We start from the raw sequence: 55,936 nt of genomic DNA, 5'->3' as shown, positions 1-55,936 counted from the left end.
CGGCGCGGGCGGGAGCTTGCGCGGGAACTGTCCGAGGAGCGGGACGTCACCTCGTGGCCGGCCGGTCTGCACACCCTCGCGGGCTGCCTGGCCGTGGTGGGCCGTCCGGCGGAGGGCGCCGTGCTGCTGGGAGCGGTGGCCGCGACGGCGGACGGATCGGGTTCTTCCCCGAGCGGACGGACCCGCTGGAGGGACCGCGCAACGCGACGGCCGTACGGACGGCGCCGAGCACGGAGGAGTTCGACGCGCGGTTCGCCGAGGGGCGGGCGCTGTCACGCGCCGAGGCGACGGTGTACGTGCGGGAACCGCTGGGCTGAACCCGCCCGCGCCACCGCCCGGCATCCGACGTCGCCGGGCGGTGGCGCGGGCGGCCGGGCGGTGGCGCGGGCGGCCGGCGCCCCACGGCCCGCCCGAGCGGTCCGGGACCTACGTCGGACGCTTCCGTTCCGCCACGGTCAGCCCTCGCCCACGAGGTCGAGGTCGTCACGGGACACCTCGGGGGTGATCTCCGGAACGGGCCACTCGCGGTTCAGCGGCCGGGACACGTCCCTCCACCAGGGGCGCGTGGGGAGGTTTCCGGCGGGCTCGAAGGGCTGGCCAGGAACGGGTACGGCGACCGGCTGTCCGACCGCGTCGGCCGCGGCCAGTGTCCACTCGCCCGGTTCGGCCCAGGGATGCAACGAGAGGTTGAACGTCCCCCAGTGGATCGGCAGCATGACGCCGCCCGGCCGGCCCTGCTGCAGGTCGAGGTGGCTCTGGACCCCCTGCGAGGGGTTCATGTGGATGTCCGGCCAGGCGCCGGGCAGGGGCCCGGAACCCGTGTGGTTCTTGGGCCACAGGTCCGAGTACGCGCCGATCTGGATCATCGTGGCGTCGAACGGGCCGTGCTCGGCGCCGATGTCCTTGAAGCCGTCGAAGTAGCCGGTGTCTCCGCTGTGGAAGATCCGGTGCTCGTCGCCGGCGACGGACCAGGAGGCCCACAGGGTGTGCTGGCTGTTGCGCAGGCCCCGGCCGCAGAAGTGACGGGCCGGGGTGGCGGTGAGGGTGAGGCCGCCGATCCGGGTCGCCTCGTGCCAGTCCAGCTCGCGCAGCCGGTCGGCGGACACGCCCCAGTGTTCGAGATGGGCGCCGACGCCGAGCGGCACCGCGAACAGGGTGTCCGTGCCCGCCAGTGCCTTGACGGTGGGCAGGTCGAGGTGGTCGTAGTGGTCGTGCGAGATGACGACGACGTCGACCGGGCCGAGTGCGGCCAGCGGCAGGGGCGCCGGGTGCAGGCGCTTGGGGCCCGCGAAGGGGAAGGGGGAGCAGCGCTCGCCCCAGACGGGGTCGAACAGCACCCGGTGCCCGTCGATCTCCGCGAGCACGCTGGAGTGCCCCATCCAGGTCAGGCGCAGGCCCGTGGCGGGCGGCCGGGCCAGGTCGGCGAGGGTGGTGGCGTGCACCGGGACCGGGCCGGAGGGGGCGCGGCGGGGGCGGGTGTCCTTGTCGAAGAAGGCCTTGGCGAGGTCGAGCGCGGAGCCCGAGGGCCGGATCCTCGCTTCCCCGCCGGGGTTCTGGAAGACCCCGTCAGCGAAGTGGGGTGATCTGCGGATACGCGCCATGCGCTCACCGCTCGGGTCCGCGCCGAAGGCCTCGGGCTGCAGTGCGCTGAGCCCGGAGCTCAGGGAACGGGATCCGGCCACGGTACCTCCAGGTGGAGTCGCTGAGGATTCCCATTATGGTCGGCCGGTCCGACAACCCGCGTCCGCCCGGTCGAAGGGGGCGGCCGCGGCGCGTTGACACGACGCCCGAAGGCTCCCGATACTGACCCACTGTTCAGTAAAGGTCCCTGGCGAGGAGCCCGTATGACCGCCCCCCTGTTGTCCCTCACCTGGACCGACCACCTCACCGGCCGCCGGGGCTACCTGGTCGTCGACCGGCTGGTGCGCGGCGTCTGCAGCGGCGGCCTGCGGATGCGGGAGGGCTGCACCCTCGACGAGGTGACCGGCCTCGCCCGCGGCATGAGCCTCAAGGAGGCCCTGCACTACGACCCGGCGGCACGCTACGTCCCGCTGGGCGGGGCGAAGGGCGGCATCGACTGCGATCCCCGGGACCCGGAGGCTTACGGGCTGCTGGTGCGGTACCTGCGGGCGGTACGGCCGTACGTCGAGAGCTGCTGGACCACCGGTGAGGACCTGGGGCTCAGCCAGGACGTCGTCGACCGGGCCGCCGCCGAGGCCGGGCTGGTGTCGTCGATCCAGGCCGTCTATCCGCTGCTCGACGACGAGCACGCGGCCCGCGGACGGCTCGCGGACGCCTTCGCGGTCGAGGTGGACGGCATCGGCCTGGACGAACTGGTGGGCGGCTGCGGGGTCGCCGAGTCCGTGCTCACGGCCCTGGACCGGGCCGGGGTGCCGTACGCCGGCACCCGGGTGGCCCTCCAGGGGTTCGGCACCATGGGCGGGGCGACGGCGCGCTTCCTCGCGCGCGCGGGGCTGACGGTGGTGGCCGTCGCCGACGTCAAGGGCACGATCGCCGACCCGGCGGGCCTCGACGTGGAGGCGCTGCTGGCCGCGCGGGACGCCCACGGCACCGTCGACCGCGGCGCGCTGCCCCCGGGCTTCCGCGAACTCCCTGGTGACGCCTGGCTGTCGGCCGAGGCGGAGGTGCTGGTGCCGGCCGCCGTGTCGTACGCGATCGGGCCGCGGGAGCAGGCGCGGATCACCGCGCGCTGGATCGCCGAGGCGGCCAACATGCCGGTCCTGCCCGAGGCGGAGCAGTCGCTGCACGCGCGGGGGGTGAGCGTGCTGCCGGACGTCGTCGTCAACTCCGGAACGAACGCCTGGTGGTGGTGGACCCTGTTCGGCGACATCGGCGCGGACGCCGGGGAGGCGTTCGCCCACACGCGCCGCTCGATGCGCGCGCTGGTGGAACGCGTACTGGCGCGCGCGGAGTCCGACGGAACGACGCCTCGACAGGCCGCGCACGCCATCGCCGAGCAGCGGCTGCCGGTCATCGCGGAGCGCTTCGGCCACCACTGCTGACGGCGTCCGCGCAGGTCGCAGGCCCTGTGTAGGGTGACGGCGTGGCAAGGGTCCGGTTGAGTGTGGCCGAGCGGCGCGAGGAACTGCTGCGGGCGGCCGTCGAACAGATCGAGGCACGGGGCGTGGCGGCGGTCAGGATCGCCGACGTGGCCTCGGCGCTCGGCGTGAGCAACGCACTGGTGCTCTATCACTTCTCCACCAAGGAGCGGCTCGTCGCGGACGCGTTCGCCTACGCCGCCGAGGGCGATCTGGCCCGTCTGCGCAAGCTGCTCGGCCGCCGGACGACCGCGCTGCGCCGGCTGCGGTCGGCGGTGCGCTGGTACGCCCCCACGGGGCCGGCCAAGGGCTGGCGGCTGTGGATCGAGGGCTGGGCGGTGTCGCTGCGCGAGCCCGCGCTGCGGGAGGTCGCCGGCGGTCTCGACCGGCGGTGGAAGGCGGCGCTCGCCGAGGTGATCGCGGAGGGGGTGGCCGCGGGCGAGTTCCGCTGTCCCGACCCGGCCGGGACGGCCCTGCGCCTGACGGCCCTCCTCGACGGCCTCGCCGTACAGCTCACGTCCTACGACGGCGCGGTGTCCCGGAGCCGCGCGCAGGAGTGGGTGGAGGAGGCGCTGAACCGGGAACTGGGTCTGGCGGCGGGGCAGTCGGGCGCCCAGGAACGCTGAGGCCGGACCGGCCGGGTCCGCGCAGCGCCGTCACCCGCGATACGTCACCTGTCACCCGCGGTCCGTCACACGTCATCCGTGCCCCGTCGATCGCCGAAGCGGGCGAGGAGCGAGGCCGAGGCGGGCGAGGAGTGAGGCCGAGCGGGGCCGACGGGTCGCGGACGGCACGGGCCGCGGACGGCACGGGCCGCCCGGCCGCCTGCGGGCCCGTACTCGCGCGCTCACCCCGCTCGTGACGCGGCCGGCCGAACCCCGGGGAACGGCCGGCCGCGCCTGCCGGCTCACGCCACCGCGGCGATCCGCATCCTGATGTCGTCGGGCGAGAGGATGCCCTTGGCGGTCACGTGGTCGCCCGAGGACTCCCCGCGCAGCCGGCGCCCGATCCACGGCACCAGGTACTCGCGCGCCCACTGCACGTCGTCGCGCCGGATCTCGAGGGTGCCGCGCGGCGGGAGCTGCGGCCAGGGCTGCTCCGGGTCGGCGGGCACCTCAAGGCCGAGGACCTGGCCGGCGCGCAGCGCCACACGCGTGTGCCCCTCCGCCCCGAGATGGAGCCGGTCGCCGTCCCAGGCCCGCCGGTCCTGGATGGACTTCAGCGACCACAGGTCGAGGACCGGGCAGCCGTACCGGTCGGCCACGGCGCGCACGTGTCCGTTGTAGGTGGCGATCTTGCCGCGCAGATGCTTGAGCACGGGGACGCCACGGGTGTCGAACCCGGTCGTCACCATCACGGTGCCGGCCACCGGGGTGAGGGCCGCGATCGCCCGCTCGAAGCGTTCGGCGACCTCGTCGGGGTCGGTGCCGGGCCGGAGGATGTCGTTGCCGCCCGCGCAGAAGGAGACCAGGTCCGGTGCCAGCTCGACCGCTCGCGGAAGCTGGTCCGCCACGATCTGGTCGAGCAGCTTGCCGCGCACCGCGAGGTTGACGTACCGGAAGTCGCCTTCGGGCCGCCGGTCCGCGAGGAGCACCGCGAACCGGTCTGCCCAGCCGACGAACCTCCCGTCGGGACCGGGGTCGCCGACGCCCTCGGTGAAGCTGTCCCCCACCGCCACGTACGACCCGATCACTGAACTGTTGTCATTCTTCGAATCGTCTGCCACAGCCGTTCATGATTCACCTTCGAATGTGACCTACGCGACCGTAGGCAAGGGTTGACGGGCGGTGAGATAAGCCACTCCTAAAGACTTGGCCAATGCGGGAATAAGGCGGGAACGCCGAAGGCCGGCCCCCGGGATCGGGGGCCGGCCTTCGGCGGCATGTCGGGCGGGAGGCCGAACGGTGCGTCAGCCGACGGAGACGCCGTGCGAGCGGAGGTAGGCGACCGGGTCGACGTCCGAGCCGTAGCCGGGACCGGTGCGGATCTCGAAGTGCAGGTGCGGGCCGGTCACGTTGCCGGTGGCGCCGGAGAGGCCGACCTGCTGACCGGCGGAGACGGACTGGCCGGCCGAGACGGAGAGCGAGGACAGGTGGGCGTACTGGGCGTAGAAGCCGTCGGCGAGCTTGATGACGACCTGGTTGCCGTACGCGCCGCCCCAGCCCGCGGAGACGACCGTGCCCGCGCCGACGGCCTTGAGCGAGGTGCCGGTGGGGACGACGAAGTCGACACCGGTGTGGTACCCGCTGGACCACATGCTGCCGGACATCTTGTACGGGGTGCCGACGGTCGCGCCGGAGACCGGGAGGGCGAAGCCGGTGGCGGCGGTGGTGTTCTCGGCGGCCTGCGTGGTGGACGCCTTCGAGGAGTCCGAGGAGGACGCCTTGGATGGCGCCGCCGACTTCGAGGAGGCCGTCGGCTTCGACGACTTCGCGGTGGAGCCCGAGGACTGCTTCGAGGAGGAGGAACCGGATGAACCAGATGAAGCGGACGGCGACTTGGTCGCGCCCGTCGCGGCCTTCGCGCCGATCGACAGCTTCAGACCCGGGTGGATCAGCGACGGGTCGTTTCCGACGGCCTCACGGTTGTCCGCGTAGAGCCGGGTCCAGCCGCCGCTGACGTCCTGCTCGTCCGCGATCTTGGAGAGGTAGTCGCCGGAACGCACCGTGTAGGTCGTGGCGGACTTTGCGGACTTCTGCGCCACGGGAACGGCCTGGACGGCCTTTTCCGGGGCGGCGGAGAGCGCGGAGACCGCGGAGACCGCCTGCGTCGCCGACTGCGACGGTGCGGCGTGCGCACCGGTGGCCCCGATGAGCGGGAGGGCGAGCGCGGCGCCGCCGGTTCCGGCGGCGGCGATGGAGCGGGTGAAGCGCTGGGGCTTCGGACGACGGTGCTTACCCTTGGCGGGCATGACGAATTCCTCTCCGGCGCCTGCGAGGTGAGCTGTCGGGTGCGGACTGGAGATGTCCGGCCGCGCCGGGGCGCGGCTGTACCCCTAGCCGTTCCGGAGACCGGAACAGGCGGTACTGCCTGTGGGTCCCCCGCTCCTGCCGTTCACGGGTGGGTGTGCGGGCTCCGGGCGGCGGCAGGATTGGGCGTCCGTCCGGATTGGTCTGGAACGTAAGCGACCACGACGCACAGGGACAAGCGAAGGTTGTACTCGTCGAGGCTTTCTCTTGATCCCCTGTGGGAATTCCCGGTCACCCTCCGTGAATCGAAAGGCCGTTTTTCCGATGAACAGCGTTGGAAAACAGCCGTATTACGTGGGCATGACGAACGACTCAGGGTCACGGATATGACGCTGCTCACGTGACAGGTCCCCAGAGCTCCTTATTCCAGAGCGAGTTGGAACTAAGGCTTCAATTCGGGCAGAAGCCCCAGATGTGACGCAAATGGGTAACTAGCGCATCAAGGCCACCGCGCACCGGGTACGCGCCCGGTGCGCTCTCCCGGGAGGACCGCCGGCGGATGCGGGCGTCGGACCCCTGGTTCGAACAGGACGGTGGAGGCCTCGAAGGCCTGGTCGAGGACCCGTTTGCCCCAGGCATCCATGTCGTATGGTCAAGGAGGTGTTCCGGTGGCCACGTCGAGCCGCGCCGGCCGGGACCGACGACCGGGAGGAGCCCCCGTGACGCAGCAGATCCCGTCGACCGAGCCCGAACTGACCGGAGTGCGCAACTTCCGGGACGTGGGCGGCCTGCCGACCGTCGACGGCCGGCGGGTCCGCCAGGGCGTGCTGTTCCGCAGCGGACATCTCGCGCACGCCACGGACGAGGACGCCGCGTTCCTGGCCTCGCTGGGTCTGCACACGGTCTTCGACTTCCGCAACGCGGCGGACCAGAGGCTGGAGGGCCCGGACGTCGAACTGCCGGGCGTGCGCAACGTGAACCTGCCGCTCTCCGATCCGGCGGACGGGGCCGAGTTCTGGAAGATGGTCCGCGACGGCGACATCGAGCAGCTGCGGGAGATCCTCGGCGACGGCAAGGCGGCCGGCCGGATGATCGCCTCCTACCGCTCGGTCGTGACGGAGCGCACGGACGAGCACTCGCGCGTGCTGCACTCCCTCGCCGAGGACAGCGTCCCGGTGCTCATGCACTGCGCGGCGGGCAAGGACCGGGCCGGCCTGTCCATCGCCGTGACGCTGCTCGCGGTGGGCGTGGAGCACGAGGCGATCCTTGCCGACTACCTGGAGTCCAACGCCAAGCACCGCCGCTACAAGGTGCGCCGCAACGGCACCTCCGCCGAGGCGTACTCCCCCGAGGTCATGGAGCTGCTGAGCCCCCTCTTCGACGCCCGCGCCGAGTACCTCGCGGCCGCTTTCCACACCATCGAGGAGACCTGGGGCGGTGTCGAGGCCTACCTGGAGCAGGGCCTCGGGCTGGCCCCGGAGACCCGCGAGCGGCTCCGGGAGCGCCTGCTCGACTGAGCGGGCACTCCCGGCATCCGGTCCGGCCTGCGGCGTCCGGCGCTGTCTACTGCTTGGCGCCGACCTCGAACAGCAGCCAGAGGAACCCGGCGAAGAGATGCCCCACCGCGATGTAGATGATCAGCCGGATCCACAGGCTCCGGGGGAACTTCTCCTCCATGTCGCTCATGACGTCTCTCCAGGGGTGGGGCCGAGGCACAGCGCGGCCGTCGGGCTCTGCAACAGGGTGTGGACGAACAGCAGGTCGACCCCGTCGGGGTCCTGGGCGGCGATGCGGTGCGGGGTCAGCGAGTCGAAGTGCGCGCTGTCGCCGGGCCCGAGCAGATGGGTGGTGTCCCCGAGGCGCAGCCGCAGCCGGCCGCGCAGGACGTACAGCCACTCCTCGCCGGGATGCACCCGCACGATGTCGCTCTGCGAGCCGTACGGCACCTGCACGTGCAGCGCCTGCATGCCCCGGCCCGGGGCGCCGGACTGCCGGTAGGTCCAGCCGCCCGCGTGGGTGGGCTCCATGTCCGCGGCGCGCACGACGGCGTCCCGGTCGGCGACCGTCTCGCCGAGCAGTTCCGAGACGGTCGTACCGTAGACACGGGCGAGCGCGAGCAGCATCGGCAGCGAGGGCTGGCGCTGTCCGGTCTCCAGCCGGGAGAGGTGGGCCGGCGACAGCCCGGCCGTGCGGGCCGCGCCCTCCAGGGTGAGGGAGGCGCGCCGGCGCAGGGCGCGCAGCTGCGGCGCGACGACGCCGAGGTCGTCCACCGGCCCGGACTCGGGCCCGGCCTCCTCGGGAGTGGGGTGGCTCATGCCTTCATTCAGCCGGAACTTTGCCTCTGCGGCAAATTTCTTGCCTCAGAGGCAAAGGGTTTTCGGAGGGGCTCTACCGGTTGGCCACCGCCTGCTTGATCAGCGTCCGGCCGAAGTCCCAGACGAGCCCGCCACCATTGTGCGCGTCGTCCATCACCTCGGTGAAGGCGTCCACGAACCGGTCCACCTCCCGCTCCCCCACGACCAGGGGCGGGATCAGCTTGATCACCTCCAGATGGTCGCCGGAGACCTGGGTGAGGATGCGGTGCCGCTGGAGCAGCGGGACGACCACCATCTGCGCGAACAGCCCCTTGCGGGCCGCCTGGAGCATGGTCCAGCGGCTGCGCAGCTTCAGCGAGCGGGGCTTCCCGAACTCGATGCCGACCATCAGGCCCCGCCCGCGGACGTCGGCGAGCAGCTCGTACTTGTCGATCAGCGCCGTGAGCCGGGACTTCAGCAGCGCCCCGGTCACGCGGGCGTTCGCGACGATCTGCTCGTTCTCCATCACCGACAGCACGGCCAGCCCGGCCGCCATGGCCTGCGCGTTGGACCCGAAGCTCGCCGAGTGCACCAGCACCCGGTCCATGGACGAGTAGACCTTCTTGAAGATCCAGTCCTTGCCGAGCGTGGCGCCGACCGGCACATAGCCGCCGGAGAGCGCCTTGGCGACGCAGACCAGGTCGGGTTCGACCCCCTCCTCGTGCTGGTGGGCGTAGAAGTCCCCGGTCCGGCCGAGGCCGGTCTGCACCTCGTCGGCGATGAGCAGCGCCCTGTGGCGGCGCAGCAGCTCCTGGGCGGAGCGCAGGTAACCGGGCGGGGCCTCGTACACCCCCTTGCCCTGGATCGGCTCGACGATCAGCGCGGCCACATCGCCCTTGCTCAGCTCCCGCGCCAGCGCGTCGAGATCGCCGAGGGGTACGGCGGTGTCGGGCAGCAGCGGCGCGAAGCCGTCCCGGAACCCGCCCTCGCCGTTGACCGACAGGGAGCCCGTGGTCAGCCCGTGGAAGGCGTGGTCGCAGTACAGGACCCTGGGCCTGCCGGTGGCGTACCGGGCGAACTTCAGCGCGGTCTCCACGGCCTCGGTGCCGCTGTTGCCGAAGAAGACCCGGTCCAGGTGCGGGCTGTGGGCGAGGAGCTTCTCCGCCAGCAGTCCGGGCAGCGGCTGGCAGTCGAAGCGGGTGAGGTCGGCGAGCGAGGCGTCGAGGACGTCGTGCAGCGCCTTGCGGACGACGGGGTGGTGGCGGCCGAGGCCCATCACCCCGAACCCGGCGAGCATGTCCAGGTAGTCGTTGCCGTCCGCGTCCCAGAAGTACGCGCCCTCGCCCCGCTCGTAGACCTTGTCGAAGCCGATGGTGTGCAGCATGCGTGGCAGCTGGTGGTTGAGATACCTGCCGTGCAGCTCGTAGCGTTCGGCTCCGCGCTCGGCCAGCAGCGCGCCGAGGTCGAACTCCGTGGTCATTGCGCTGTCTCCTCGCCCGGGCGGTCGGTGGTCTTGTCGGTGGTGCCGCCGGCCGCCCCCTCGGCCGGGCCGCCGGCCGTGTTCTCGACGGTGCCGCGCGCCGTCCCGTCGACCGGCCCGGCGATCGTCTTGCCGACGGTGCCGCCCGCGTCGCGGGCGGCCAGGCTCGCGCTGATCCGTCCGGCGATATCGACGGGCGTGAGGCCGATGTCGGCGAGCACCTCGGCCCGCTTGGCGTGGGCGAGGAACTGCTCCGGGATCCCGAAGCGCCGTACGGGCACATCGGCCTCGGCGTCCCCCAGGGCCAGGGCGACGGCCGAACCGACGCCCGCGGCACGGCTGTTGTCCTCCGCCTCGGACCCGACCTGGATCCGCCGCGACACGCGCCGCGCGGCGACCGGCCGGGCCGGGACCTCGGGGACGCCCAGGGAGACGGCGGTCACGACGTCACTCCCGGTTCCCGGAGACCGTCTCGCGCAGGGCGCGCAGCGACTCCTTGAGCGAGCCCATGGTGGCGAGGACGGCGGTGGGCTCGTAGCCGCAGTGCGCCATGCAGTTGGCGCAGCGCGGGTCCTTGCCGCGGCCGTACTTGTCCCAGTCGGTCTCCTCGATCAGCTCCCGGTACGTCGGCACGTAGCCGTCGCTCATCAGGTAGCAGGGGCGCTGCCAGCCGAAGAGGGAGTAGTTCGGGATCGCCCAGGCGGTGCACGGGAAGTCGACCTTGCCCTCCAGGAAGTCCAGGAAGAGCGGCGAGTGGTTGAGCCGCCAGCGGCGCCGGTTGCCGCCGGAGAAGGCCTTCCTGAACAGCTCGCGGGTCTGTTCCACGCCGAGGAAGTGCTCCTGGTCGGGGGCTTTCTCGTAGGCGTAGGCGGGCGAGATCATCATCTCGTCGACCTTGAGGTCGTCGTTGAGGAAGTCGAGCACCTCGACGATGGTCTGCGGGGTGTCGGTGTTGAAGAAGGTCGAGTTGGTGGTGACCCGGAAGCCGCGCCGCTTGGCCTCCTTGATCGCCTCCACCGCCTCGTCGAACACGCCCTCCTTGGCCACCGACTCGTCGTGCCGTTCACGCAGCCCGTCGATGTGCACGGCGAACGCGAAGTAGGGCGAGGGCGTGAACTTGTCCATCTTCTTGCGCATCAGCAGGGCGTTGGTGCAGAGGAAGACGAACTTCCTCTTCGCCACCAACTGGCGCACGATCTCGTCGATCTGAGGGTGCATCAGCGGTTCGCCGCCGGCGATCGACACCATGGGCGCACCGGATTCGAGCACCGCGCCCACGGCCTGGGCGACCGGCATGCGCTGCTTGAGCACTCCCGCCGGATGCTGGATCTTCCCGCAGCCCTCGCACTTGAGGTTGCAGGCGAAGAGGGGTTCCAGCTCGACGATGAGCGGGAACTTCTCCCGCTTGCGGAGCTTTTGTTCAGCCAAGTAAGTAGCGACCTTGATGGACTGGCGCAGCGGCATGGCCATCTGGCTCACCTCCGGGGGAGCAACACGTTGCGGTGCCATTCGAAGAATGCAGGCAGGACGGAACGAAGGACGCGGAAAGCCGATATTCCACCGCGCACCGTGCCGATCCGGACGAGTTCATGTTCAGGAGCGTCCACGACCACCCGGACGGCCGCAACCGGGCGCGCGCCCGCGCGGACGGCACTCAGGAGCGTGGCCGCCGACTCCATGTCGACCGCGATCGCGCCGGTGGCGAGCAGGTCGGACCGCTCCGGTCCGCGCACCACGTGGTCGGAGCCGGTCAGGGGGCCGGTGTGGACGGTGCGCCCGGGCAGGGTGCGCACGAGTTCCTTGACGAGCAGTTCGGTGTTCACGCACGGCACGGTGCCGCACGGGTCGCGGGTCTCCTCGGCGACCACCAGGTCGCCGGGGTGCATGCCGGGGGCCAGGCCCGCGCAGAAACCGGTGGCGAGCACGGCCGCCCCGCCGAGCACCGGGTCGGTGAGGACCCGGGTGACGGAACGCTCGGCAGCCCTGGGCCCCATCCCGGTGCGCAGGACCGTCACCGGCCCGCCGGCCCCACCCCGGTCCCCCATGCGCAGGGCGAGGTGCTCGATGCCGAGCGCGCAGGCGATCAGCAGCGGGGCGGCGGCGGGCTGCGCGTTCATCAGCTCCCCTCGGCCTCGACGGGAACCGGCGCCTTCGGGGCGACGGGATCGCCGTGGACGTACCGGCCGAGCGCGGTCAGCGGGAAGACCTGCCGGTACAGGTGGTAGTTGATGGAGAAGTCCCAGGGGAAGCCGGTGCCGGTGAACTGGGGCTCGTCCCAGGAGCCGTCCTCGCGCTGGGTCCCGGCGAGCCAGGCGATGCCCCGCTCGACGGCCCCGGAGTCCTTCTCCCCGGCCGCCAGCAGCGCCATCAGCGCCCAGGCGGTCTGCGAGGCGGTCGAGGTGCCCCGGCCGCTCCAGTTCACCCGGTCGTCGTAGGAGCGCAGGTCCTCGCCCCAGCCGCCGTCGTCGTTCTGCACGCGCTCCAGCCAGGCGACCGCCCGCCGGATCGCCGGGTGCCGGGCGGGCAGTCCGGCGGCGGTGAGCGCGGGCACCACCGAGCCGGTGCCGTAGAGGTAGTTGACGCCCCAGCGCCCGAACCACGAGCCGTCCGGCTCCTGTTCGGCGAGCAGCCAGGTGATGGCGCGCCGGGTGCGCGGGTCGTGGGAGAGGCCCTCGAAGGCGAGCATCTCGACGACGTGCGCGGTGACGTCCGCCGACGGCGGGTCGATCACCTCGCCGAAGTCGCAGAACGGCAGCCGGTTGGGGAAGGGGCTGGTGTTGTCGACGTCGAACGCGCCCCAGGCGCCGTTCCTCGACTGCATCCCGAGGTTCCAGCGCACCCCGCGCCCGATCGCCTTCTCCACCCGCTCCGGGTCGTGGTGGCGGACCCGGCGCAGTGCGAGGACCACCTCGGCGGTGTCGTCGATGTCGGGGTAGTTGTCGTTGTGGAACTCGAACGCCCATCCCCCGGGCGGGAGTCCGGGCCGTCGCACGGACCAGTCGCCGGGCCGCACGATCTGCTCGCCCAGCATCCAGTCGGCGGCCTTGACCAGTTGGGGGTGGTCGGCCGGCACCCCCGCGTCGGCCAGCGCGATGGTGGCCAGGCAGGTGTCCCACACCGGGGACTGGCAGGCCTCGATCATCCGGGACCCGTCCTCGCGCCACACCGCGTACCGGTCCAGCGACTTCAGACCCTCCCGCATCACGGGGTGTTCGAGGTCGTAGCCGAGCAGGTACAGGGCGATGACCGAGTACACGGCGGGCGGCTGGATGCCGCCCCAGCAGCCGTCGTTCTCCTGCCGCTCGATGATCCAGCGGGCGGCCGAGTTCAGGGCGGCCCTGCGCAGTCTGCGCACCGCGACCGTGCGGTAGCCGCGCACGACCTTGTCCAGCCGCTGGAACAGCCCGTCCCAGCCGGTCAGCGGCGCCGGCGGTGCGGGCGGGTTGGGATCGGCCGGGTCGGTGTGCAGCTCGTCGAGCGGGAAGGGTGCCGGACGCACCGGGCGCTTCGCCGAGACGACGGTGAGGGGCACGATGGTCTGCCGGGCCCAGCAGCCGAAGTTGTAGATGCTGAGCGGGAACCACTTCGGGAAGTACAGCAGTTCCGGGGGGAGTTCGGGCAGGTCCTCCCACTTCCACCAGCCGAACAGCGCCAGCCAGATCCGGGTGAAGACCCGGGCGGCGGCGATCCCGCCCTGGTCGCGGACCCAGGCGGAGGCCTTCGCCATGTGCGGCGCGTCGGGCTCGTCCCCGGCCAGCCGCAGGGCGACGTACGCCTCGATGGTGGCGGACAGGTCGCCGGGGCCGCCGTAGAAGGTGGCCCAGGTGCCGTCCTCGCGCTGCTCGCCGCGGACGAACAGGGCGGCGGCGCGGGTGGTCGCCTCGTCCTGGATGCCCAGGAACTGGCGGAGCAGCAGGTCCTCGGCGTCCATCGTGACGTTCGTCTCGAGGTCGCCCTTCCACCAGCCCTCGACGTCCTGCCGGGCGAGCAGGAAGTCGGTCGCGCGCCGCATCGCGCGCACGGCGGCTTCTTGTCCCCCGGCCGCCGCGGGGATGTCGATGTCGGTACGGGTTTCGCTGGCCGCGGCAGCGCGGGGCGGGAGGGCCCCGGTGCTTCCGTCGGTCGTCGCTGTCATGGCTTCCCCTTCGTGCAGTGTGCATGGCGTTGCGTCTGCTGTGGGTCCGCCGTCGGCCGGTGCCTCTCTTCCCGCGACACCGGCCGGCGACTACGCGAGGGTTATTCGACCGATAGTGATCATCTCTTTCGTACGACGACGAAGTCGGCGAGCGCCGTGAACCGTTCCCGCACCTGCTCGGGCATGTCGACGGCGTTCAGGGCCTCGATGGCGATGGTGTGCTGACGGCGTGCCTCCTCGGCGGTCCACTCACGGCCGCCGGCCTCCTCGATGAGCGCGGCACGGGCCGCGAACTCCTCCTCGGAGAAGTTCTCGAAGTCGCTGCGCTTGGCGTCGGCGGCGAGCATCTCCCCGAGCCGTTCGGAGGCGGGGCCGCCGGCGTCGAGCGCGGCCACGACCGGCAGGGACTTCTTGCGCTGGCGCAGGTCGCTCCAGGTCTGCTTGCCGGTGGACTCCGGGTCGCCCCAGATGCCGAGGAGGTCGTCGACGGCCTGGAAGGCCAGGCCGAGGTGGTGGCCGTACCGCTCCAGGGTGTCGGCGGTGTGCGCGTCGGCGCCGCCGAGCACGGCGCCGACGGAGCTGGCGCAGGCCAGCAGGGCGCCCGTCTTGTTGCCCTCCATCTCCAGGCACTCCGCGACGCTGACGCGGTCGCGGTGCTCGTAGGAGATGTCCTGGGCCTGGCCGTCGATCAGGGCGCGGGTGGCGGTGGTCAGCCGCCGGGCGGCCCGGCCCGCCTCGACCGTGCCGAGTTCGAGGAGGACCTCGCCCGCGAGCGCGAACAGGGCGTCGCCGACCAGGATGGCCTGGGCGGGGCCGTGGACCTTCCAGACGGTGTCGCGGTGGCGGCGCTGCTCGTCGCCGTCCATCAGGTCGTCGTGCAGGAGCGAGAAGTTGTGGACCAGTTCGACGGCGACCGCGCCGGGCACGCCCACCTCGGGCGCGGCACCGGTGACCTCGGCGGAGAGCACGGCGAGCGCGGGACGTACGGCCTTGCCGCCGTCCCCGTCGGTCGGGTTGCCCTGGGCGTCGATCCAGCCGAAGTGGTAGGCGGCGACCGTGTCCATGGGAGACGCCAGTCGGTCGACGGCCGCGCGCAGGACCGGTGTGGCCAGGGTCCGGCCGCGCTCCAGCAGTGCGGTCACGTCCACCGCGGTCCTCCTGGCGGCCTTCTCGGCCGGGGGCACAGTGGGCACAGTTTCTCCTCTTGTTGCGGTACCGGAGGGGGTGCGGGGGTGTGCCGAGCCGTGCTGATCGAACGTCACCGGGTCCCACCTCGCAGGGGAACACCGGGGCCCTCCGGTTCTCGGCCGGGGGTGCGGCCCGCGGCGCGGCCGCCGTCGGCCGCGGCGTCTCCCGGGACGTCGCAGCGGGCCGCCTCCTCGAACGCGAAGAGGCGGCGGGGACGGGGCCGGCCGAGGGCGCCGAGGGCGGCGTCCGCCGCACTCACGCCGCTGCGGACCGCACTCTCCATGGTCGCGGGCCACCCGGTGGCGGTCCACGCTCCGGCCAGGTACAGGCCGGGTGACTCGGTGCGGGCGCCGGGCCTGAGCCGTCCGACGCCGGGGGCGGGAGCGAAGGTGGCCGTGCGCTCCCGGGTCACGAAGAAGTCCCGCACCGTGGCGCCGCGGGTGCCCGGCAGCAGCCGCTCCAGCTCGGGCAGGTAGCGCTCGCGCAGGGCGGCGACGGGGGCGTCGATGTCGTCCCGCGCGGCGGACTGCGACAGGGCGAGGTACTGGCCCTCGCGCAGTCCGGAGGCGTCGGTGCGGTCGAACACCCACTGCACGGGGGTGCCGAGCGCGGCGAGGAAGGGGACGCCGAGCACCTTGCGGTCGTAGACGACGTGCACGTTCAGGATCGGCGCCGTGCCGATCTCCAGGAGCCGCTCGGGGGCGTCGAGCGCCCCGTCCGGCAGCAGGTCGTGGGCTTCGCGCTGCGGTACGGCGAGCACGACGGCGTCCGCGCGGAGCGTGCCGCCGGGCACACCGGAGGCACGGACGGTCCACGTGCCGTCGGCGGCGGCGGAGACGGCGGTGACGCGGGCACGGAGCTCGGTGCGCACGCCCGCGGAGTCGAGTGCCCTGCGGGCCAGCCGGTCGTGGAGTTCGCCCAGCGGGACGTGGGCCCAGCCGATGTCGGCGGCGCCCGGGTCGGACAGCAGGCCGGTCTTGAACACCATGGCGGCCAGGGCCAGGGAGGTGTCCTGGGCGACCGCGTTGAGGGTGGCGACCCCGACCAGGTCCCACAGGGCCTCGAGGGCTCGCGGCGACTGCCCGTGGGCGGCCAGCCAGCTGCCGAAGTCCTGCACGTCCAGGGCCGGATCGGCGAGGTCGAGACCCTTGAGCGCGAGCGCGGCCCGGCCGACCGAGGCGCGTTCGGCGAGGGAGAGGTGCGGATAGGTGGCGAGGCTGCGGCCCAGGTGGAGGGGGACCGGCAGCGCGTCGCGCCGCAGTCTGCCGAGCCGTCGCCCCTCGGGTTTACCGAGGTCGACGACGGGCACGTCGAGACGGTCCTGGAGCGGCGCCAGCGCGGTGCCCTCGATGCGGTCGAGGAACCAGCGGTAGGCGGTGCAGCAGCGCAGGTAGACGTGCTGGCCGTTGTCGACGGTGAGCCCGCCGCGCCGGAAGGAGAAGGCCAGGCCGCCGAGCCGGGGCCGGCCCTCGAGCAGGGTGACGCGGACGCCCGCGTCGGCGAGTGCGAGCGCGGCGGTGACGCCGGCGAGCCCGCCGCCGATCACGACGGCGTCCCGCCCGGAGGTCTCCGCGCCGGCGGAGCGCGGCTCGTCGCTCATCGTGCGCCCTCCCCTGCGCGCCCGCCCCGACGGTCGAACTCCGCACGGCGGGCCGTCGCCGTCAGGGACGCGGCGTCGCGGCAAAGGGTTGCGTGCCGTTCCTCCCCGGTGCCGTCACCGTGGTCCGCATGGTCACCCCGTGGGTCCATCAGATCTGCCTCCTGCCGGTCAGCCGGGACACGTGGCGGGTGTCCAGCCCGGAGAGGCCGCGGACGGCGACGTACGCCTTCTCCCGGCCGGGCAGGGAGACCCGGCCCCGCAGGACGGCCTCGGGGTCGCGCTCGATGCGGTCCAGCAGGCGGCGGTAGATGCCGGCCATGGCGGCGACGCAGGCACCGCTGCGCCGGTCGAGCATGGGCAGCAGCCGGTAGCCCTCGGCGAACAGGGCGCGGGCGCGCCGCACCTCGAAGTGCACGAGGCCCGCGAAGTCGGAGCCCTCCGGTGGCGTCGGCCCGTCGAAGCCGGCCGAGCAGCCGAACTTGGCGAGGTCGTCGGCAGGCAGGTAGGTGCGCCCGCCGGCGGCGTCCTCGCGGACGTCCCGGAGGATGTTGGTCAGCTGGAGGGCGAGGCCGAGGGTGTCGGCGTACTCCGGTGCCCGTTCGGCGCCGCGCGCTCCCGGTCCGGTGCCGAAGACGCCGAGGGAGAGCCGTCCGATGGCGCCCGCCACACAGCGGCAGTACGTCTTCAGGTCGTCCCAGGTCTCGTAGGTCTCGCCGCGGACGTCCATCAGGACGCCGTCGATCAGCTCGTCCAGGCCGCCCAGCGGGATCGGGAAGGTCCTGGCGGCGTGCGCGAGGGCGACCGCGACGGGGTCGGTGTCGTCCTCCTCGACCTCGCCCGCGCGGACCCGGGTGAGCAGCGCCCGGGTGTCCTCCAGCCGGGCGCTCTTGACCTCGGCGTCCAGCGCGCCGTCGCCGATGTCGTCGACGCGGCGCGAGAACGCGTACAGCGCCGACATGGCGCGGCGCTTCGCGGTGGGCAGCAGCCGGATGCCGTAGGCGAAGTTGCGCGCCTGCTGTCCGGTGACGGTCTCGCAGTAGCCGTAGGCGGCGAGTACCGGTGCGGACACGGGTGGCGGAGAGTCCACGGTCCGGATCACCCCTCTCCTCGCAGGGTCACGCCCACCTCGCGCAGCAGCCGGAGCCTGCCGGGCTTGGGCGGGCCGGGAAGAACGTCGTGGTGGGCGGCGGCGATCGCGTGGAGCGCCACCCTTCCTCCCGCCACGAAGCCCGCGAGCAGCAGCCTGAGCCTTCCGTGGACGCTGCCCACGAGGGGGGCGCCCTCGTCCAGGAGGTCGCGGGCGCGCCGGGCCTCGAAGGCGACCAGGGCGCGTACCGACGCCCCTGCGGTCGCCGCGGCGAGATCCGCCTCCTGGACGTGGAAACGCTTCATGTCCGTGGCGGGAAGGTAGACACGGTCGCGGCCGAGGTCCTCGGCCACGTCCTGGAGGTGCTCGACGATCTGGAGCGCGGTGCAGATCGCGTCGGAGCGGCGGACGCGCTCGGGGGTCGCGGTGCCGGTGACGGCGAGGACCAGCCGGCCCACGGGGTTGGCGGACAGCTCGCAGTAGGCCAGCAGGTCGTCGTAGGTCTCGTACCGGGTGACGAGCTGGTCCTGGCGGTTGGCGGCGATCAGGCCCAGGAAGGGCTCGGGGGTGAGGGAGCGGCGGCGCACGGTCGGCTGGAGGCGGCGCAGCAGGGGGTGACGGGGCGTGCCGTCGAAGACGCGCCGCAGGTCGGCCTCGAAGGCGTCGAGGAGGACCAGCCGGTCCTCGGCCTCGGCGGCGGGCACGCCGAGCAGGCGGGCGTCGGCGCCGCCGGGCGCGAGGTCGCCGTCACCGATGTCGTCGACGAGGCGGGCGAAGCCGTACACGGCGACCAGGTCCTCGCGCCAGGCCCGGGGCAGGAAGAAGGGTGCCACGGGGAAGTTCTCGTCCGCGGCCTTGGCGAGGGTGGAGCGCTCCGTGTCCGCGACGTCCGCCGCCGTCATCGCCGGCTGCCCGGGACAGGGACGGCACATGCTGCGTTAAGCAGGGGAGTTTCCGTAGCCATTGCCGTCACATCTCCCGTTCTACACCGACAACCCGACACCCACTATTTCGGACACGCCGCCCGGCCGCCCGCGCGGCGTCGGCGCTCGAGGGTGTCGCGCGTTATCGCCCCACTTGCCGCGTTTCGGGACCGGTACAGCTTACGTTGTACAACGCACCGGGGTTCGCGCGGGTGTCCCCGCACATCACAACAACACACCGATTGGCGTCAAGATTCCTACGACGTGCGGGAGTTGACGCTTCCTTTGCAGACTCGGGGCCCCACCGGAGGGTTCCGGCGGGGCCCCGAGGGCACCGGTTCACTTCCCGGTGAACTTCTCGTACTCCCTGAGGACCTCTTCGGTCGGTCCGTCCATGCGCAGTTCGCCGCGTTCCAGCCACAGCACGCGGTCGCAGGTGTCGCGGATCGACTTGTTGCTGTGGCTCACCAGGAACACCGTCCCGGCCTGCCGGCGCAGCTCGCGGATCCGCTCCTCGGAGCGCTTGCGGAACTTCGCGTCGCCGGTGGCCAGCGCCTCGTCGATCATGAGGACGTCGTGGTCCTTGGCGGCGGCGATGGAGAACCGCAGGCGGGCCTGCATGCCGGAGGAGTACGTGCGCATGGGCAGGGTGACGAAGTCGCCCTTCTCGTTGATGCCGGAGAAGTCGACGATCTCCTGGTAGCGCTCCTTGATCTGCTCCCGGGACATGCCCATGGCGAGTCCGCCGAGGACGATGTTGCGCTCGCCGGTGAGGTCGTTCATGAGGGCGGCGTTGACACCGAGCAGGGAGGGCTGGCCGTCGGTGTAGACCCTGCCGCTCTCCGGCGGCAGCAGGCCGGCGATGGCGCGCAGCAGCGTGGACTTGCCGGAGCCGTTGGAACCGATCAGGCCGATCGCCTCGCCGCGGTGGGCGACGAAGGAGACGCCGCGCACCGCGTGCACCTTGCGCACGCCCCGCTCCTCGCCGCGCTTGACGATGCGGCTGAGGGCGGCGGTGGCGCTGCCCTTGCCCGTCCGGGCGCCGTTGACGCGGTAGACGATGTGCACGTCGTCGGCGATGACGGTGGGGACCCGGGTGCCCGGCGGCTGCTCAGCCACGGCCGTACCTCTCCTCCGCCTGCCAGAAGTAGACGAAGCCGCCGATCGCGAACAGCGCGGCCCAGCCGACGGCGACCGCCCACACGTGCTGGGGCAGGTTCTCGGCGCCGTACTCGTCGATGAGGGCGAAGCGCATCAGGTCCATGTAGACGGCCGCCGGGTTCCACTGGAGGACGTTCGCCACCCACTGCGGCTTGTCGGCGAGGAAGACGGGGATCGAGAACATGACGCCGGAGGCGTACATCCAGGTCCGCATCACGAACGGCATCAGCTGCGCCAGGTCCGGGGTCTTCGCGCCGGCCCGCGCGAAGACCAGGGCCAGACCGGTGTTGAAGCAGAACTGGAGCGCCAGCACCGGGACGATCAGGGCCCAGGAGGCGTCCGGGTAGCTGCCGAAACCGATCACGACCAGGAACAGCACGATCATCGAGTACAGCAGCTGCTGGAGCTGCTGGAGCGCGAAGGAGACCGGCAGCGAGGCGCGCGGGAAGTGCAGGGCGCGGACCAGGCCGAGGTTGCCGGAGATCGCGCGGACACCGCTCATCACCGAGGACTGGGTGAAGGTGAAGACGAACACGCCCGTGACGAGGAACGGGATGTACACCTCCTTCTCCATGCCGCGGCTGGCGTTGAGGATCACGCCGAAGATCATGAAGTACACGGCGGCGTTCAGCAGCGGGGTGGCCACCTGCCACAGCTGCCCCAGCTTGGCCTGGCTGTACTGAGCGGTCAGCTTCGCCCGGGAGAAGGCCAGGATGAAGTGACGGCGCCCCCAGAGCTGGCGGACGTACTCCCGCAGCGAGGGCCGGGCACCGCTCACGGCCAACCCGTACTTGGCGGCCAGCTGCGCCGCCGTGAGGCCCCCGTCGGGCGACGGCGGCGCGCTCACCGCGACTGCGCGGTCATGCGTTGTCTCACTCACCAGTAGGAAACTTTCGTCTTCGGGATGCGCGGCCTGAACCGGGCCGGCACGTGCCGGGGGGCCGCGGAACGGCCCGGGGCCCTCGGGGACGAGCTTGTCAGATGACGGGAGGCCGGCCCAGCCGGGTCAGCCGCCACACCGTACGCCACTTCATCGGCCTGCGCGGCCCGCACGATGTGGTCCACCCTTCCCGGAAACCACCGAACCACGCCTTCAGGGCCGGGCGCGAGGGGCGGCGCAGCAGAGTCAGCAGCAGCCACACGCCGAGATAGACCGGGACGAGGAGCGCGGGAAGGTTGCGCCGGGCCAGCCAGACCCGGTTGCGGGCGACCATGCGGTGGTAGACGGCGTGCCGCGAGGGGGCGGTCGTCGGGTGGTGCAGCACCATGTCGGACCGGTAGTCGATCATCCAGCCCGCGTCGAGGGCCCGCCAGGCCAGGTCGGTCTCCTCGTGGGCGTAGAAGAACGCGTCCGGGAGGGCGCCGACCTCGGCGAGGACCTGGGTGCGCACCGCGTTGGCGCCGCCGAGGAAGGTGGTGACGCGGGAGGAGCGCATCGGGTCGGAGGCGCGCAGCCGGGGCACGTGGCGGCGCTGGGTGACGCCGGTCTCCGGGTCGGCGATGCGGAAGCTGATGATGCCGAGCCCGGGGTCCTCCTCGAAGGCCCGGCGGCACAGCTCGGCGGTGTCGTGGTGCGCGAGGAGGCCGTCGTCGTCGAGGAAGAGCAGCACGTCGACGTCGCGCCCGCTCGGGCCGAACGCCTCGATGCCCACGTTGCGGCCGCCGGGGATGCCGAGGTTCTCGGGCAGCTCGACCGTGCGGACGCCGTCGGGGACGTCGGGGACGGGCGAGCCGTTGCCGACGACGACCACCTCGACCCGGTCGCCGTCCTGCTTGGCGATCGAGTCGATAAGGGCGCACAGCTCGTCGGGGCGGTTGCCCATGGTGATGATCACCGCGCCGACCTTCATGGGCGCGCTCACTTCAGCCTGCTCGAGGCGAGGATGGACACCAGGTGCAGCACGGTCTGGAGCAGCGCGATGCCCGCGAGCACGGCGACCCCGAGCCGGGTGAAGAAGAGGTCGCCGCGCATCTGGTCCACGACCGCCAGGACCAGGATGAGCAGGGAGGCCTCGATGCCGAGGATCAGACGGTGGAACTTCAGCATGGCGGCGGCCCTGCGGGCCAGCGCCATGCCGGAGGAGCGCATCTCCGCGGCCGCCTCCTGCACCGGCGGCTTCCCGGCCTGGTGGCGGGCGACGCCGACGAGGTCGGTCTCCGCCTTGATCAGGATCGCGCCGAGCGCGGCGAGCGTGCCGAGGAAGGCCCACAGCCAGTCGATGCGCCCGGTGCCCCACAGGTCGGCGGCGCGCAGGCCGAAACCGGTGAGCACGGCCGCGTCGGTCAGGTAGGCGCCGACCCGGTCCAGGTAGACGCCGTTGAGGGAGTACTGCTTCTTCCAGCGGGCGATCTCGCCGTCGACGCAGTCGAGCAGCAGGTACATCTGGACGCACACCACGCCGAGCACCGCGCCCGTGATCCCCGGCACCAGCAGCGCCGGGGCCGCGAGCACGCCGAAGACGGTCATCAGGTACGTGAGCTGGTTGGGCGTGACCCTGGTGTTCACCAGATAGCGGTCGACCCGCAGGGACACCTCACGCATGTAGAGGCGTCCCATCCAGTGCTCACCGCTGCGCCGGTCCTTCACCCCCGCGGGGTGGACGACCGGTCTGAGTTCAGCTACCGATGGCCTTGACATAGTCGGCGTAGGTGTCCTTGATCTGTTCGGTCTTGAGGTCGAGGTGTTCGAGGATCGTGTAGCGGCCGGGGCGGGTCTGCGGGGCGTACTCCACGACCTTGACGAACTCTTCCGTCGTGAAGCCGATCTCGTCGGGCAGCACCGGCAGTCCGTGCCGGCGCAGCACGTCGGCCATGTACGCCGACTCCTCGTGGGCTCCGCGCAGGTACATCGCGAAGGCCGCGCCCAGTCCGCACTGCTCGCCGTGGGCGGCGGCACGCCTGGGGTACAGCAGGTCGAAGGCGTGGTTGATCTCGTGGCAGGCGCCGGACGACGGGCGGGAGTCGCCGGACACCGACATCGCGATGCCGCTGAGGACGAGCGCCTCGGCGAGCACCTGGAGGAAGCCGGTGTCGCCGATGCCGCCCGGGTGCCGCAGGACCGCCTCGCCGGCCTGCCGCGCGATGGCGGCGGCCAGTCCGTCGATCTTCTCGCCCTTGACGCGGTGGGCCAGCTCCCAGTCCGCGATCGCGGAGATGTTGGAGACGGCGTCGCCGATGCCGGCCCGCACGTAGCGGACCGGCGCGTCACGGATGACGTCCAGGTCGATCACGACGGCGATCGGGTTCGGCACCCCGTAGGAGCCGCGGCCCGCGTCGTTGTCGAGGGTGGCGACCGGGGAGCACAGTCCGTCGTGCGCGAGGTTCGTCGGTACGGCGACCAGCGGCAGGCCCACCCGTGCCGCGGCGAACTTGGCACAGTCGATGATCTTGCCGCCGCCCAGGCCCACGACGGCGTCGTAGTGGCCGGCCTTTATGTCACCGGCGAGCCGTACGGCGTCGTCGAGGGTGCCGCCGTCCACCTCGTACCAGGTGGCGCCGGACAGGGCGGGGGTGAGGCGTTCGCGCAGCCGGGCGCCCGAGCCGCCGCTGACGGCGACGGCGAGCTTGCCCGAGTGCGAGATGCGCTCGTCGGCGAGGACCCCGACGAGGTCGTCGAGGGCACCCGGACGGATGTCGACGACGACCGGCGAGGGGATCAGCCGGGTCAGTACTGGCACGCGATCTCCCGTCCACGGGCGAGATCGTCGTGGTTGTCGATCTCGACCCACTCGACGTCGCCGATCGGTGCCACGTCGATGCGGAAGCCGCGGTCGACCAGCTCCTGGTAGCCGTGCTCGTAGAACTGCTGGGGGTCCTTCTCCCAGACGGTCCTCAGCGCGTCGGCCAGGTCGGGGGCGGCGTCGCCCTCGATGAGGGTGACGCCGATGTACTCGCCGGTGGCCTCGGCGGGGTCCATGAGCTTGGTGATCCTCGTCATGCCCTTGGCGGGGTCGACGACGACCTTCATCTCCTCGTCGGCGAGGGACTTCACGGTGTCGAGCGCGAGGATGATCCGCCTGCCGTCGCCACGGGCGGCGAGCAGGGTCTTCTCGACGGAGACCGGGTGCACGGTGTCGCCGTTGGCGAGGATCACACCGTCCTTGAGGGCGTCACGCCCGCACCACAGGGAGTAGGCGTTGTTCCACTCCTCGGCCTTGTCGTTGTCGATCAGGGTGAGCTTGAGGCCGTACTTCGCCTCCAGGGCCGCCTTGCGCTCGTACACGGCCTCCTTGCGGTAGCCGACGACGACCGCGACCTCGGTCAGACCGATCTCGGCGAAGTTGCCGAGGGTCAGGTCCAGCACCGTGGGCTCGCCCTCTATACCCGCGGGCCCCACCGGCACCAGCGCCTTGGGAAGGCTGTCGGTGTAGGGGCGCAGACGCCGTCCGGCGCCGGCCGCCAGCACGAGGCCGATCATGCGGGTTCTCCTTCGTCGTGTACGGACGGGGCGCCTGCCCGGTGGGCGGCGACCCAGAAGCGGATGCTCTCGGCGAGCACCACGAGGGCGACGGCCACGGCGAGAACCGTGAGCGCGACCGTGAACTGCCCGGCGGTGAGCACCGCGGCGAGTACGGCCACGAGCAGCGTCCGCCCCTCCTGCCCCCCGACGGCGCGCACCAGCCAGGCCGGCGGCGCTCCGGCGTTGCCGCGGATGCGGTACACCGTGTCGTAGTGATGGTAGGCGACGGCGGCAACCAGCCCGAAAGCGGCCGGTAGCGCTCCGTTCACGTCGGCCTTCGCCGCGAGGATCAGCACCGTGCCGTACTCGGCGGCGCGGAAGAAGGGGGGAACCAGCCAGTCGAGGGCGCCCTTGAGGGGGTGGGCGACGGCTTCGGCGGACAGCAGGACGTAGGCACCGGCCATCAGCACGACCCACCAGCTCGGCCCCCACAGCCAGGCACCGAGGGTGACGAGGACGGCGCCGACGGCGGCGCTCAGGGGGGCCGTCGGACGGGGCCTGCCGGGCAGGAGGCGGACCAGCAGGCCGGTCAGCGGCCCGCAGTCCGAGAGGTCCGCCAGGGACCGCGCCGCCCGGTCGGTGCGGCCGGCCCTGCGGGTCAGGGAGCGCAGGACGCGGCCCGCGGTGGTGTACGTGGCCGCGAAGGCGCAGCCGACGAGCAGGACGCAGAAGGTGATGCGGGGGGTGGTGGCCGCGGTCAGGACGGCGATCATGGCCCATCGTTCGCCGATGGGCAGCACTATCATCCGGCGCACCCAGACCGTCCAGCCGACGCTGTCCAGCCTGCCGGAGAGGGCGGCGGTGGGGCTGGTGTCGGCGGTGGCGTCCGTGCTGTCGGCGTTCGCCTCGTTGAAGGAGAAGTCCACGACGTGCCGGCAGGTCTGCAGGACCATCGCGCCGAGTGCGAGCGCCCAGACGTCGTCGCCGCCGCGGGCCGCTCCGAGGGCGAGGCCCGCGTAGTAGGCGTACTCCTTGGCCCGGTCGAAGGTGGCGTCCAGCCAGGCCCCGAGGGTGGAGTACTGGAGCGAGTAGCGGGCGAGCTGGCCGTCGGTGCAGTCCAGGACGAAGGAGAAGAGGAGCAGCAGCCCGGCGGCGACGTAGCCGGCGCGGGTGCCGGTGGCCGCGCAGCCCGCCGCGATCAGCGCGGTGACCAGCGAGGCGGTGGTGACCTGGTTCGGGGTGAGGCCCCGGCGGGCGCACCAGCGGGCGAGGTAGCGCGAGTAGGGGCTGATGCAGAACGTCGTGAAGAAGCCGTCGCGGGCCTTCACGGCCGACTTCAGGCGTACGGCCTCGTCGTCGACGGCGCCGACGGCCTGCCGTGCCTCGTTGCGGGCCTGCGGGTCGGCGGGGACGGCGGCGACCAGGCTGCCCAGCTCGGGCCGGTGGACCTCGCTGCCGTCGGCGTCGAGGGCGGTGACGATGCGGTCGGCGAGGCCGTCCACGTCCCCCACGCCCGGCTTCACTCGCGCGGGGGCACCCCCCTCCGCGGTGCCCGCGGGGGCGCCCCGCTCCGCGGTGCCGCCGCTCGCGGAGTTCTCGCGGGCCATCGCGCGGGTCAGGGCCTGGCGGCCGGCCGGCTGGGCGGTGACGGCGCCGGGGACCGCGGCGAGCGGGAAGCGGGGGTCGGTCAGGCCGAGGCGCAGCGCGTGCTGATGGCCCACGAAGCGGGTGTCGACGACGGCGACCCGCTGGTCGGCCGGGACGGCGGCGAGAAGCGTCTCCGCGTCGGCGGCGTCGGCGGCGGACCGGACGTCGAAGCCGAGGGACCGCAGGTCGGCCTCGATCGACGAGCCGGGGACCGGCTGACCGGTGAGGATGGCGGTCGACAACCGAACTCACTCCCTGGGTCCGGCGCGCGTGCGCCGGTCTTCTGCATGGTGGGCTCTGCATGGCGGGCGCCCCTGTACGGCACCGGTGACGGCACCGGGCGCGCGGCATTCGGCAGAGGTTATCGGATGCCGGGAAGGCCGTGTTCACCGGCCGTTCAGGTCGGATCCACGCGGCCCGGACCGGCCTTCGCCGAGATCATCATGTGCGATCGGCGGCCCCGCCCACAAACCGCGCTCCCCCACGGCAGACATCCGGGACATTGCGCACGGACCCGGGGCCTCGGCATAGGGTGGGCGGCCATGACGTGGCTGATCACCGGCGGGGCCGGATACATAGGGGCACATGTGGCGCGGGCCATGACCGGCGCCGGCGAACGCGTCGTCGTGCTGGACGACCTGTCGGCCGGCGTCCCCGCGCGGCTCCCGGCGGACGTGTCCCTCGTCGCGGGTTCGGCGCTCGACGCCGGCCTGCTCGAGCGGGTCCTGGCCGAGCACGCGGTGACCGGGGTGGTGCACCTGGCGGCACGCAAGCAGGTCGCCGAGTCGGTGGCGGAGCCCACGCGCTACTACCGGGAGAACGTCGGGGGTCTGGCCACCCTGCTGGAGGCGGCCGCCGGGGCCGGTGTCCGGCGGTTCCTGTTCTCCTCGTCCGCGGCCGTCTACGGCAACCCGGATGTGGACCTCATCACGGAGGACACCCCCTGCGCCCCGGTCAACCCGTACGGCGAGACCAAGCTCGCCGGGGAGTGGCTGGTGCGGGCGGCGGGCGAGGCGCACGGCATCGCGACGACGTGCCTGCGCTACTTCAACGTGGCCGGGGCGGCCGAGCCCGGACTGGCCGACACGGGCGTCTCCAACATCGTCCCGATGGTCTTCGACCGGCTCACCCGCGGCGAGGCCCCGCGGATCTTCGGCGACGACTACCCGACCCCGGACGGCACCTGCGTACGGGACTACATCCACGTCGCCGACCTGGCCGAGGCGCATCTCGCGGCGGCACGCCGGCTCGGCGCGCCGGGCGCGGGCGGCGATCTGACGGTGAACATCGGCCGCGGCGAGGGGGTGTCGGTGCGCGAGCTGGTCACCCTGATCGGCGAGGTCACCGGCGACACCCGGCCGGCCGTGGTCGAGGGGCGCCGCCCCGGGGACGCGCCGCGCGCGGTGGCCTCGGCCGCGCTGGCCGCCCGGGAACTGGGCTGGACCGCCTCGCGCGGGATGCGCGAGATGGTCGCGTCGGCCTGGCGGGGCTGGCAGCTGCGCCGGGCGGCCGAGCCGCCGGAGGGCGCCTGACCTGGACTTCGTTTCCGCAGGTCAGGGGAGATGACAACGGTGTTCAGTGCCGCGTTGCCGGATACCCCCCGCCCGTAGTTCACTGGGGTCCCGGGCCGATCGCAGGAGGCTGTTTCCCATGGGGGCTGGGCACGACCACGGGCACGGTCACACGCACGTGCCGGCCACGGGTACGGCCGCGGCGGCGTACCGCGGCCGGCTGCGTGCCGCGCTGGCGATCACGCTCACCGTCATGGTGGTGGAGATCGTCGGCGGTGTGCTCGCCGACTCCCTCGCCCTGATCGCCGACGCGGCGCACATGGCGACGGACGCGCTGGGCCTCGGCATGGCGCTGCTGGCCATCCACTTCGCGAACCGCCCGCCGGCCGGGAACCGCACCTTCGGGTACGCCCGCGCCGAGATCCTGGCCGCCCTCGCCAACTGTCTGCTGCTGCTCGGCGTGGGCGGGTACGTCGTGTACGAGGCCGTCCAGCGGTTCCTCACGCCGGCCCCCACCGAGGGCGGACTGATGATCGTGTTCGGCGGGATCGGTCTGGTCGCCAACATGATCTCGCTGACGCTGCTGATGCGCGGGCAGGCCGACAGCCTCAATGTGCGGGGCGCGTTCCTGGAGGTGGCGGCGGACGCGCTGGGCTCGGTCGCGGTGCTGCTGTCGGCGGTGGTGATCCTGACGACGGGCTGGCGGGCCGCCGACCCGGTCGCCTCGCTCGTCATCGGCCTGATGATCGTGCCGCGTACCGTGAAGCTGCTGCGCGAGACGCTGGACGTGCTGCTGGAGGCGGCCCCGAAGGGCGTCGACATGGCCGAGGTGCGCACCCACATGCTCGCCCTGGACGGGGTCGAGGACGTGCACGACCTGCACGCCTGGACGATCACCTCGGGGATGCCGGTGCTGTCGGCGCACGTCGTGGTGCGCTCGGACGTGCTGGACGCGATCGGCCACGAGAAGATGCTGCACGAGCTCCAGGGCTGCCTGGGCGACCACTTCGACGTGGCGCACTGCACCTTCCAGCTGGAACCGCGCGGCCACGCGCAGCACGAGGCGCGGCTCTGCCACTGAGGGCCCGGACGGCTCGGCGTTCGCACATCCGTTCCGGACGGTTCCGTGTCCGCGGCGCCGGGCAAGATCACCCACCGGGCCCCGTTTCCGGCGGCGAAGCGGCGACGGCCGCGGTCACGCCGTGCGGCAGGACATGCGGGCGTTCGCGTGGAAGTGCCGGGAGCGCCGTGCGCGTACGGCAGACTGGGGGCGCGAGGACCGATGTTAAGGATGGGTATGCCGATCACACCTGCCACCGCGACGACCGGCTCGTCGAACGGCACCGCGGACACGATTTTGCTGGAACTGGTCGACGAGGACGGCGTGACCATCGGCACCGCGGAGAAGCTCGAGGCCCATCAGGCACCGGGGCGGCTGCACCGGGCGTTCTCGGTGTTCCTCTTCGACGAGCGGGGCCGGCTGCTGCTGCAGCAGCGGGCGCTGGGCAAGTACCACTCCCCCGGTGTCTGGTCCAACACCTGCTGCGGTCACCCCTACCCGGGTGAGGCGCCGTTCGCGGCGGCCGCGCGGCGCACGTTCGAGGAGCTGGGGGTGTCCCCCTCGCTGATGGCGGAGGCGGGCACGGTCCGCTACAACCACCCGGACCCGGCGTCGGGCCTGGTGGAGCAGGAGTACAACCACCTGTTCGTGGGGATGGTGCAGTCCGCGCTGCGGCCGGACCCGGAGGAGGTCGGCGACACGGTCTTCGTGACACCCGTCGAGCTGGCGGAGCGGCATGCGAAGGACGTGTTCTCCTCCTGGTTCATGACCGTGCTGGATGCGGCCAGGCCGGCGGTGCGGGAGCTGACGGGCCCCTCGGCCGGCTGGTGAGCTAGCGGTTTCCCGCGGGTTTGAGCGGCAGGGCGGCCCAGATCACCTTGCCGCCGCTCGTGGTGTGTTCGACGTCGCACACCCCGCCCGCCTCCCGGGTGATCTCCCGCACCAGCAGCAGTCCCCGGCCGCCCGTCCGGCCGTGGTCGGCCTCCAGGGCGGTCGGACGGTAGGGGTGGCTGTCCTCCACGGACAACCGCACCCACTCGGCCCCGACGGCCACCTCCACCGCGAGGACCGGCGACAGCAGTGCCGCGTGCCGTACGGCGTTGGTCACCAGCTCGGAGACGATCAGCAGCAGGCCCTGGACCAGGTCGTCCGAGGCCGGCACCCCCTGCCGGTGGAGCAGGTCCCGCACAGCGTGTCTCGCCTGCGGGACGGAGGCGTCCACAGCGGACGCGGTGAACCGCCACACGCCTTCGTACGGCAGCGGTTGCGGTTGCGGTTGCGGTTGCGGTTGCGGCACTCTGCCGGCCGGGGGGTCCTCCGCCGTTCCGGGAGGCGCCCCCGCCTCGCCCTCCGGGCGTGGGCCGGGCCTGCGCCCCTGGTTCTCCATCGTCCGGTCGCCGTCCTTGCGCTCGATTGTCACCACACGTCGAGTGTTGGTAACGCGGCGCTTCCCCTCGGATGCCTGAACAGAAGTCAGCCGATATAGAGCGTTCTCGACCGTCTCGGCCTCCTTCTGCCGAAAAACCGACCACTTTTGTTGTGCTCACGTCGCCTTCGCTCACTCTTCGGGTTGTACGGGTTCGGCGGGGCGCGCGCCCGATCCGCACGGAGCCGGGCCCCCGGCCGTGCGCGCGTCCGCCGGCGGCCCCGGCGGCCCCGGCGGCCTCTCTCCCCCTCTCCCCCCGCCTCGTTCCCGCCGACCGAGTCATTCGCCTGCACCGAACGGCGTAGCACCGTGGAGTCCGGCGGCCGCGCGGAATCGCGGTCGTTAGGGTGCGATTCCACGAAAGACAGGAGCGGGGCCTTGCAGAAAGCGGCACAGATCTCACCGGAGATCCTGGAATCGATTTCGACTCCCGAGCGGGTCGAGACGCACCTGGGCTCCCTCGATTTCCCGCTCGGCATTCCCACCGAGGAGACGGCGGACCTCCTGTACGACCACCTGGACCACGTGCGAGCGGTCAGCGCGTTCCTCGACGCCTATTCCGGCGTCAGCGTATGGGCGGCTCGCAGGGGATTCCTGGCGGCGGGAATCCAGGATCACGACGTCATGATCTGTTCGGAATTCATGGATGCCAAGTCGCTCGTGCTGACCGGGAACGCGGACACCGTCTATTTCGTGACGTTCCTCGACCTGACCGAGGGTCCGCTGGTGGTGGAAATGCCGCCCCTCTCCCTCTGCTTTCTCAATGACCTGTGGTTCCGCTGGGTCGCGGACCCCGGCATGGCCGGTCCGGACCGCGGGGCCGGCGGCAGGTACCTCTTCGTGCCGCCCGGCTACGAGGGCCCTCTTCCCGAGGGCGGGTTCTTCACGTGCCGGACGCGCACCACGCGGCTCCTCCTGGGCGGGCGGGCTTTCCTGGAGGGCGACGACCCGAAGCCGGCGGTCGAGCGCATCAAGCGGGGGCTGCGCATCCACCGCTACGTCCCCGGGTTCTACGGGACCAGCATCGGGGAGATCGTCACCGGTGGCACGGCGCCGCCGCTGCCGTGGACCGCCGAGACCTGGACCGCCGCGCTCCGGAAAACCGATCCGCCGCGCTTCGTCGAGGGCACCGGGCTCCCCGTGAACACGGTCCCGCCCGCGGACGCGACGTACTTCGACCTCGCGAGCGAGCTGGTGCACGACCAGCCGGCCGAGGCGCTCGATCCCGAGATCGCCGGTGCCCTGGCCGCCGTCGGGATCGTCAGGGGCAAGCCCTTCCAGCCGGACCGGCGGATGCGGGAGATCCTCACCGGGGCGGCCGCGGTGGGGAACGCCACGGCGCGTACGCTCGCCTCCCGCCCGCGCCCGTCCGAGGGGGCGCACTACTACGGCGACTCCTCCCGGTGGGTCAACGGCCTGCTCGTGTCCGGCCACGAGTTCCTGGCCCCGCCGCCGGACATCACCGACCGGGGCGTCGAGCCCCGTCCGAACGACGGCGCCCGGAAACTCAACCTGCGGTCCTGGTGGTGGTACCTGGGCGTGGGGATCAGCCCGGCGTTCACCGCGCCGCTGTCCGGCATCGGCTCGCAGTACGTCTTCGCGTTCGCCGACCGGCAGGACCAGGCCCTCGACGGCGGCCGGCGCTACCGCCTGGTCCTCCCGCCGGACATTCCCGCCGCCAGGTTCTGGTCGTGCACGGTGTACGACAACCAGACGCGCTCGATGCTCGACACCCCGCAGCGCTTCCCCCGGGCCGGCAGCCAGGACTACCCGACCCCGGCGGCGGTCGCCGACGCCGACGGCACGACCACGCTGCACTTCGGGCCCGACCGGCCCGACGGCGTGCCGGAGGGCAACTGGATCCAGACCACGCCGGGCCGGGGATGGTTCGCCGTCCTGCGGTTCTACAGCCCCCTGCCGCCGTTCTTCGACAAAAGCTGGCGGCCGGGCGAGATCGAGCCGGCGTGAGGCAGCCGGCCATGGGCGGTCCGTCCGTCCGAGCACGCGCATGACCTGGCTGTTCTCCTCGCTGCGGGGCTACCGGCTGCGGTGGCTGCGGCGTGACGCCCTGGCCGGGCTGACGGTGTGGGCGATCCTCGTGCCCGAGGCGCTCGCCTACGCCGGCATCGCCGGCGTCCCGCCCGTGGTCGGCCTGTACGCCGCCCCGGCGGCGCTGGTCCTCTACGCGGCCTTCGGCAGCTCCAGACACCTGGTCGTCGGTCCGATGGCGGCGACCGCGGCGCTGTCGGCGGCGGTCGTCGGGGAGCTGGCTCCCGGCGGAGGCGCCCGCTTCGCGGCCATGACGGCGGCGCTCGCGCTGATGGTGGGGGGCATGGCGCTCCTCGCCGGCCTCCTGCGTCTCGGATTCGTCGCCGGATTCGTCTCCGAGCCGGTGCTGAAGGGCTTCATCGTCGGCCTGGCGTTGACGATCATCGTGGGTCAGCTGCCGAAGCTGCTCGGGATCGAGGGCGGCTCGGGCGACTTCTTCGAGCGGCTCCGGGCACTGATCGAGGGACTCGGCTCGACCAGCTTCCTCAGCGCAGCGGTCGGCGTCGCCGCCCTCGCCCTGGTCGTCGTCCTGAAGAAGGTCGCTCCGGTGGTGCCCGGCTCGCTGATCGCGGTGGCGCTGGGAATCGCCGCGGTCGCGGTCTTCGACCTGGACGCCCACGGAGTCGCCGTCGTCGGCGACGTGGAGACCGGCCTGCCGTCGTTCGGCTTCCCCGACGTCTCCCTCGGCGATCTCGGGGACCTCGTGTCCGGGAGCGTCGGCGTGATGCTCGTGGCCTTCGCCGAGGGCCTCGGAGCGGCGAAGACCTACGCCTCGCGCGACCACTACGAGGTCGACGCCGACCGCGAGCTGATCGGACTCGGCGCCGCCGGACTGGGCGCGGGCCTCTCCAGCGGCATGGTCGTCAACGGCAGCCTCTCGAAGACCGCCGTCAACCGGTCCGCCGGTGCGCGCAGCCAGCTCTCCGGACTGTTCGTGGCCGCCCTGACGGTGATCACCCTGCTCTTCCTCACCGGGCTCTTCGAGCAGCTTCCCGAGCCGGTGCTGGCCGCGGTGGTGATCGCGGCGCTCGTCGAGCTGGTCGACATCGACTCCCTGGTGGCCCTCTACCGGGTGCACACCGGCACGCTGGGGAGGATGTACGGCGTGGCGTCGCGCCCCGATTTCACCGCCGCGGTCGCGGCGATGGCCGGGGTGATGGTCTTCGACACGCTGCCCGGTCTGTTCATCGGCATCGGCGTGTCACTGCTGCTGCTCCTCTACCGCTCCTCGCGTCCGCACATCAGCGAACTCGGCCGGCTCCCCGGCGACCGCTACTTCGCCTCGCTCGACAGACACCCCGAGAGCCGCAGGATCCCGGGCGTGGTCGTGCTCCGTGTGGAGGCCGGGATCTACTTCGCCAACGCCGACCGGGTCCGGTCCGGGGCGCGGGAGGCCGCCACACGGGAAGGGACCAGGGCGGTGGTCATCGACGCCGAGACGGTTCCGTTCATCGACGTCAGCGGCGTGCGCATGCTCGACGGACTCACGGACGACCTCGGGAACCTCGGTGTCCGCCTGCTCCTCGCCCGCGACGTGGGCCAGGTGCGGGACGTCCTGCGCACGGCCGAGGCCGCACCCGAGCTGAGGCGCGTGTATCCGACCGTCCGCGCCGCGGTGGAGGCGGCGGGTACCGGTCCGGGGCACGAGTCCGGGTGGGGTGAGCCCGGGTTCGACGGCAACGGCGCCGGGTGAGGGCCTCGGGACTCGTGGCCATGACGTCCCGGGGCCCTCTTCTTGCCGGCAGGTTCGACCGGAGAGGCGGATACGGCTCCTGGCCCGGCGGGTGGAGGAGCACAAAGGTGCTCACGGTGGTGGCGCCGGTGCGGGTGGCGAGCCGTTTGACGGTGCGGGCGGGCAGGCGGTGGTGGGGGTCGGTGCGGGCGGGCAACAGGACGATGGCACTGCGGTGGTGATCCGACCTCTGACTTGTCGACTCGGCTCCCGGGCGCACGGTCGGCCGATGCGTCGGCTGCACCGTCCAGCGCCGGTTGAAAGCGGTTCAGCCGGCCAGCGAGCCGGTGAAGATCTGCCACGCCAGGAGTGACTTCGCCGCGAGGCTGAGGACCAGGTAGGCCTTTTCACCGTATGCGTAGTCGGACCACCGGCCGACTCCGCGGTACTGGAGCCACTGGTTGAGGCCGAAGCTGAAGAAGAGGGCTGCCTGGACGAGAACGATTCCGTACACGAAGCCGGGGACGGCCTCGGCCGCGACGATGTTGTACGCGATCGAGACCCACGGCGTGACGCCGACCAGCGTCCCGAACCAGAACGGCAGCATCCTGGTCCTCGCCCGCCCCGGCGGGTTCATCACCTCTTCGACCCAGCCGAAGAGGATCATCCCGACGTTGGCACCGACGACGGCGATGACGGCGTTGATGCCGGTGATGCCCGCGTAGAAGCCGATGAGGAGGACCATCAGGGTCGCGCTCAGCGCGTACTCCAGCCACCGGAAACGGTTGATGCCACGTCTGAGGTCGCGTTCGTAGATGCGGCGGCACACCGTCGCCGTCAGCAGGTGGTCCACTGCCGCGAGGGTGAGGAAGACGGCGACGGCCCAGCCGATCGGCACGTCGAACAACGCTTCCGGGGCGGGCGCTGTCGTTCCCGGTGGCCCCTCGGGAACGGAGGAGGTGACGGTGATCGAGAAGCTTCCGGCGAGCAGGACGACGGCCACGGCTTGGAGCAGGTGCAGCAGCGTGAGCCCCAGGTTCCACCTGCGGAGCCCGGCGAGGCGCTCGGCGGTGACACCGGTGGCCACCGGTGTGCCGTCCTCTCGCTTCACAGTTCCTCCTCGATGGCCGGCGCCGCGGTACGTCAGCATGGTGGTACCCCTCGGGCCGGGAATCACGGCAGTCGCGCCACCGCCTCGCCGGAAAGTCGCCCGAGTGGCGCCCGGGAACCCGCCGTCCCGCTCGTCTCCGGAACAGCCCGCGGCCCCTTCCCCACCGGGCTCCCCCGGGAGGGTGTGGCTGCGGTTGCGCAACGATCCGGACGGCTGTGCCCTTGGCCCGGCCCGTGGGTCGGCCGGGAGCGGTCCTTCGCCCGAGCCTCAGCGGCCGGGGCAGGACACGGCCAGCGGCGCCCACGGCACCGGCGAGGCCGCGTGGACGAACGGGCCGCCCCGGATGGTGGCGGCCTCCATCACCGTGCAGGCGTCCAGACCCGCCGGCCCGCTGCGCGAGACCACCAGCAGTGAGCAGCCGTGCAGGACCGCCGTGTCCAGCAGGGCCTTCGCCGCGTGCAGCCGCCCGCCTCCGCGAACAGCAGGCCGGTGACAGACGGCCGCCTGGTGGGCGATCCCCGCGCGGGCCAGGCGCGGCATGACCCGTCCCAGCACGGCGCGGGCCGCCATCGAGTCCGGGCACACGGCCCCGGCCCCGGGCGGCGGCGGAGGCAGGACCGCGATCAGCAGCAGCGGTGCGCCGCGCGCGGCGGCGAGCCGGACGGCCGCGTCCACCACGGCGGTGTCGTCCAGACGGTCGGCCAGCACCGCGGCCACCGGGAACCGCCGACGGGCGACCGAGGGGGCGGGAGAGGAGTTCGGGCAGGTGGTGTCCATGATGATCGCCCTTTCCGGGAGAGGGAAGGAGAGGCACTTCCAGCGTCCCCGCCACCCGCAAAGTACGTCAATACTTACGTGAAAGATTTTTCGCGTATAACGTATCGCATGTCTGGGGATCGGGTGCACGCCTTCCGCCACGGGCGTGCGGCTTCCCGCCGCTCGCTCTCCCGCGGAGCGGGGCCGGCGGCCCTGGCACCACGGTGGGCGATCGCATGAGATCGGGCGGCGCCGGCTGTGCGGTGTCCCCGATGCGGGGTTGGGCGGGCATCCGGACCACGCCGGCACGATCGGCCAACCGCCGCCCCGGTCCCCTGTTCTCCACCGTGGACCGATGGAGGGCGCCGACCAGCGCTTCGACGTCGGGGGCCGTCCGGCGGCACGGCCTTTGCCCTACGGCCTCGGCGACCGCGTCGCCCTCGTCCAGCAGGTCGCCCTCGCCCACCTGCGCCACGTCACCGGAATCGACCACACCGACGGGAAGAACGCCCGAACGGTCCTTGCGGGCGGCCACCCGCCGGGACGCCTCGAATCCAAGTGACCCCGCCTCCAAGTGACCCCGCCCTCCCCCGGACGCGCGTCCTGCCGCCCCTGATGACGACCGGCAGGATGAATGCCCACGCGATCCTCACGTACGGCCAGGTCCTCCAGCCCAGCCAGAGCGGGCACCCGATCCCCGCCGCCCGGGGAGCTGTCGGCTCCCAGAACGTACGCCGGCCCGACACTCGTCCGCCCCTGCTCGATCCTCTTCGACACGCCGGTCCAGCGGGGAAGGCGACGCCGCCGATCAGGAGCAGCCGGCCGAACAGCGGCATCGACGTCAGGGTGGCGACACCGGTGCAGACGGGTCCGACGAGCCCGGCCGGCAGCAGGATCACCCCGAGCACGGAGAGCCGGCTGACCCCGTGCGCACTCAACCGCCGGCAGTTCACACCCCCTGCGGAGTTCCACCGCCTCGCCCCGGGGCAGGGTGGACGTGTCCGTGGGCGCCTCCTCGTATCACTTTCCTCTCGGTCCCCTTCGTCCCTCTTCGGTCGCCTTTGGTCGTGCTGTGCCCTCGGTGTCGTAACGCTCACCCCCACCGGGCTCGATCGGGTGCGCGGCCGCACGGTTAGCATCCGGGGCATGGAGCCCGAACTGCTGCACGGTGTCACCGACGCTGTCGCCACCGTCGTCCTGCACCATCCGGCCAAGCGCAACGCCATGACGGCCGCGATGTGGCGGGCGCTGCCGCCGCTGCTGGCGAAGCTGGCCGCCGATCCCGGGGTGGGGGCGCTGGTGCTGACCGGTGCGGGCGGTACGTTCTGCGCGGGGGCCGACATCTCCACGCTCCAGGGCTCGCCGGACGAGGCCCAGGCGCTGGCCGTGCGGGCCGAGGAGGCCCTCGCCGCCTTCCCCAAGCCGACGCTGGCCGCCGTTAAGGGGCACTGCGTGGGCGGGGGCGCGCAGTTGGCGGCCGCCTGCGACCTGCGGTTCGCCGAGGAGGGCGCGCTGTTCGGGGTGACGCCGGCCAGGCTCGGGATCGTCTACCCCTCCTCGGCCACCCGGCGGCTGGTGACGCTGGTGGGGCCGGCCACCGCCAAGTACCTGCTGTTCTCCGGCGAGTTGATCGGCGCGACACGGGCGCTGCGCACGGGCCTGGTCGACGAGGTGCTGCCGTTCGGCGAACTCGACGACAGGGTCGGGGAGTTCACGCGTGTACTGGTGTCCCGTTCGCGGCTGACGCAGGCCGCGGCGAAGGAGTTCGCCGACGGCCGCACGGACCGCGACGCCCACTGGGCGGCGCAGGCGCGCGGCAGCGGCGACACCGCGGAGGGGGTCGCCGCCTTCCTGGAGCGCAGGGAGCCGCGCTTCACCTGGACCACGTCAGGATGAACCGGCTCGTGGCGCGGAACCCCTCGACGAGGTGGGCCGGCGCCCTGTGCGGTGATCCGGCGTCGTAGGGCGGCCGCGGGTCGTACCCGGTGAGCGGCGGGACGGCCCGGGCGTGTTCGTCGCCGGCGATCCGGCCGAGCAGGGTGAGGCCCATGTCGATGCCCGCGGAGACGCCGGCCGCGGTGACGTACTTGCCGTCGGTGACGACCCGCTCCCCGGTCGGTTCGGCGCCGTGCCGCCGCAACTGCTCCAGGGCCAGCCGGTGCGAGGTGGCCCGGCGGCCCTCGAGGAGTGCGGCGGCGGCCAGGAGCAGGGAACCGGTGCACACCGAGGTCGTCCAGGTGCTGGTGGCGTCGGCGGCGCGCAGCCGGTCCAGCAGCAGGGGGTTGTCCATCTGCGGGGTCCGGCCGGGGCCGCCGGGCACGACGACGGTGTCGGGGCGCGTGACCTCGGCGAGGGCCCGGTCGGCCGCAACGACGGGTTCCCCACCTTTTCTGCCACGGGCGGCCGGTCGCCGCCCCGTGGACTACCAGCGGTCAATAGCCACGGAAAGGGACGAATGCCCTGGCTGCGGGGGGTGGCGGCAGCCGGACACGCATGATCGGCCGCGGTCGAGGTAGACGGAGGGTCCGGCCGCGACGGCCGGGAGACGACAGGGTCCGGCCATGGCGGCCGGAGACGAGAGGAGACTTCCGTGTTCCGTGCGATCGCAGATGTACTGCGGCAGATCGGTGGAGCAGTCGCCACGGTGGTGACGCTGCCCTTCCGGGCCGTGGCCCGGCTGTTCGGCGGGGCCTCCTCGAGCACGCGGCACGGCCGGGCCTGAGACCCGCCCGGACACGCCCCGGTCCCCGGGTGTCGGCGCCGCCTGCCACAATTGCCGCGCAACCCCAGTGGAGAAGGCGGTACGGGATCGTGACGACACCCGGGTCCATCGAAGTAGGGTCCATCGAAGGCAGGATCGCCGAGGAACTCGGCGTGCGGGAGCGGCAGGTGAAGTCCGCCGTGGAGCTGCTCGACGGCGGCTCCACGGTGCCTTTCATCGCCCGCTACCGCAAGGAAGCGACCGAGATGCTCGACGACGCGCAGCTGCGCACGATCGAGGAGCGGCTGCGCTATCTGCGGGAGCTGGAGGAACGCCGGACGGCGATCCTGGAGTCCGTACGCGAGCAGGGCAGGCTCAGCGAGGAGCTGGAGGCGCGGATCCGGGGCGCCGAGACCAAGGCGCGGCTCGAGGACATCTACCTGCCGTTCAAGCCGAAGCGTCGGACGAAGGCGCAGATCGCACGGGAGGCGGGCCTGGTGCCGCTCGCCGACGGGCTGCTCGGCGACCCGTCGGTGGAGCCGCTCGCCGCGGCGGCCGCCTTCGTCGACGCCGACAAGGGCGTCGCCGATCCGCAGGCCGCCCTGGACGGCGCCCGGGCGATCCTCACCGAGCGGTTCTCGGAGGACGCCGACCTGATCGGTGAGCTGCGCGAGCGCATGTGGGTGCGGGGCCGGCTCGCCGCGCGGGTGCGGGAGGGCAAGGAGGAGTCGGGCGCCAAGTTCGCCGACTACTTCGACTTCGCCGAGCCGTTCACCGCGCTGCCCTCGCACCGCGTCCTGGCGATGCTGCGCGGGGAGAAGGAGGAGGTCCTCGACCTCGTCCTGGAGCCCGAGGAGCCGACGGACGGGCCGTCGTCGTACGAGGGGATCGTGGCGCACCGGTTCGGCATCGCCGACCGGGGGCGGCCGGGCGACAAGTGGCTGAAGGACACGGTCCGCTGGGCCTGGCGCACCCGCCTCCTGGTGCACCTCGGCATCGATCTGCGGCTCAGGCTGCGCACGGCCGCCGAGGACGAGGCGGTGAACGTCTTCGCGGCGAACCTGCGCGACCTGCTGCTCGCCGCCCCGGCGGGCACGCGCGCCACGCTCGGCCTGGACCCCGGCTTCCGTACGGGCGTGAAGGTGGCCGTCGTCGACGCGACCGGCAAGGTGGTGGCCACCGACGTCGTCCACCCGCACGTCCCGGCCAACAGGTGGGACGAGGCGATCGCCAAGCTCGCACGGCTGGCGAAGGAGCACGCGGTCGAGCTGATCGCGATCGGCAACGGCACCGCGTCCCGCGAGACCGACAAGCTCGCCGGGGAACTCATCGCCAAGCACCCGGAGTTGAAGCTCACCAAGGTGATGGTGTCCGAGGCCGGGGCCTCCGTCTACTCGGCGTCCGCGTTCGCCTCGCAGGAGCTGCCCGACATGGACGTCTCGCTGCGCGGGGCGGTATCGATCGCGCGTCGGCTCCAGGACCCGCTCGCCGAGCTGGTGAAGATCGACCCCAAGTCGATCGGCGTCGGGCAGTACCAGCACGACCTGTCCGAGGTGAAGCTGTCGCGTTCGCTGGACGCGGTGGTGGAGGACTGTGTGAACGGCGTCGGCGTCGACGTCAACACCGCCTCGGCCCCGCTGCTCGCCCGCGTCTCGGGCATCACCTCCGGCCTCGCCGAGAACATCGTGGCGCACCGGGACTCCAACGGGCCGTTCACGTCCCGGCAGGCTCTGAAGAAGGTGCCCCGGCTCGGCCCGAAGGCGTACGAGCAGTGCGCGGGCTTCCTGCGGATCCGCGGCGGCGACGATCCGCTGGACGCCTCCAGCGTGCACCCCGAGGCCTATCCGGTGGTGCGGCGGATGGTGAAGACGTCCGGTCAGGAGGTGGCCTCGCTGGTGGGCAACACGGCGGTGCTGCGTTCGCTGCGGCCGGCCGACTTCGTGGACGAGACGTTCGGTCTGCCGACCGTGACCGACATCCTCAAGGAGCTGGAGAAGCCGGGGCGCGACCCGCGGCCGGCTTTCAAGACGGCCTCGTTCAAGGAGGGCGTGGAGAAGATCTCCGACCTGGAGTCCGGGATGGTCCTGGAGGGCGTGGTCACGAACGTGGCGGCCTTCGGGGCGTTCATCGACATCGGCGTCCATCAGGACGGGCTGGCGCACGTCTCCGCGTTGTCCAGGACGTTCGTCAAGGACCCGCGGGACGTGGTCAAGCCCGGTGACATCGTCAGGGTGAAGGTCCTGGACGTCGACATCCCGCGCAAGCGGATCTCGCTGACGCTCCGGCTGGACGACGAGGCGGCCCCGAAGGGCGATCCGTCGGGCGAGGGCCGGCCGCAGCGCGGCGGTCGTCCGCCGCAGCAGCGCCGGCAGGGCGGGCAGCGGCAGCAGGGCGGCCAGCGCGGCGGGGGCGGGCGGGCCGACGGCTCGCGTCAGGCGCCGCCGCCGGCCAACAGCGCGATGGCGGACGCCCTGCGCCGGGCCGGCCTGACCGACGGCCCGAAGGGCAGGCGGTAGGACGCGTGTGCCGGGCCCGGCTCTCCGCGCTGCGCGGGGGCCGGGCCCGGCACCGTATGAGCACCTCGCGTGGACGCACCCCGGCGTACCGGCAGCAGGGCCCCGAGACCGTCCGGGCCGAACCGGATCGCCGGGTGAGCTGCCCTGGGGTATGTCCGGCGATTCCCGCCGGCCGGGCGACGCCCGGCACTCCCCCGGCCTTCGGCCGGGGGGACCCCCACGCCGCGTCGTCGGATCACCCGAGTGCATCCGGTGCGCGGGCGATCCTGCGCCCCGCGATGTTCCCCCACCGCCCGAACGGCGTGGGAGGTGCCCCCGGCACCGGACGCCGCGCGCTGATCCGACGCGGATCGTCACAAACGCCCTAGCGTTCCGTCACCTTGCCGTCGGCGACCTCCAGGCGCCGGGTGACGTGGACCGCGTCCAGCATGCGGCGGTCGTGGGTGACCAGCAGGAGGGTGCCCCGGTAGGCGTCGAGGGCCGACTCCAGCTGCTCGATGGCCGGGAGGTCGAGGTGGTTGGTGGGCTCGTCGAGGACGAGGAGGTTCACCCCTCGGCCCTGGAGGAGTGCGAGAGCCGCGCGGGTGCGTTCCCCCGGTGACAGGGTGGCCGCCGGACGCAGCACGTGCTCCGCCTTCAGGCCGAACTTGGCCAGCAGTGTGCGCACTTCCGCCGGTTCGGTGTCGGGGACGGCCGCGCCGAACGCGTCCAGCAGCGCCTCGGGCCCGTGGAACAGCTTGCGGGCCTGGTCGACCTCGCCGACCAGGACGCCCGAGCCGAGGGCGGCGTGCCCGGCGTCCAGCGGGACCCGGCCGAGGAGCGCGCCCAGCAGGGTCGACTTGCCCGCGCCGTTGGCGCCGGTCACCGCGACCCGGTCGGCCCAGTCGATCTGGAGGGTCACCGGGCCGAGGGCGAAGTCGCCGCGCCGCACCTCGGCGTCGCGCAGGGTCGCCACGACGGCGCCGGAGCGCGGGGCGGACGCGATCTCCATGCGCAGCTCCCACTCCTTGCGCGGCTCGTCGACCACCTCCAGGCGTTCGATCATGCGCTGGGTCTGGCGGGCCTTCGCGGCCTGCTTCTCGCTGGCCTCGCTGCGGAACTTGCGGCCGATCTTGTCGTTGTCGTTGGCCGCCTTGCGGCGGGCGTTCTTGACGCCCTTGTCCATCCAGGAGCGCTGGGTCTGCGCGCGGTCCTGGAGGGCAGCCTTCTTGTCGGCGAACTCCTCGTAGTCCTCGCGGGCGTGCCGGCGGGCCACCTCCCGCTCCTCCAGGTAGGCGTCGTAGCCGCCGCCGTAGAGCCTGATCTGCTGCTGGGCGAGGTCGAGTTCGAGGACCTTGGTGACGGTCCGGGTGAGGAACTCGCGGTCGTGGCTGACGACGACGGTGCCGGCGCGCAGGCCGGTCACGAAGCGTTCGAGGCGCTCCAGGCCGTCCAGGTCGAGGTCGTTGGTGGGCTCGTCGAGGAGGAAGACGTCGTAGCGGGACAGGAGCAGGGAGGCCAGGCCCGCGCGGGCCGCCTGGCCGCCGGACAGGGAGGTCATCGGCTGGTCCAGGTCGACGCCGAGGCCGAGGGAGTCGGCGATCTCCGCGGCGCGCTCGTCGAGGTCGGCGCCGCCGAGGTCGAGCCAGCGCTCCAGGCTGGTGGCGTACGCGTCGTCGGAGCCCGGCGCCCCCTCGACGAGGGCCTGGGTGGCCTCGTCCATGGTCCGCTGGGCCTCGGCGACGCCGGTGCGGCGGGCCAGGAACTCCCGCACGCTCTCACCGGGGCGGCGCTCGGGCTCCTGGGGCAGGTGGCCGACGGTCGCGGTCGGCGGGGACAGGCGCAGCTCGCCCTGCTCGGGTGCGGTGAGCCCGGCGAGGAGCGTCAGCAGGGTGGACTTGCCCGCGCCGTTGGCTCCGACCAGCCCGATCACGTCACCGGGGGCGACGACGAGGTCGAGCCCGGAGAAGAGGGAGCGGTCGCCGTGGCCGGCGGCGAGGTTCTTGGCGACGAGGGTGGCAGTCATCAGACGGTAGATCCTAGTCGGCGGCCGGTGCCGGGATCGCACCGCACCGTCGCCGGCGGGCCGGTCGTCGGCTACCGTCCGGGCGTGGAGACTCGGCGCAGCGGTGAGGTGGTCGTGGTCGGGGGCGGGGTCGTCGGGCTGGCGACGGCGGTCGTCCTCGCCGAGCGGGGCCGGCGGGTCCGGGTGTGGACGCGGGACCCGGTGGAGCGGACCACCTCGGCGGTCGCGGGCGCACTGTGGTGGCCGTACCGCATCGAGCCGGTGGCGTCGGCGCGGACGTGGGCGCTGCGCTCGCTCCAGGTGTACGAGGAGCTGGCGCAGCGGCCGGAGCCGACCGGGGTACGCCTGGTCGACGGGGTGATGGGCGAGACCGACCTGGCCGACGTCGAGGGCTGGGCCGTCGGCCGGCTGGCCGGGCTGCGCCGGGCGACGGCCGCGGAGTACCCCGGCGGCACCGCCGTCCGGGCCCGGCTGCCGCTGATCGACATGGCGGCGCACCTGCCCTGGCTGCGGGAGCGGCTGCGGCAGGCGGGCGGCACGGTCGAGGAGCGCACGGTGCGGGATCTGGCGGAGGCCGACGCTCCGGTGGTGGTGAACTGTACCGGCCTGGGCGCCCGCGACCTGGTCCCGGACCCTTCGGTACGGCCCGTGCGCGGGCAGCTGGTCGTCGTGGCGAACCCGGGGGTGCGCACCTGGCTCGTCTCCACCGCGCCGGACGGCGAGATGGCCTACCTCTTCCCGCAGCCGGGGCGGCTGCTGCTGGGCGGCACGGCCGAGGAGGGCGTGTGGTCCCTGGAGCCGGACCCGGCGGTGGCGGCGGCGATCGTCCGGCGGTGTGCGGCGCTGCGGCCGGAGGTGGCCGGGGCGCGGGTCCTGGAGCACCGGGTGGGACTGCGGCCGGTCCGTCCGGCGGTGCGGCTGGAGCGGGAGGTGCTGCCGGACGGCCGGGTGGTGGTGCACCACTACGGGCACGGCGGCGCCGGGGTGACCGTGGCGTGGGGCTGCGCGGAGGAGGCGGCCGGGCTGGCCGCCCCCTCCTGAACCGGCGCCCCCACGGGACGCGGTGCGCGGGGGTGTCGACGCCGTCCGGCGACCCGGGGTACGGAGGCGGCAGTCAGGGTGGCTGCGGCGGTCGCGAACGGTCTTTGGATCGTGAAGCGCGTGCGGGACGGTACAGCGGTCGGCTCCCGCGCGAAGGAGGGCGGCCGAGTGCCGGCCGCGGCCGTGACGCGTGCGGGCGGCTCAGACGGCGGGACTCCCCTGGGCCGCCCCGGCGAGGAGTTCGTCCCGGCCGATGGCGGCCGCCTCCGTGGAGGGGACGGTGCAGGCGTACGCCCCCGCGACCGCGCCGTACCGGGCGCATCTGTGCGGGGGCTCGCCGGTGAGGCGGCCGTAGAGGAAGGCGGCGGCGAAGGCGTCACCGGCGCCGTTGCTGTCCACCACCGGGGCCGGGGGCGTCACCGGCGGGACGTGGCTCAGCTCGCCGTCGGCCAGCAGGTACGCGCCCTCGGCGCCGGCCGTGGCGACGACCACCTCGGCGCGGCCCCGTTCGGCGATGCGGCGCATGGTGCGCTCGGGGTCGGCCAGGGCGGTCGTGGAGAGGAAGACGACGTCGGCGGCGTGCGCGAACGACTCGTGGTAGGGGTTCTCGCCGTCCCAGTTGTGCAGGTCGGTGGAGAGGGTCACGCCGCTCTCGCGCAGGACGGGCAGGGCGTGGGCGCAGGGCTGGGTGATGGACACGTGCGCGTGCCGGCTGGCGCCGGCGAGGGTCCGCAGGGTGTCGTTCGGGAACCGGTCGTCGGGGTGGGCGCGGCTCGTGTCGTACAGGGAGAGGCGCCTGCCGTCCGGGCCGACGAGGTTGACCGCGCGCTTGGTGCCGGCGGGCTGCGGGACCGCGGTGAGGTCGATGCCCCGGTCCTCGTGCAGGGCGCGCACCAGGTCGCCCTCGGGATCGTCGCCGAGGAAGTCGAGGTGGTGGGTGCGCAGGCCGAGGGTGCTCAGCCCCAGCGCGACGAAGTCGCCCGTCTGTCCCGCGCGGGTGCGGACCCCGCTGTCGATCATGTAGCTGTCGGCGTACGGGAGCGGCAGCTCCGGCACGTACACGATGGTGTCCACCCCCGCGCCGCCCAGTACGAGCACGTCGATGTCCCGGCTGTCCCTGCTCACTTCTGCCCCTCCCCGTGGCCGTGGACCGTGACGGCGGTCCCCCGCGCCACGAGCCGCCCGCGGACGAGCGGCTCGACGCGGGACCACTTGCCGCCGGCCAGACCACACCCTATGCGGGGCATGCGGACGGAGGCACCGAGTTCGGCGGCCCTGTCCGCCAGGAGCGCCGGCGCCCGCGTCGACGGCCTCGTAGCGCACGGGCACGCCCTTGCTGCCGGTCCGGGCCGGCGGCGCGACAGCGCCGGGACGAAGGCCTTCCTCCGTCCTCCGATGTCGTTGCAGACACGGGCGGTCACCTTGACGCCCTTCACCGACGGCGCGGTGGCGTCCCCCGGACATGAGTGATCTCCGACATGGGGCCACCGTGGGGGAGGCCACTGGCACCGGCTCGGGTCCGCACGGGTCGGCCGTCACGGCGCCTCGGGTTTCACAGCACTGGTGTGACAGCGATACTGCTGGACATGACGATCGAGACCGAGGAGCCGGCCCTCACGGTCGACGAGCTGGCCGCTCGTGCGGGGGTCACCGTGCGGACGGTGCGGTTCTACAGCACCAAGGGGCTGCTGCCGCCGCCGGTGATCGGTCCGCGCCGGGTGGGGCGCTACGGGCAGGAGCACCTGGCGCGCCTCGCGCTGATCGAGGAGCTGCAGCGGCAGGGCCTGACGCTGGCGGCGATCGAGCGCTACCTGGACCGGCTGCCGCCCGGCCTCGACGCCCGCGACCTGGCCGTGCACCGGGCGGTGGTGGCGTCCTGGGCGCCGGACACCGTGGAGACGGTGTCGCGGGAGGAGCTCGGACGGCGGGCGGGGCGGGCGCTGGACGACGAGGACGTGGCGCGGCTGACCGCCATGGGCGTGCTGGGCGAGCGGGCCGGCGACGGCGCGTACCGCGTCGACGCCGGGCTGCTCAGGCTGGGCGTCCGTCTCCTCGACGTACCGCTGTCGCAGGAGGCGATCCTCGCGGCCCGCAACGTCCTGGTGGACCACGCGCGGGCGGCGGCCCACGAGCTGTCGCGGCTGCTCCGCGAGGACGTGGCGGAGCGGGACGCGCGGGCGGTGCGGTCGCTGTCGGCGCACATGCAGCCGCTGGTCGTGCAGGCGCTGCTGACGGCCTTCCAGCGGTCGCTGACCGAGGAGGTGCGGGAGTGGCTCGGGGAGCCGCCGGAGACCGACGGCTCCCCGTGACGGACGGCTCGCCGTGACGGGCGGGACCGCTCAGCGGGCGTCCGTGAAGGTCTCGCCCTTCTCCGCCTTGGCCACCAGCAGCGCGGGCGGGGTGAAGCGGTCGCCGTAGCGCTCGGCGAGTTCACGCGCGCGTGCCACGAATCCGGGCAGGCCGCCGTCGTAGCCGTTGATGTACTGCAGGACGCCGCCGGTCCAGCCGGGGAAGCCGATGCCGAACAGGGAGCCGATGTTGGCGTCGGCGACGGACGTCAGGACGCCCTCCTCCAGGAGGCGGACGGTGTCGAGGGCCTCGGAGAACAGCATGCGTTCCTGCATGTCCTCGAACGGCACGGTCTCGGAGGGGCTCCGCGCGTCGTCGCGGGTGAAGTGCTCGCGCAGGCCCGGCCACAGTCCGGCCCGCCTGCCGTCCTCGTCGTAGTCGTAGAAGCCGGCGCCGCCGCTGCGGCCGGTGCGGCCGAACTCGTCGACCATGCGGTCGATGACGGCCTCGGCGGGGTGGCCGGGCCAGGTGCCGCCGGCCTCCTCGACGGCCCGCTTCGACTCGTTCCGGATCTTTCGCGGCAGGGTCAGGGTCAGCTCGTCCATGAGGGACAGGACCTTGGCCGGGTAGCCGGCCTGGGCGGCCGCCTGCTCCACGGACGCGGGCTCGATGCCCTCGCCGACCATGGCGACGCCCTCGTTGATGAAGTGGCCGATCACCCGTGAGGTGAAGAAGCCGCGCGAGTCGTTGACGACGATCGGCGTCTTGTTGATCTGCCGGACCAGGTCGAAGGCGCGGGCGAGGGCCTCGTCGCCGGTGCGCTCGCCCTTGATGATCTCGACGAGCGGCATCTTGTCGACGGGCGAGAAGAAGTGCAGTCCCACGAAGTCGCTCTGCCGCTCGACGCCCTCGGCGAGGACGGTGATGGGCAGGGTGGAGGTGTTGGAGCAGAGCAGGGCGTCGGGTTCGACGATGTGCTGGATCTCCTGGAAGACCTTGTGCTTGAGGGAGGTGTCCTCGAAGACGGCCTCGATGACGGCGTCGCAGCCGGCCAGGTCCTGCGGGTCCGCGGTGGGCGTGATGCGGGCGAGCAGGGCGTCCGCCTTCTCCTGGCTGGTGCGGCCGCGGGAGACGGCCTTGGCGCAGAGCTTCTCTGAGTACGCCTTGCCCTTGAGGGCCGCTTCGAGGGAGACGTCCTTGAGGACGACGTCGATGCCCGCGCGGGCGGCCGCGTAGGCGATGCCGGCGCCCATCATGCCGGCGCCGAGGACGGCCGCCCTGCGGACCTGGCGGGGCTCGACGCCCTGGGGCCGGCTGACCCCGGAGTTGACGGCCTGGAGGTCGAAGAAGAAGGCCTGGATCATGTTCTTCGACGTCTGTCCGGCGGCCAGTTCCACGAAGTAGCGGGCCTCGACGACCTGCGCGGTCTCGAAGTCGACCTGGGCGCCCTCGACGGCGGCGGCCAGGATGCTCCGCGGCGCCGGGTAGGGGGCGCCGCCGGTCTGCTTGCGCAGGGTGGCGGGGAAGGCGGGCAGGTTCGCCGCGAACTTGGGATGGGCGGGGGTGCCGCCGGGGATGCGGTAGCCGGGCCGGTCCCAGGGCTGCTGCGACTCGGGGTGGGCGTCGATGAAGGCGCGGGCCTTGTCGAGCATCTCGTCGTGGGTGTCGGCGACCTCGTCGACCAGGCCGTTCTCCAGAGCGCGCCGCGGGCTGTACTGGGTGCCCTGGAGGAGGACCTTGAGGAGGGCGTCGGCGATGCCGAGCAGGCGGACCGTGCGCACGACGCCGCCGCCGCCGGGGAGCAGTCCGAGGGTGACCTCGGGGCAGCCGATCTTCGAGCCGGGCGCGTCGAGGGCGACGCGGTGGTGGCAGGCGAGGGCGAGTTCGTAACCGCCGCCCAGGGCCGCGCCGTTGAGGGCGGCGACGACGGGCTTGCCGAGGGTCTCGATGCGGCGCAGGTTGCGCTTGATCTCCAGGCCGCCGTCGAGGAGTTCCCGGGCGGTGTCGGGGGTGACGCGGATCAGGTCGCGCAGGTCGCCGCCCGCGAAGAAGGTCTTCTTCGCGGAGGTGATGATGACGCCCCGGACGGTGTCCTTCTCGGCCTCCAGGCGGTCGGCGACCTGCGCGAGCGAGGCGCGGAACGCCTGGTTCATGGTGTTGGCGGACTGGCCGGGGTCGTCGAGGACGAGGGTGACGAGGCCGGTGCGGTCCTGTTCCCAGCGGATGGTGGTGCTCTGTGTCATGACAGGGTCTCCGTAGCAGTCTCTTGGTTCCGCCGGGGTGGTCAGACGCGTTCGACGATCGTGGCGATGCCCATGCCGCCGCCCACGCAGAGGGTGGCGAGGCCGTAGCGCTTGTCCTGGCGTTCCAGTTCGTCGACGAGCGTGCCGAGGATCATGGCGCCGGTGGCGCCGAGGGGGTGGCCGAGGGCGATCGCGCCGCCGTTGACGTTGACCTTGTCCAGGGACAGGCCCATGTCCCGCGCGAAGCGCAGGACGACCGCGGCGAAGGCCTCGTTGATCTCGACGAGGTCGATGTCGTCGATGGTCAGGCCGGCCTTGGCGAGGGCCTTGCGGGTGGCGGGCGCGGGGCCGGTGAGCATGATCGTGGGCTCGGAGCCGGAGACGGCCGCGGAGACGATCCGCGCGCGCGGGGTGAGGCCGTACCGCTCGCCGGCCTCCTTGGAGCCGACCGCGACGAGCGAGGCGCCGTCGACGATGCCGGAGGAGTTGCCCGCGTGGTGGACGTGGTCGATCCTCTCCACCCAGTGGTACTTCTGGAGCGCCACGGCGTCGAAGCCGCCCAGTTCGCCGATGTCGGCGAAGGAGGGCTTCAGCCTGGCGAGGGAGTCGGCGGTGGTGCCGGGGCGCGGGTGCTCGTCGTGGTCGAGGACGACGAGGCCGCTGCGGTCCCTCACCGGCACGAGCGAGCGGTCGAAGCGGCCCTCCTTGACGGCGGTGGCCGCCCGCTCCTGGGAGAGGGCGGCGTACTCGTCGACGTCCCGGCGGGAGAAGCCCTCGATGGTGGCGATGAGGTCGGCGCCGATGCCCTGCGGCACGAAGTTCACGGCGAGGTTGGTCATCGGGTCGTTGAACCAGGCGCCGCCGTCGGAGGCCATCGGCACCCGGGACATCGACTCCACGCCGCCCGCGAGGACGAGGTCCTCCCAGCCGGAACGGACCTTCATGGCGGCCAGGTTGACGGCCTCGAGACCGGAGGCGCAGAAGCGGTTCTCCTGCACGCCCGCCACGGTGTCGGGCAGTCCGGCGGCGATGGCGGCGATCCGCGCGATGTCGGAGCCCTGGTCGCCGACCGGCCCGACGACGCCCAGCACGATGTCGTCGATCGCGGCCGGGTCCAGGTCGGGGAAGCGCCCGCGCAGCTCGTGGATGAGCCCGACGACGAGGTCGATGGGCTTCGTGCCGTGCAGGGCGCCGCCTGCCTTGCCGCGCCCGCGCGGGGTGCGGATCGCGTCGTACACGTACGCTTCGGTGCTCACGGGGAGGCCTTTCGGTGAGGGTCGGGGTGCTGGGTGTCCCGGGGTCCGGCGAGCCGGGGCACGTCCCAGTCGCGGGCCACGGCGGCGGTGTCGGCCCCGGGCCGCGCGGGCCCGCCGCGCACGGCCGTCGGGGTGACGGAGAAGCGCGGGGCGGGGGCGGGCTGGGTGAGGCCGTCGTGGTCGGTGAAGGTGCCGCGGGCGGCGAGGTGCGGGTGGTGCGGGGCCTCGCGCAGCGACAGCACGGGCGCCACGCACGCGTCGGTGTCCTCGAAGACGGCCGTCCACTCCGCGCGGGTGCGGGAGGCGAAGCGGGCCGTGACGGCCTCGCGCAGGTCGCCCCAGCGGGTCCAGTCCGTGCGGGCGTCGGTGAAGTCGTCGAGGCCGAGCAGCCGGACGAACTCTTCGTAGAAACGCGGTTCCAGGGCGCCGACGGCCATGTGGCCGCCGTCGGCGGTCTCGTAGGTGCCGTAGTAGGGGCAGCCGCCGTCGAGGAGGTTGGCGGCGCGGCGGTCCTGCCAGCTGCCGGCGGAGAGCATGCCGTGGATCATGGCGGAGAGGTGGGCGGTGCCGTCGACGACGGCGGCGTCGACGACCTGTCCGGTGCCGGTGGCGCGGGCGTGGTGCAGCGCGGCGAGGACGCCGACGACGAGGTAGAGGGAGCCGCCGGCGTAGTCGCCGAGGAGGTTGGCGGGGGCGGGCGGGGGCGTGCCGGGGGTGCCGATCATGCCGAGGGTGCCGGTGAGGGCGATGTAGGTGATGTCGTGGCCGGCGCGCCGGGCGAGGGGGCCGTCCTGGCCCCAGCCGGTCATCCGGCCGTAGACCAGCCGGGGGTTGCGGGCGTGGCAGGCCTCGGGGCCGACGCCGAGGCGCTCGGCGACGCCGGGGCGGTTGCCCTCGATGAGGACGTCGGCGCGGGCGGCGAGGTCGAGCACGCGCGCGGGGCCGTCCGGCGCCTTGAGGTCCACGAGCACCGAGCGCTTGTTGCGGTTGGTGACGTCGTGGTCCGGGTCGATGCCGAGGGAGGGGCCGCCGGGGCGGTCCACGCGGACGACGTCGGCGCCGAGGTCGGCCAGCAGCATGGCCGCGAAGGGACCGGGCCCGATGCCGGCCAGTTCGACCACGCGCACCCCGGCGAGCGGGCCTGGCCCCGCTGTCCCTGCCGTCGTCGTCATCCGGCTCCCTCGCTGTGACACAACCGATGTAACACCAGTGATGCTAAGAACGTGTTCCAGCGGGCACAAGACGCGGCGAGCAAGCGCTTGGCCAGTTTCCGGGAGCCGGGGCCGTTACTCGGCACCGGGGTCGGCGGGTCCCGCCGTCCTCACGCTAGCCTCAGCCGGCGACAGCGGCACGGGCTGCGGGACCAAGGAGTGTCATGAGCAGGCTGAAAACGACGGACCGTCCCTACGACATCGTGCTCTTCGGGGCCACCGGCTTCGTCGGGACGCTCACCGCGGAGTACCTGGCCGCCCACGCGCCCGAGGGCCTGCGCTGGGCGGTCGCCGGCCGCGACCAGGAGCGGCTGCGGCGGCTGCGCGACCGGCTGCCGGGCGGTGCCGAGCCCGGTGTGCTGCGCGCGGACGTGTCCGATCCGGCCTCGCTGCGCGCGCTCGCCGACCACGCGCGCGTGGTCGCCACGACCGTCGGCCCCTACGTGACGTACGGCGAGGAGCTGGTGGCCGCCTGCGCGGACGCCGGCACCGACTACCTCGACCTCACCGGCGAGCCGGAGTTCGTGGACCTGACGTACGTGCGGCACGACGCCCGCGCGCGGGAGACGGGCGCCCGGCTGGTGCACGCGTGCGGGTTCGACTCGGTCCCGCACGACCTGGGCGCGTACTTCACCGTCCGGCAGCTGCCGGAGGGCGTGCCCCTGACGGTGGACGGCTACGTCGCCGTCGACGCCGCCTTCTCGGGCGGGACGTTCGCCTCCGCGCTCGGCCAGTTCGCCCGCGGCAGGCAGCTGGCGGCCGCGGCCCGCGAACGGCACCGGCACGAGCCGCGGCTGATGGGCCGCCGGGCCACGGCACCGCTGGGGACGCCCCGGTTCGCGCCGGAGGTCGGCGCCTGGGCGCTGCCCCTGCCCACGATCGACCCGCAGATCGTGCGCCGGTCGGCGAGGGCCCTGGAGCGCTACGGCCCCGACTTCCGCTACCGCCACTACGCGGCCGTACGACGGCTGCCCGTCGCGCTGGGCGGTACCGCGGCCGTCGGCGCGCTGTTCGCCGCCGCCCAGGTGCCGCCCGCCCGGCGGTGGCTGTCGGACCGGCTGAAGCCGGGGGCGGGCCCGAGCGCCGAGAAGCGGGCACGCAGCTGGTTCTCCGTCCGGTTCGTGGGCGAGGGCGGCGGCCGGCGGGTGTGCACGGAGGTCTCCGGCGGGGATCCCGGCTACGACGAGACGGCGAAGATGTTCGCCGAGGCCGCGCTGGCCCTGGCCCTCGACGACCTGCCGGAGACGGCCGGGCAGGTCACGACGGCGGTGGCGATGGGCGACGCGCTGACCGGGCGGCTGCGCGCGGCGGGCATCCGCTTCCGGGTGGCGTCGAGCCGCTGACCGCGGGCCGGTCGCGGGCCTTCCGGTACCGCTCCCGGGCCGTCCGGTCCGGGGCCGCCCGGTCCGGGGCCGCCCGGTCCGGGGCCGCCCGGTCCGGGGCCGTCCGGTCCGGGGCCGCCCGGTCCGGGGCCGTCCGGTCCGGGGCCGTCCGGTCCGGGGCCGTCCGGTCCGGGGCCGTCCGACGGGGCGTGCCCTAGACCGGCCACTCCACCAGCGTGTAGATCATCCCGGCGATCCAGCCGAGTCCGGCCAGGACGGCGAGGACCAGCGCGGCGTTCACGGCGCGCTCGACGGGCCGGTCGGGGTCGGCGAGGGGCTTCGGGGCTCGGTGCGTCGTCATATGGTCAGACTGCCCGGCGCGCGCCGGACCTCACATCCGTACGGGTACTCAGTTCGGCGCGCTCGGGCCTCACGGGCGTGGGCAGCCTCGGCGCCCCCGGTCACCGCGCCCCGGAGCCGGGCGACGGGTGGCCGGACTGCGGGGCACGCCGCGAGGCCGGTCAGTGGCGGGTGATCGCCTCCCGGAGTGCCCTGCGGCACAGCGCGTCCGCCCGCCGGGTCGACTCCGGCAGGCGGAACCGCGGTGTCAGGGCCAGGGTGTGGGCGCAGGCGTTGTCCAGGCCCACCCGGTGGCCGACCGAGACGAAGACCGGCTTGACCCCCGCGCGCGTGCGCAGGGCCCGGCCCACCTCCTCGTCGCCGGCCAGCAGCGGCGCGGCCGAGCCGCGCGCGGCGGCCGGATCGGCGTAGGAGAAGGCGAACGGGTTCTTGGCGACGCCGATCGTGGGCAGGCCGGTGAGGACGCCGAGATGGCCGGCGAGGCCGAAGCGGCGGGGGTGGGCGAGGCCGTAGCCGTCGCAGACGACCAGGCCGGGCTCGCGGGGCAGGGCCTCCAGGGCGGCGAGCACGGTGGGGATCTCACGGAAGGCGAGCAGGCCGGGGACGTAGGGGAAGGAGATCCGCCCCACGGCGGTGGCCTCGGCGACCACGTCGAGGCTCGCCGCGTCCAGCACGACGGCCGCCGCCGCGACGACGTCCCGCTCGTCGTCGTAGGCGACGTCGACCCCGGTCACCCACCCGGTACCGGGCGGCGGCCCCGCCTCGTCGAGCACCACCCTGGCCCGCAGCTCGTCCTGGACGGCGCGGGCCTCCTCCTCGGTCGCGGGCCAGCCCGCCGGAACGTCTACGGTCGTCATGGTGAGGGCGAGCCTACGCGGGCCGCTCCGGACGGCGCAGGCTCGCGATCATGGTTCGTACGGGAACCGGCCTGCACGGCACCTCCGGACGCCGCCGCCGTGGACGCCGTGGACGCCGTCCTGCCGGACCACGTGGCCTGGCTCGACCGAGCAGTACGCGCGCGGGGTGTTCCCGGCGTCAGGGCGCAAGAGCCCCCGCGACGGCGGTGTGATCCTCGCCGTCGCGGAGGACCGCGCCACGGTCGAAGGGATCGCCGCGGGCGACCCCTTCGTCCCGGCCGGTGTGTGCGCGTACTGCGTCACGGAGTTCGAGGCCACGAAGACGGCGTCCGGGCTCGAGCGGTACCGGAGCGGACCCGGCTGACCGGGCCGCGTCCTCAGTCCTTGCCCAGGGCGCGCTGCAACTGGCTCTTGTTCATGTCCGAACGGCCGTGGACGTTGCGGCGCTCGGCCTCCTCGTACAACTGGTCGTAGGTGGGCCCTCCGGAGCCCTTGCCGGATCGCTGTCCACCCCGCTCGCCGGACGACTTGTCCTGCGTGGAGGTGCGGCTCGCGGTCTTCGACTCGCCGGACCGGGCACGCTCCTTGTTCACCGTGCGGGCGGCGATCTCCTCCGCCCGGCCGGCGCTCTCCCCCCGTTCCCGCGCGCTCTCCTTGATGTGCTCGTACTGGCGCTCCCGCTTGGGGCTGGAACCGCGTGGCATGTGCGCTCACTCCTCTCGTGTCCGCACCGGCCGGGTACCCCCCGAACGGCTCATCTCTCCAGGCGTGCCGCCCGCCCCTGTTCACCGGCGGCCCAGCAGCCGTGGTCCGGGGCGCAGTCGACGGTGTCGTACGAGCCGGTGTCGAGGGTGCGCCAGGTGCGGCCCGCGTCGGTGGTCAGGTCGGTGCCGGTGGGGCCGACCGCGAGGGCGGCGGTGCGGCTGTGCGGCAGCCAGGCGACGCCGGAGCGGTAGGCGGGCGGGGGCGTGCCGGCGGGCCGCCAGGTCCGGCCCGCGTCACCGGTCGTGGCGGCGGCCGACGGGGAGGGCTGGTCGGCGCGGTAGTCGCCGCCGACCGCGAGGCCGTGACCGCGGTCGCGGAAGGCCAGCGCGAACACCCCGCGCGCGGGGTCGCCCGCCGGGATCGGGGCGTCGGTGACCTTCCAGGTCCGCCCCCGGTCCGCGGAGTGCAGCACGCGTGCGCGTGCGGCGCCGCCGGTGGCCAGCCACACGTCCCGGGGACCGGCCGAGACCAGGCACTGGCCGCTCGCCGCGAAGCCCGCCTCGCCCGGCAGGGCGGGCGGCATGCCCGCGTCCGGCAGCACCGTCCAGGAGCGGCCGCCGTCGCTGGTCGACAGGATGCGGAACCTGCCGTCCACCGGGTCGCTCATCGCGAGGCCGTGGCGGCGGTCGAAGAAGGTCAGGCAGTCGTAGAAGGCCCGTGCGTCGGTGTTGCGGAAGGACTCCGTCCAGGTCGCCCCGCCGTCGGCGGTGCGATAGACCCGGGAGGCCTCGCCCTCGCCGATGGCCAGCACCACGGCGTGCCGCGCGTCGAAGGCCTCCACGTCCCTGAACTGCAGGTCGGCGGCTCCGGGCGGGGAGACGTTCCGCCAGCTCGCGCCGCCGTCGGTGGTGCGCAGGACGGTGCCCCGCGTACCCGCCAGCCAGGCGGTGTCCCGGTCGACCGCGGCCAGCCCGCGGAAGCGGACGGTCGGAGTCCCGGTGTCCTTGGGTGCCCACGCGGGCGCGTGGCCGGCCCGCCCGGTGGCGTGCGCCTGCGCGGGTTGCGCCTGCGCGGGTACGACCGTCAGCACGGCCAGCACCGCCGCGCAGGCCGCTCCCACCGCCGCCGTCCGCCCCGCGCGCCTCGCCGGTGCCGTGCGCCTCGCAGGTGCCATGCGTGCCGTGCGTGCCGCGTGGATCGTGTGTCGCGTCTTCCCCGAGGGCCTCATGGCGGGCGAAGCTAGTCCACCGCTCCGGTGGCGTCCAGATGCCCTCCCCCACCTCACCGGTCCGCGCAGGCACAGCAGGAGAGGTGGGTCACTCGTGCGCATGAAAGGCGGTGACCGAGGTCACTCGAACTGCGTGTGCACGAATCGGCCGGTTCCGGCGTCTCTTCCAGTGTCCGGCCTCACCCACCCGGTAGTTCGCCCCGCCGTCACAAGGGAGCAAGGCGTTGTCCATCGTCATCGAGCAGCCCGTCGAGGCGCGCCTGGTCGCCGCCGCACCGCGGATGCAGAGCATCACCGCCACGCTGCACTACGACCGTCGTGACCCCTTCGCCGTCCGCATGACCTTCCCCGCCCCGGCCACGCTGGAGGGCGTGGACGTCTGCTGGACCTTCGCCCGCGACCTGCTCACCGCGGGTCTGCACGACGCCGAGGGCGACGGGGACGTGCGCGTGCGGCCGTACGGGTACGACCGGACGGTGCTGGAGTTCCACGCACCGGAGGGCACGGCGATCGTGCACGTGCACTCGGCGGAGATCCGGCGCTTCCTCGAGGCCGCCGGCGAACTCGTGCCGGCCGGTCTGGAGCACCTGCAGCTCGATCTGGACCGCGACCTGGCGGAGCTGATGGGGGACGCCCTTTACTGATCGTTTCAGAATGAGTTGAGCTGCGGTTCTTGCGTTTGGCGATCTTGGTCGGCAGTGTGTCCGGGGTGCGTGCTGATCTTGTTCCTGACGG

At 73.1% G+C, this 55,936-nt stretch carries 49 protein-coding genes, 4 pseudogenes and 1 riboswitch; of the genes and pseudogenes, 17 read left to right on the top strand and 36 right to left on the bottom strand.

Annotated features, from left to right (window positions below; translation table 11 throughout):
- Positions 1–455 precede the first annotated feature (455 nt).
- On the bottom strand, positions 456–1,682 hold the full coding sequence (locus ACIP5W_RS02950) for an MBL fold metallo-hydrolase (RefSeq protein WP_401465820.1): 1,227 nt from the start codon (positions 1,680–1,682) through the stop codon (positions 456–458).
- 162 nt (positions 1,683–1,844) lie between these two features.
- On the opposite strand from ACIP5W_RS02950, the gene ACIP5W_RS02945 reads away from it, so the two are divergent.
- Together ACIP5W_RS02945 and ACIP5W_RS02940 are read left to right on the top strand one after the other, a co-directional pair.
- A complete protein-coding gene (locus tag ACIP5W_RS02945; protein ID WP_401465817.1) occupies positions 1,845–3,023 on the top strand; it encodes a Glu/Leu/Phe/Val dehydrogenase dimerization domain-containing protein in 1,179 nt (392 codons plus the stop codon).
- A 41-nt stretch (positions 3,024–3,064) separates the two neighbouring features.
- On the top strand, positions 3,065–3,685 hold the full coding sequence (locus tag ACIP5W_RS02940; RefSeq protein ID WP_401465814.1) for a TetR/AcrR family transcriptional regulator: 621 nt from the start codon (positions 3,065–3,067) through the stop codon (positions 3,683–3,685).
- Positions 3,686–3,966: 281 nt separating this feature from the next.
- On the opposite strand, the gene ACIP5W_RS02935 is transcribed toward ACIP5W_RS02940, so the two are convergent.
- The gene (locus ACIP5W_RS02935) at positions 3,967–4,752 is read right to left on the bottom strand and encodes an SGNH/GDSL hydrolase family protein (protein WP_401466927.1); all 786 of its coding nucleotides are present in this window, start codon (positions 4,750–4,752) and stop codon (positions 3,967–3,969) included.
- A gap of 216 nt (positions 4,753–4,968) precedes the next feature.
- Positions 4,969–5,970: a peptidoglycan DD-metalloendopeptidase family protein gene (locus tag ACIP5W_RS02930; RefSeq protein WP_401465811.1), complete on the bottom strand. Its 1,002-nt coding sequence runs from the start codon at positions 5,968–5,970 to the stop codon at positions 4,969–4,971.
- A gap of 4 nt (positions 5,971–5,974) precedes the next feature.
- Positions 5,975–6,136, bottom strand: a riboswitch (cyclic di-AMP (ydaO/yuaA leader).
- 551 nt (positions 6,137–6,687) lie between these two features.
- Between ACIP5W_RS02930 and ACIP5W_RS02925 the strand changes: the two genes are divergently transcribed.
- Positions 6,688–7,485 carry a tyrosine-protein phosphatase gene (locus ACIP5W_RS02925; protein WP_401465808.1) on the top strand — a complete coding sequence of 266 codons (798 nt, stop codon included), beginning with the start codon at positions 6,688–6,690 and terminating at the stop codon, positions 7,483–7,485.
- A gap of 46 nt (positions 7,486–7,531) precedes the next feature.
- On the opposite strand, the gene ACIP5W_RS02920 is transcribed toward ACIP5W_RS02925, so the two are convergent.
- From ACIP5W_RS02920 to ACIP5W_RS02830, 19 genes and pseudogenes are all read right to left on the bottom strand, one after another.
- The gene (locus ACIP5W_RS02920; RefSeq protein ID WP_401465805.1) at positions 7,532–7,654 is read right to left on the bottom strand and encodes a DUF6126 family protein; all 123 of its coding nucleotides are present in this window, start codon (positions 7,652–7,654) and stop codon (positions 7,532–7,534) included.
- Positions 7,651–8,283 (bottom strand): helix-turn-helix domain-containing protein, encoded by a 633-nt coding sequence (locus tag ACIP5W_RS02915; protein ID WP_401465802.1) that lies wholly within the window; start codon positions 8,281–8,283, stop codon positions 7,651–7,653. Before ACIP5W_RS02915 ends, ACIP5W_RS02920 begins: the two co-directional genes overlap by 4 nt.
- A 73-nt stretch (positions 8,284–8,356) precedes the next feature.
- On the bottom strand, positions 8,357–9,742 hold the full coding sequence (locus tag ACIP5W_RS02910) for an aspartate aminotransferase family protein (RefSeq protein ID WP_401465799.1): 1,386 nt from the start codon (positions 9,740–9,742) through the stop codon (positions 8,357–8,359).
- Positions 9,739–10,092 (bottom strand): annotated as a pseudogene (locus ACIP5W_RS02905) (transketolase C-terminal domain-containing protein); the annotation flags it as partial. The pseudogene ACIP5W_RS02905 and the gene ACIP5W_RS02910, both read right to left, overlap by 4 nt.
- A 97-nt stretch (positions 10,093–10,189) precedes the next feature.
- Positions 10,190–11,212 (bottom strand): adenosyl-hopene transferase HpnH, encoded by a 1,023-nt coding sequence (gene hpnH, locus ACIP5W_RS02900; protein ID WP_401465796.1) that lies wholly within the window; start codon positions 11,210–11,212, stop codon positions 10,190–10,192.
- A gap of 5 nt (positions 11,213–11,217) precedes the next feature.
- Positions 11,218–11,859, bottom strand: a complete 642-nt coding sequence (locus ACIP5W_RS02895) for a 1-hydroxy-2-methyl-2-butenyl 4-diphosphate reductase (RefSeq protein ID WP_401465793.1) — start codon at positions 11,857–11,859, stop codon at positions 11,218–11,220.
- A complete protein-coding gene (shc, locus tag ACIP5W_RS02890) occupies positions 11,859–13,877 on the bottom strand; it encodes a squalene--hopene cyclase (protein WP_401465790.1) in 2,019 nt (672 codons plus the stop codon). The genes ACIP5W_RS02895 and shc overlap by 1 nt, the downstream gene beginning before the upstream one ends.
- A gap of 119 nt (positions 13,878–13,996) precedes the next feature.
- Positions 13,997–15,061 (bottom strand): polyprenyl synthetase family protein, encoded by a 1,065-nt coding sequence (locus ACIP5W_RS02885; protein WP_401466924.1) that lies wholly within the window; start codon positions 15,059–15,061, stop codon positions 13,997–13,999.
- 74 nt (positions 15,062–15,135) lie between these two features.
- On the bottom strand, positions 15,136–16,665 hold the full coding sequence (hpnE, locus tag ACIP5W_RS02880) for a hydroxysqualene dehydroxylase HpnE (protein WP_401465787.1): 1,530 nt from the start codon (positions 16,663–16,665) through the stop codon (positions 15,136–15,138).
- Complete coding sequence (locus tag ACIP5W_RS02875) at positions 16,662–16,814, bottom strand: DUF6380 family protein (RefSeq protein WP_401465784.1); 153 nt, start codon at positions 16,812–16,814, stop codon at positions 16,662–16,664. Before ACIP5W_RS02875 ends, hpnE begins: the two co-directional genes overlap by 4 nt.
- Positions 16,814–17,764, bottom strand: a complete 951-nt coding sequence (hpnD, locus tag ACIP5W_RS02870) for a presqualene diphosphate synthase HpnD (RefSeq protein ID WP_401465781.1) — start codon at positions 17,762–17,764, stop codon at positions 16,814–16,816. Before hpnD ends, ACIP5W_RS02875 begins: the two co-directional genes overlap by 1 nt.
- The gene (gene hpnC, locus ACIP5W_RS02865; protein ID WP_401465778.1) at positions 17,761–18,654 is read right to left on the bottom strand and encodes a squalene synthase HpnC; all 894 of its coding nucleotides are present in this window, start codon (positions 18,652–18,654) and stop codon (positions 17,761–17,763) included. Before hpnC ends, hpnD begins: the two co-directional genes overlap by 4 nt.
- Before the next feature lie 360 nt (positions 18,655–19,014).
- Positions 19,015–19,794: an ABC transporter ATP-binding protein gene (locus ACIP5W_RS02860; RefSeq protein ID WP_401465775.1), complete on the bottom strand. Its 780-nt coding sequence runs from the start codon at positions 19,792–19,794 to the stop codon at positions 19,015–19,017.
- Positions 19,787–20,716, bottom strand: a complete 930-nt coding sequence (locus tag ACIP5W_RS02855) for an ABC transporter permease (protein ID WP_401465773.1) — start codon at positions 20,714–20,716, stop codon at positions 19,787–19,789. The genes ACIP5W_RS02860 and ACIP5W_RS02855 overlap by 8 nt, the downstream gene beginning before the upstream one ends.
- Positions 20,717–20,813: 97 nt before the next feature.
- Entirely contained in the window at positions 20,814–21,698 is an 885-nt protein-coding gene (locus ACIP5W_RS02850) for a glycosyltransferase family 2 protein (protein ID WP_401465770.1), read from the bottom strand.
- Positions 21,695–22,474 (bottom strand): CDP-alcohol phosphatidyltransferase family protein, encoded by a 780-nt coding sequence (locus ACIP5W_RS02845; RefSeq protein ID WP_401465767.1) that lies wholly within the window; start codon positions 22,472–22,474, stop codon positions 21,695–21,697. Before ACIP5W_RS02845 ends, ACIP5W_RS02850 begins: the two co-directional genes overlap by 4 nt.
- Positions 22,452–23,513 carry an iron-containing alcohol dehydrogenase family protein gene (locus tag ACIP5W_RS02840; protein WP_401465764.1) on the bottom strand — a complete coding sequence of 354 codons (1,062 nt, stop codon included), beginning with the start codon at positions 23,511–23,513 and terminating at the stop codon, positions 22,452–22,454. The genes ACIP5W_RS02845 and ACIP5W_RS02840 overlap by 23 nt, the downstream gene beginning before the upstream one ends.
- On the bottom strand, positions 23,501–24,253 hold the full coding sequence (locus ACIP5W_RS02835; RefSeq protein ID WP_401465761.1) for a sugar phosphate nucleotidyltransferase: 753 nt from the start codon (positions 24,251–24,253) through the stop codon (positions 23,501–23,503). Before ACIP5W_RS02835 ends, ACIP5W_RS02840 begins: the two co-directional genes overlap by 13 nt.
- Positions 24,250–26,124: a DUF5941 domain-containing protein gene (locus tag ACIP5W_RS02830; protein ID WP_401465758.1), complete on the bottom strand. Its 1,875-nt coding sequence runs from the start codon at positions 26,122–26,124 to the stop codon at positions 24,250–24,252. The genes ACIP5W_RS02835 and ACIP5W_RS02830 overlap by 4 nt, the downstream gene beginning before the upstream one ends.
- Positions 26,125–26,424: 300 nt before the next feature.
- Between ACIP5W_RS02830 and galE the strand changes: the two genes are divergently transcribed.
- The 3 genes from galE to idi all read left to right on the top strand — a co-directional run bounded on the left by galE (position 26,425) and on the right by idi (position 29,284).
- Complete coding sequence (gene galE / locus ACIP5W_RS02825; protein ID WP_401465755.1) at positions 26,425–27,414, top strand: UDP-glucose 4-epimerase GalE; 990 nt, start codon at positions 26,425–26,427, stop codon at positions 27,412–27,414.
- 118 nt (positions 27,415–27,532) lie between these two features.
- Positions 27,533–28,474, top strand: a complete 942-nt coding sequence (locus ACIP5W_RS02820; RefSeq protein ID WP_401465753.1) for a cation diffusion facilitator family transporter — start codon at positions 27,533–27,535, stop codon at positions 28,472–28,474.
- 216 nt (positions 28,475–28,690) lie between these two features.
- Positions 28,691–29,284, top strand: coding sequence for an isopentenyl-diphosphate Delta-isomerase (gene idi, locus ACIP5W_RS02815; protein ID WP_401465750.1), 594 nt, complete (start codon positions 28,691–28,693; stop codon positions 29,282–29,284).
- Between the two features lies 1 nt (position 29,285).
- Here the strand turns inward: idi and ACIP5W_RS02810 are convergent, their stop codons facing one another.
- Positions 29,286–29,840: an ATP-binding protein gene (locus ACIP5W_RS02810; protein ID WP_401466921.1), complete on the bottom strand. Its 555-nt coding sequence runs from the start codon at positions 29,838–29,840 to the stop codon at positions 29,286–29,288.
- A gap of 417 nt (positions 29,841–30,257) precedes the next feature.
- Here ACIP5W_RS02810 and ACIP5W_RS02805 point away from each other — a divergent pair, with 417 nt between their 5' ends.
- Together ACIP5W_RS02805 and ACIP5W_RS02800 are read left to right on the top strand one after the other, a co-directional pair.
- Positions 30,258–31,847 (top strand): DUF1254 domain-containing protein, encoded by a 1,590-nt coding sequence (locus ACIP5W_RS02805; RefSeq protein ID WP_401465747.1) that lies wholly within the window; start codon positions 30,258–30,260, stop codon positions 31,845–31,847.
- Positions 31,848–31,887: 40 nt separating this feature from the next.
- Positions 31,888–33,621 (top strand): SulP family inorganic anion transporter, encoded by a 1,734-nt coding sequence (locus tag ACIP5W_RS02800; RefSeq protein ID WP_401465744.1) that lies wholly within the window; start codon positions 31,888–31,890, stop codon positions 33,619–33,621.
- A gap of 307 nt (positions 33,622–33,928) precedes the next feature.
- Here the strand turns inward: ACIP5W_RS02800 and heR are convergent, their stop codons facing one another.
- Together heR and ACIP5W_RS02790 are read right to left on the bottom strand one after the other, a co-directional pair.
- The gene (heR, locus tag ACIP5W_RS02795) at positions 33,929–34,711 is read right to left on the bottom strand and encodes a heliorhodopsin HeR (RefSeq protein ID WP_401465741.1); all 783 of its coding nucleotides are present in this window, start codon (positions 34,709–34,711) and stop codon (positions 33,929–33,931) included.
- A gap of 267 nt (positions 34,712–34,978) precedes the next feature.
- Positions 34,979–35,488 (bottom strand): universal stress protein, encoded by a 510-nt coding sequence (locus ACIP5W_RS02790; RefSeq protein ID WP_401465738.1) that lies wholly within the window; start codon positions 35,486–35,488, stop codon positions 34,979–34,981.
- A 334-nt stretch (positions 35,489–35,822) separates the two neighbouring features.
- On the opposite strand from ACIP5W_RS02790, the gene ACIP5W_RS02785 reads away from it, so the two are divergent.
- Positions 35,823–36,029, top strand: coding sequence for a hypothetical protein (locus tag ACIP5W_RS02785; protein WP_401465735.1), 207 nt, complete (start codon positions 35,823–35,825; stop codon positions 36,027–36,029).
- Positions 36,030–36,613: 584 nt separating this feature from the next.
- Positions 36,614–37,363: an enoyl-CoA hydratase/isomerase family protein gene (locus tag ACIP5W_RS02780; protein ID WP_401465732.1), complete on the top strand. Its 750-nt coding sequence runs from the start codon at positions 36,614–36,616 to the stop codon at positions 37,361–37,363.
- On the opposite strand, the pseudogene ACIP5W_RS02775 reads toward ACIP5W_RS02780, so the two are convergent.
- Positions 37,341–37,835, bottom strand: a pseudogene (locus ACIP5W_RS02775) (DJ-1/PfpI family protein); the annotation flags it as partial. The gene ACIP5W_RS02780 and the pseudogene ACIP5W_RS02775 overlap by 23 nt on opposite strands.
- 222 nt (positions 37,836–38,057) lie before the next feature.
- Here ACIP5W_RS02775 and ACIP5W_RS02770 point away from each other — a divergent pair.
- Both ACIP5W_RS02770 and ACIP5W_RS02765 read left to right on the top strand, forming a co-directional pair.
- A complete protein-coding gene (locus ACIP5W_RS02770) occupies positions 38,058–38,189 on the top strand; it encodes an LPFR motif small protein (protein ID WP_392246874.1) in 132 nt (43 codons plus the stop codon).
- A gap of 89 nt (positions 38,190–38,278) precedes the next feature.
- Positions 38,279–40,684 (top strand): Tex family protein, encoded by a 2,406-nt coding sequence (locus ACIP5W_RS02765; RefSeq protein ID WP_401465729.1) that lies wholly within the window; start codon positions 38,279–38,281, stop codon positions 40,682–40,684.
- Positions 40,685–41,048: 364 nt separating this feature from the next.
- Here ACIP5W_RS02765 and ACIP5W_RS02760 read toward each other — a convergent pair whose 3' ends face one another.
- A complete protein-coding gene (locus tag ACIP5W_RS02760; RefSeq protein ID WP_401465727.1) occupies positions 41,049–42,689 on the bottom strand; it encodes an ABC-F family ATP-binding cassette domain-containing protein in 1,641 nt (546 codons plus the stop codon).
- Positions 42,690–42,773: 84 nt separating this feature from the next.
- On the opposite strand from ACIP5W_RS02760, the gene ACIP5W_RS02755 reads away from it, so the two are divergent.
- Positions 42,774–43,730, top strand: coding sequence for an FAD-dependent oxidoreductase (locus ACIP5W_RS02755; protein WP_401465724.1), 957 nt, complete (start codon positions 42,774–42,776; stop codon positions 43,728–43,730).
- 201 nt (positions 43,731–43,931) lie between these two features.
- Here ACIP5W_RS02755 and ACIP5W_RS02750 read toward each other — a convergent pair whose 3' ends face one another.
- Positions 43,932–44,855 carry a PfkB family carbohydrate kinase gene (locus ACIP5W_RS02750; protein WP_401465721.1) on the bottom strand — a complete coding sequence of 308 codons (924 nt, stop codon included), beginning with the start codon at positions 44,853–44,855 and terminating at the stop codon, positions 43,932–43,934.
- Positions 44,852–45,210, bottom strand: a pseudogene (locus tag ACIP5W_RS02745) (Appr-1-p processing protein). The gene ACIP5W_RS02750 and the pseudogene ACIP5W_RS02745 overlap by 4 nt, the downstream one beginning before the upstream one ends.
- A 106-nt stretch (positions 45,211–45,316) precedes the next feature.
- Here ACIP5W_RS02745 and ACIP5W_RS02740 point away from each other — a divergent pair.
- On the top strand, positions 45,317–46,039 hold the full coding sequence (locus ACIP5W_RS02740; protein WP_401465718.1) for a MerR family transcriptional regulator: 723 nt from the start codon (positions 45,317–45,319) through the stop codon (positions 46,037–46,039).
- Between the two features lie 30 nt (positions 46,040–46,069).
- Here ACIP5W_RS02740 and ACIP5W_RS02735 read toward each other — a convergent pair whose 3' ends face one another.
- From ACIP5W_RS02735 to ACIP5W_RS02725, 3 genes are read right to left on the bottom strand one after another with little or no spacing between them, the layout of a single operon-like run.
- Complete coding sequence (locus tag ACIP5W_RS02735; RefSeq protein ID WP_401465715.1) at positions 46,070–48,262, bottom strand: 3-hydroxyacyl-CoA dehydrogenase NAD-binding domain-containing protein; 2,193 nt, start codon at positions 48,260–48,262, stop codon at positions 46,070–46,072.
- A 41-nt stretch (positions 48,263–48,303) separates the two neighbouring features.
- Positions 48,304–49,518: an acetyl-CoA C-acetyltransferase gene (locus tag ACIP5W_RS02730; RefSeq protein ID WP_401465712.1), complete on the bottom strand. Its 1,215-nt coding sequence runs from the start codon at positions 49,516–49,518 to the stop codon at positions 48,304–48,306.
- On the bottom strand, positions 49,515–50,690 hold the full coding sequence (locus tag ACIP5W_RS02725) for a CaiB/BaiF CoA transferase family protein (RefSeq protein WP_401465709.1): 1,176 nt from the start codon (positions 50,688–50,690) through the stop codon (positions 49,515–49,517). Before ACIP5W_RS02725 ends, ACIP5W_RS02730 begins: the two co-directional genes overlap by 4 nt.
- 203 nt (positions 50,691–50,893) lie before the next feature.
- Here ACIP5W_RS02725 and ACIP5W_RS02720 point away from each other — a divergent pair, with 203 nt between their 5' ends.
- Positions 50,894–52,072 carry a saccharopine dehydrogenase family protein gene (locus tag ACIP5W_RS02720; RefSeq protein WP_401465706.1) on the top strand — a complete coding sequence of 393 codons (1,179 nt, stop codon included), beginning with the start codon at positions 50,894–50,896 and terminating at the stop codon, positions 52,070–52,072.
- Positions 52,073–52,265: 193 nt separating this feature from the next.
- Here the strand turns inward: ACIP5W_RS02720 and mmpA are convergent, their stop codons facing one another.
- Positions 52,266–52,412 carry a morphogenic membrane protein MmpA gene (gene mmpA / locus ACIP5W_RS02715; protein WP_094102551.1) on the bottom strand — a complete coding sequence of 49 codons (147 nt, stop codon included), beginning with the start codon at positions 52,410–52,412 and terminating at the stop codon, positions 52,266–52,268.
- 160 nt (positions 52,413–52,572) lie between these two features.
- Entirely contained in the window at positions 52,573–53,268 is a 696-nt protein-coding gene (locus ACIP5W_RS02710) for an endonuclease V (RefSeq protein ID WP_401465703.1), read from the bottom strand.
- A 99-nt stretch (positions 53,269–53,367) separates the two neighbouring features.
- Between ACIP5W_RS02710 and ACIP5W_RS02705 the strand changes: the two are divergent.
- Positions 53,368–53,632 (top strand): annotated as a pseudogene (locus ACIP5W_RS02705) (YciI family protein).
- A 13-nt stretch (positions 53,633–53,645) separates the two neighbouring features.
- Here ACIP5W_RS02705 and ACIP5W_RS02700 read toward each other — a convergent pair.
- Both ACIP5W_RS02700 and ACIP5W_RS02695 read right to left on the bottom strand, forming a co-directional pair.
- Complete coding sequence (locus ACIP5W_RS02700) at positions 53,646–53,972, bottom strand: plasmid stabilization protein (RefSeq protein WP_401465700.1); 327 nt, start codon at positions 53,970–53,972, stop codon at positions 53,646–53,648.
- A gap of 50 nt (positions 53,973–54,022) precedes the next feature.
- Positions 54,023–55,147 carry a WD40/YVTN/BNR-like repeat-containing protein gene (locus tag ACIP5W_RS02695; RefSeq protein ID WP_401465697.1) on the bottom strand — a complete coding sequence of 375 codons (1,125 nt, stop codon included), beginning with the start codon at positions 55,145–55,147 and terminating at the stop codon, positions 54,023–54,025.
- Positions 55,148–55,425: 278 nt separating this feature from the next.
- Between ACIP5W_RS02695 and ACIP5W_RS02690 the strand changes: the two genes are divergently transcribed.
- Positions 55,426–55,845, top strand: coding sequence for an SsgA family sporulation/cell division regulator (locus tag ACIP5W_RS02690; protein ID WP_401465694.1), 420 nt, complete (start codon positions 55,426–55,428; stop codon positions 55,843–55,845).
- The last annotated feature ends 91 nt before the right edge of the window (positions 55,846–55,936 follow it).

Source organism: Streptomyces sp. NPDC088766 (assembly GCF_044750845.1).
Taxonomy (GTDB): Bacteria; Actinomycetota; Actinomycetes; order Streptomycetales; family Streptomycetaceae; genus Streptomyces.
The sequence above is the reverse complement of the archived record's forward strand: the minus strand, read 5'-3'. Positions and strand labels throughout refer to the sequence as shown.

Bases quoted from the DNA above. Each gene is read 5' to 3' on its own strand.
- ACIP5W_RS02945 (WP_401465817.1), top strand. From the start codon at position 1,845: ATGACCGCCCCCCTGTTGTCCCTCACCTGGACCGACCACCTCACCGGC.
- ACIP5W_RS02930 (WP_401465811.1), bottom strand. From the start codon at position 5,970: ATGCCCGCCAAGGGTAAGCACCGTCGTCCGAAGCCCCAGCGCTTCACC.
- ACIP5W_RS02920 (WP_401465805.1), bottom strand. From the start codon at position 7,654: ATGAGCGACATGGAGGAGAAGTTCCCCCGGAGCCTGTGGATCCGGCTG.
- ACIP5W_RS02915 (WP_401465802.1), bottom strand. From the start codon at position 8,283: ATGAGCCACCCCACTCCCGAGGAGGCCGGGCCCGAGTCCGGGCCGGTG.
- ACIP5W_RS02910 (WP_401465799.1), bottom strand. From the start codon at position 9,742: ATGACCACGGAGTTCGACCTCGGCGCGCTGCTGGCCGAGCGCGGAGCC.
- hpnH (WP_401465796.1), bottom strand. From the start codon at position 11,212: ATGGCCATGCCGCTGCGCCAGTCCATCAAGGTCGCTACTTACTTGGCT.
- ACIP5W_RS02895 (WP_401465793.1), bottom strand. From the start codon at position 11,859: ATGAACGCGCAGCCCGCCGCCGCCCCGCTGCTGATCGCCTGCGCGCTC.
- shc (WP_401465790.1), bottom strand. From the start codon at position 13,877: ATGACAGCGACGACCGACGGAAGCACCGGGGCCCTCCCGCCCCGCGCT.
- hpnE (WP_401465787.1), bottom strand. From the start codon at position 16,665: ATGAGCGACGAGCCGCGCTCCGCCGGCGCGGAGACCTCCGGGCGGGAC.
- ACIP5W_RS02875 (WP_401465784.1), bottom strand. From the start codon at position 16,814: ATGGACCCACGGGGTGACCATGCGGACCACGGTGACGGCACCGGGGAG.
- hpnC (WP_401465778.1), bottom strand. From the start codon at position 18,654: ATGACGGCGGCGGACGTCGCGGACACGGAGCGCTCCACCCTCGCCAAG.
- ACIP5W_RS02845 (WP_401465767.1), bottom strand. From the start codon at position 22,474: ATGTCAAGGCCATCGGTAGCTGAACTCAGACCGGTCGTCCACCCCGCG.
- ACIP5W_RS02835 (WP_401465761.1), bottom strand. From the start codon at position 24,253: ATGATCGGCCTCGTGCTGGCGGCCGGCGCCGGACGGCGTCTGCGCCCC.
- galE (WP_401465755.1), top strand. From the start codon at position 26,425: ATGACGTGGCTGATCACCGGCGGGGCCGGATACATAGGGGCACATGTG.
- ACIP5W_RS02820 (WP_401465753.1), top strand. From the start codon at position 27,533: ATGGGGGCTGGGCACGACCACGGGCACGGTCACACGCACGTGCCGGCC.
- idi (WP_401465750.1), top strand. From the start codon at position 28,691: ATGCCGATCACACCTGCCACCGCGACGACCGGCTCGTCGAACGGCACC.
- ACIP5W_RS02810 (WP_401466921.1), bottom strand. From the start codon at position 29,840: ATGGAGAACCAGGGGCGCAGGCCCGGCCCACGCCCGGAGGGCGAGGCG.
- ACIP5W_RS02800 (WP_401465744.1), top strand. From the start codon at position 31,888: ATGACCTGGCTGTTCTCCTCGCTGCGGGGCTACCGGCTGCGGTGGCTG.
- ACIP5W_RS02790 (WP_401465738.1), bottom strand. From the start codon at position 35,488: ATGGACACCACCTGCCCGAACTCCTCTCCCGCCCCCTCGGTCGCCCGT.
- ACIP5W_RS02785 (WP_401465735.1), top strand. From the start codon at position 35,823: ATGGAGGGCGCCGACCAGCGCTTCGACGTCGGGGGCCGTCCGGCGGCA.
- ACIP5W_RS02780 (WP_401465732.1), top strand. From the start codon at position 36,614: ATGGAGCCCGAACTGCTGCACGGTGTCACCGACGCTGTCGCCACCGTC.
- ACIP5W_RS02760 (WP_401465727.1), bottom strand. From the start codon at position 42,689: ATGACTGCCACCCTCGTCGCCAAGAACCTCGCCGCCGGCCACGGCGAC.
- ACIP5W_RS02740 (WP_401465718.1), top strand. From the start codon at position 45,317: ATGACGATCGAGACCGAGGAGCCGGCCCTCACGGTCGACGAGCTGGCC.
- ACIP5W_RS02735 (WP_401465715.1), bottom strand. From the start codon at position 48,262: ATGACACAGAGCACCACCATCCGCTGGGAACAGGACCGCACCGGCCTC.
- ACIP5W_RS02725 (WP_401465709.1), bottom strand. From the start codon at position 50,690: ATGACGACGACGGCAGGGACAGCGGGGCCAGGCCCGCTCGCCGGGGTG.
- ACIP5W_RS02720 (WP_401465706.1), top strand. From the start codon at position 50,894: ATGAGCAGGCTGAAAACGACGGACCGTCCCTACGACATCGTGCTCTTC.
- mmpA (WP_094102551.1), bottom strand. From the start codon at position 52,412: ATGACGACGCACCGAGCCCCGAAGCCCCTCGCCGACCCCGACCGGCCC.
- ACIP5W_RS02710 (WP_401465703.1), bottom strand. From the start codon at position 53,268: ATGACGACCGTAGACGTTCCGGCGGGCTGGCCCGCGACCGAGGAGGAG.
- ACIP5W_RS02700 (WP_401465700.1), bottom strand. From the start codon at position 53,972: ATGCCACGCGGTTCCAGCCCCAAGCGGGAGCGCCAGTACGAGCACATC.
- ACIP5W_RS02695 (WP_401465697.1), bottom strand. From the start codon at position 55,147: ATGGCACCTGCGAGGCGCACGGCACCGGCGAGGCGCGCGGGGCGGACG.